Annotated in this window: 49 protein-coding genes and 1 riboswitch (2 of these 50 cut by a window edge); of the genes, 23 read left to right on the forward strand and 26 right to left on the reverse strand. The window is 43.9% G+C overall.

Translation table 11 applies throughout. The features are described 5' to 3' along the window. Both pflB and R7M92_RS05875 read right to left on the reverse strand, forming a co-directional pair. Positions 1 to 1,091: the start of a formate C-acetyltransferase gene (gene pflB / locus R7M92_RS05870; RefSeq protein ID WP_005378442.1), read on the reverse strand. It extends 1,186 nt beyond the left edge of the window; 1,091 of the gene's 2,277 nt are visible here — the first part of the coding sequence; the start codon lies at positions 1,089 to 1,091; its stop codon lies off the left edge, out of view. Positions 1,092 to 1,394: 303 nt separating this feature from the next. Continuing rightward, positions 1,395 to 2,942, reverse strand: coding sequence for a DUF3360 family protein (locus tag R7M92_RS05875; RefSeq protein WP_005378441.1), 1,548 nt, complete (start codon positions 2,940 to 2,942; stop codon positions 1,395 to 1,397). Between the two features lie 453 nt (positions 2,943 to 3,395). Between R7M92_RS05875 and R7M92_RS05880 the strand changes: the two genes are divergently transcribed. The 6 genes from R7M92_RS05880 (at position 3,396) to R7M92_RS05905 (ending at position 11,135) form a co-directional block, all read left to right on the forward strand. After that, the gene (locus tag R7M92_RS05880) at positions 3,396 to 4,874 is read left to right on the forward strand and encodes a 54K polar flagellar sheath protein A (RefSeq protein ID WP_318132941.1); all 1,479 of its coding nucleotides are present in this window, start codon (positions 3,396 to 3,398) and stop codon (positions 4,872 to 4,874) included. A gap of 264 nt (positions 4,875 to 5,138) precedes the next feature. Further along, on the forward strand, positions 5,139 to 5,909 hold the full coding sequence (locus R7M92_RS05885) for an ABC transporter ATP-binding protein (RefSeq protein WP_005378438.1): 771 nt from the start codon (positions 5,139 to 5,141) through the stop codon (positions 5,907 to 5,909). Between the two features lie 83 nt (positions 5,910 to 5,992). Further along, entirely contained in the window at positions 5,993 to 6,763 is a 771-nt protein-coding gene (locus R7M92_RS05890) for an ABC transporter substrate-binding protein (RefSeq protein ID WP_005378437.1), read from the forward strand. Between the two features lie 81 nt (positions 6,764 to 6,844). Then, complete coding sequence (locus R7M92_RS05895; RefSeq protein ID WP_005378436.1) at positions 6,845 to 7,585, forward strand: ABC transporter permease; 741 nt, start codon at positions 6,845 to 6,847, stop codon at positions 7,583 to 7,585. Positions 7,586 to 7,588: 3 nt separating this feature from the next. After that, on the forward strand, positions 7,589 to 8,266 hold the full coding sequence (locus tag R7M92_RS05900; protein ID WP_005378435.1) for an ABC transporter permease: 678 nt from the start codon (positions 7,589 to 7,591) through the stop codon (positions 8,264 to 8,266). Between the two features lie 154 nt (positions 8,267 to 8,420). After that, positions 8,421 to 11,135, forward strand: coding sequence for an ImpA family metalloprotease (locus tag R7M92_RS05905; RefSeq protein WP_318132942.1), 2,715 nt, complete (start codon positions 8,421 to 8,423; stop codon positions 11,133 to 11,135). Between the two features lie 96 nt (positions 11,136 to 11,231). On the opposite strand, the gene xthA is transcribed toward R7M92_RS05905, so the two are convergent. From xthA to dinG, 5 genes are all read right to left on the reverse strand, one after another. Beyond that, the gene (gene xthA / locus R7M92_RS05910) at positions 11,232 to 12,038 is read right to left on the reverse strand and encodes an exodeoxyribonuclease III (protein WP_005387861.1); all 807 of its coding nucleotides are present in this window, start codon (positions 12,036 to 12,038) and stop codon (positions 11,232 to 11,234) included. A gap of 94 nt (positions 12,039 to 12,132) precedes the next feature. Beyond that, positions 12,133 to 12,297 (reverse strand): pleiotropic regulatory protein RsmS, encoded by a 165-nt coding sequence (rsmS, locus tag R7M92_RS05915; RefSeq protein WP_047100850.1) that lies wholly within the window; start codon positions 12,295 to 12,297, stop codon positions 12,133 to 12,135. Further along, on the reverse strand, positions 12,297 to 12,842 hold the full coding sequence (locus R7M92_RS05920) for a primosomal replication protein (protein WP_005378431.1): 546 nt from the start codon (positions 12,840 to 12,842) through the stop codon (positions 12,297 to 12,299). The genes rsmS and R7M92_RS05920 overlap by 1 nt, the downstream gene beginning before the upstream one ends. Continuing rightward, positions 12,839 to 13,624, reverse strand: coding sequence for a sulfite exporter TauE/SafE family protein (locus R7M92_RS05925; RefSeq protein WP_138940022.1), 786 nt, complete (start codon positions 13,622 to 13,624; stop codon positions 12,839 to 12,841). Before R7M92_RS05925 ends, R7M92_RS05920 begins: the two co-directional genes overlap by 4 nt. A gap of 14 nt (positions 13,625 to 13,638) precedes the next feature. Next, the gene (gene dinG, locus R7M92_RS05930) at positions 13,639 to 15,714 is read right to left on the reverse strand and encodes an ATP-dependent DNA helicase DinG (RefSeq protein WP_053303240.1); all 2,076 of its coding nucleotides are present in this window, start codon (positions 15,712 to 15,714) and stop codon (positions 13,639 to 13,641) included. A gap of 515 nt (positions 15,715 to 16,229) precedes the next feature. On the opposite strand from dinG, the gene R7M92_RS05935 reads away from it, so the two are divergent. Together R7M92_RS05935 and R7M92_RS05940 are read left to right on the forward strand one after the other, a co-directional pair. Beyond that, positions 16,230 to 17,309, forward strand: a complete 1,080-nt coding sequence (locus R7M92_RS05935; RefSeq protein WP_005378424.1) for a porin — start codon at positions 16,230 to 16,232, stop codon at positions 17,307 to 17,309. 76 nt (positions 17,310 to 17,385) lie between these two features. Continuing rightward, positions 17,386 to 18,063 carry a DUF2057 family protein gene (locus R7M92_RS05940; protein WP_017634732.1) on the forward strand — a complete coding sequence of 226 codons (678 nt, stop codon included), beginning with the start codon at positions 17,386 to 17,388 and terminating at the stop codon, positions 18,061 to 18,063. 85 nt (positions 18,064 to 18,148) lie between these two features. Here R7M92_RS05940 and R7M92_RS05945 read toward each other — a convergent pair whose 3' ends face one another. Continuing rightward, the gene (locus tag R7M92_RS05945; protein WP_262596592.1) at positions 18,149 to 18,850 is read right to left on the reverse strand and encodes a pseudouridine synthase; all 702 of its coding nucleotides are present in this window, start codon (positions 18,848 to 18,850) and stop codon (positions 18,149 to 18,151) included. Between the two features lie 311 nt (positions 18,851 to 19,161). Here R7M92_RS05945 and R7M92_RS05950 point away from each other — a divergent pair, with 311 nt between their 5' ends. Next, positions 19,162 to 21,387: an NADP-dependent isocitrate dehydrogenase gene (locus tag R7M92_RS05950; protein ID WP_170890547.1), complete on the forward strand. Its 2,226-nt coding sequence runs from the start codon at positions 19,162 to 19,164 to the stop codon at positions 21,385 to 21,387. Positions 21,388 to 21,572: 185 nt separating this feature from the next. Here the strand turns inward: R7M92_RS05950 and cspD are convergent, their stop codons facing one another. Continuing rightward, positions 21,573 to 21,791, reverse strand: coding sequence for a cold shock domain-containing protein CspD (gene cspD / locus R7M92_RS05955; RefSeq protein WP_005378407.1), 219 nt, complete (start codon positions 21,789 to 21,791; stop codon positions 21,573 to 21,575). Between the two features lie 704 nt (positions 21,792 to 22,495). On the opposite strand from cspD, the gene clpS reads away from it, so the two are divergent. Further along, positions 22,496 to 22,816, forward strand: a complete 321-nt coding sequence (gene clpS / locus R7M92_RS05960) for an ATP-dependent Clp protease adapter ClpS (RefSeq protein ID WP_005378419.1) — start codon at positions 22,496 to 22,498, stop codon at positions 22,814 to 22,816. Positions 22,817 to 22,866: 50 nt separating this feature from the next. Further along, positions 22,867 to 25,134 carry an ATP-dependent Clp protease ATP-binding subunit ClpA gene (clpA, locus tag R7M92_RS05965; RefSeq protein WP_005387879.1) on the forward strand — a complete coding sequence of 756 codons (2,268 nt, stop codon included), beginning with the start codon at positions 22,867 to 22,869 and terminating at the stop codon, positions 25,132 to 25,134. Positions 25,135 to 25,267: 133 nt separating this feature from the next. Here the strand turns inward: clpA and infA are convergent, their stop codons facing one another. The 3 genes from infA to aat form a co-directional block, all read right to left on the reverse strand. Then, the gene (gene infA / locus R7M92_RS05970; RefSeq protein ID WP_001040192.1) at positions 25,268 to 25,486 is read right to left on the reverse strand and encodes a translation initiation factor IF-1; all 219 of its coding nucleotides are present in this window, start codon (positions 25,484 to 25,486) and stop codon (positions 25,268 to 25,270) included. Between the two features lie 81 nt (positions 25,487 to 25,567). Beyond that, entirely contained in the window at positions 25,568 to 26,269 is a 702-nt protein-coding gene (locus R7M92_RS05975; RefSeq protein WP_047100846.1) for an arginyltransferase, read from the reverse strand. Further along, entirely contained in the window at positions 26,266 to 26,973 is a 708-nt protein-coding gene (aat, locus tag R7M92_RS05980) for a leucyl/phenylalanyl-tRNA--protein transferase (RefSeq protein ID WP_005387881.1), read from the reverse strand. The genes R7M92_RS05975 and aat overlap by 4 nt, the downstream gene beginning before the upstream one ends. Before the next feature lie 39 nt (positions 26,974 to 27,012). Here aat and R7M92_RS05985 point away from each other — a divergent pair, with 39 nt between their 5' ends. Beyond that, positions 27,013 to 27,489, forward strand: coding sequence for a glycine zipper 2TM domain-containing protein (locus R7M92_RS05985; RefSeq protein ID WP_005378348.1), 477 nt, complete (start codon positions 27,013 to 27,015; stop codon positions 27,487 to 27,489). A 290-nt stretch (positions 27,490 to 27,779) separates the two neighbouring features. Beyond that, positions 27,780 to 29,060, forward strand: coding sequence for a 3-phosphoshikimate 1-carboxyvinyltransferase (gene aroA, locus R7M92_RS05990; RefSeq protein ID WP_017634728.1), 1,281 nt, complete (start codon positions 27,780 to 27,782; stop codon positions 29,058 to 29,060). Positions 29,061 to 29,123: 63 nt separating this feature from the next. Here the strand turns inward: aroA and R7M92_RS05995 are convergent, their stop codons facing one another. Continuing rightward, positions 29,124 to 29,372: a YciN family protein gene (locus R7M92_RS05995; RefSeq protein WP_005387884.1), complete on the reverse strand. Its 249-nt coding sequence runs from the start codon at positions 29,370 to 29,372 to the stop codon at positions 29,124 to 29,126. A 434-nt stretch (positions 29,373 to 29,806) separates the two neighbouring features. Here R7M92_RS05995 and topA point away from each other — a divergent pair, with 434 nt between their 5' ends. The 4 genes from topA (at position 29,807) to R7M92_RS06015 (ending at position 36,624) form a co-directional block, all read left to right on the forward strand. After that, the gene (gene topA, locus R7M92_RS06000) at positions 29,807 to 32,437 is read left to right on the forward strand and encodes a type I DNA topoisomerase (protein WP_005378351.1); all 2,631 of its coding nucleotides are present in this window, start codon (positions 29,807 to 29,809) and stop codon (positions 32,435 to 32,437) included. 609 nt (positions 32,438 to 33,046) lie between these two features. Next, positions 33,047 to 34,264 carry a glucose-1-phosphate adenylyltransferase gene (gene glgC / locus R7M92_RS06005; protein WP_005378352.1) on the forward strand — a complete coding sequence of 406 codons (1,218 nt, stop codon included), beginning with the start codon at positions 33,047 to 33,049 and terminating at the stop codon, positions 34,262 to 34,264. Then, positions 34,254 to 35,711 carry a glycogen synthase GlgA gene (gene glgA, locus R7M92_RS06010; protein WP_213893680.1) on the forward strand — a complete coding sequence of 486 codons (1,458 nt, stop codon included), beginning with the start codon at positions 34,254 to 34,256 and terminating at the stop codon, positions 35,709 to 35,711. Before glgC ends, glgA begins: the two co-directional genes overlap by 11 nt. A gap of 109 nt (positions 35,712 to 35,820) precedes the next feature. Continuing rightward, positions 35,821 to 36,624: an alpha/beta fold hydrolase gene (locus R7M92_RS06015; protein ID WP_017820032.1), complete on the forward strand. Its 804-nt coding sequence runs from the start codon at positions 35,821 to 35,823 to the stop codon at positions 36,622 to 36,624. Between the two features lie 31 nt (positions 36,625 to 36,655). On the opposite strand, the gene R7M92_RS06020 is transcribed toward R7M92_RS06015, so the two are convergent. The 5 genes from R7M92_RS06020 to torD form a co-directional block, all read right to left on the reverse strand. After that, entirely contained in the window at positions 36,656 to 36,976 is a 321-nt protein-coding gene (locus tag R7M92_RS06020; RefSeq protein WP_213969473.1) for a DUF2007 domain-containing protein, read from the reverse strand. 20 nt (positions 36,977 to 36,996) lie between these two features. Beyond that, positions 36,997 to 37,683 (reverse strand): TVP38/TMEM64 family protein, encoded by a 687-nt coding sequence (locus tag R7M92_RS06025; RefSeq protein WP_005378366.1) that lies wholly within the window; start codon positions 37,681 to 37,683, stop codon positions 36,997 to 36,999. 114 nt (positions 37,684 to 37,797) lie between these two features. After that, positions 37,798 to 38,388: a TfoX/Sxy family DNA transformation protein gene (locus R7M92_RS06030; protein ID WP_005378367.1), complete on the reverse strand. Its 591-nt coding sequence runs from the start codon at positions 38,386 to 38,388 to the stop codon at positions 37,798 to 37,800. 116 nt (positions 38,389 to 38,504) lie between these two features. Then, a riboswitch (cyclic di-GMP riboswitch) is annotated at positions 38,505 to 38,594 on the reverse strand. Between the two features lie 287 nt (positions 38,595 to 38,881). Continuing rightward, the gene (gene purR / locus R7M92_RS06035; RefSeq protein WP_005378368.1) at positions 38,882 to 39,886 is read right to left on the reverse strand and encodes an HTH-type transcriptional repressor PurR; all 1,005 of its coding nucleotides are present in this window, start codon (positions 39,884 to 39,886) and stop codon (positions 38,882 to 38,884) included. 467 nt (positions 39,887 to 40,353) lie between these two features. Beyond that, positions 40,354 to 41,001, reverse strand: a complete 648-nt coding sequence (torD, locus tag R7M92_RS06040) for a molecular chaperone TorD (RefSeq protein ID WP_262591814.1) — start codon at positions 40,999 to 41,001, stop codon at positions 40,354 to 40,356. A gap of 266 nt (positions 41,002 to 41,267) precedes the next feature. Between torD and torR the strand changes: the two genes are divergently transcribed. Beyond that, entirely contained in the window at positions 41,268 to 41,978 is a 711-nt protein-coding gene (gene torR, locus R7M92_RS06045) for a two-component system response regulator TorR (protein ID WP_005378370.1), read from the forward strand. 71 nt (positions 41,979 to 42,049) lie between these two features. On the opposite strand, the gene elyC is transcribed toward torR, so the two are convergent. After that, on the reverse strand, positions 42,050 to 42,835 hold the full coding sequence (gene elyC, locus R7M92_RS06050) for an envelope biogenesis factor ElyC (protein ID WP_005387893.1): 786 nt from the start codon (positions 42,833 to 42,835) through the stop codon (positions 42,050 to 42,052). A gap of 114 nt (positions 42,836 to 42,949) precedes the next feature. On the opposite strand from elyC, the gene cmoM reads away from it, so the two are divergent. From cmoM to mukB, 4 genes are read left to right on the forward strand one after another with little or no spacing between them, the layout of a single operon-like run. After that, positions 42,950 to 43,741, forward strand: coding sequence for a tRNA uridine 5-oxyacetic acid(34) methyltransferase CmoM (cmoM, locus tag R7M92_RS06055; protein WP_318132991.1), 792 nt, complete (start codon positions 42,950 to 42,952; stop codon positions 43,739 to 43,741). A 2-nt stretch (positions 43,742 to 43,743) separates the two neighbouring features. After that, positions 43,744 to 45,081, forward strand: coding sequence for a chromosome partition protein MukF (gene mukF, locus R7M92_RS06060; RefSeq protein ID WP_009707095.1), 1,338 nt, complete (start codon positions 43,744 to 43,746; stop codon positions 45,079 to 45,081). Next, complete coding sequence (gene mukE / locus R7M92_RS06065) at positions 45,062 to 45,787, forward strand: chromosome partition protein MukE (RefSeq protein WP_005378379.1); 726 nt, start codon at positions 45,062 to 45,064, stop codon at positions 45,785 to 45,787. Before mukF ends, mukE begins: the two co-directional genes overlap by 20 nt. Positions 45,788 to 45,789: 2 nt before the next feature. Further along, entirely contained in the window at positions 45,790 to 50,253 is a 4,464-nt protein-coding gene (mukB, locus tag R7M92_RS06070) for a chromosome partition protein MukB (RefSeq protein WP_318132993.1), read from the forward strand. A 142-nt stretch (positions 50,254 to 50,395) separates the two neighbouring features. Here the strand turns inward: mukB and R7M92_RS06075 are convergent, their stop codons facing one another. The 7 genes from R7M92_RS06075 to R7M92_RS06105 form a co-directional block, all read right to left on the reverse strand. Then, positions 50,396 to 50,548, reverse strand: coding sequence for a hypothetical protein (locus tag R7M92_RS06075; RefSeq protein WP_005378381.1), 153 nt, complete (start codon positions 50,546 to 50,548; stop codon positions 50,396 to 50,398). 227 nt (positions 50,549 to 50,775) lie between these two features. Further along, entirely contained in the window at positions 50,776 to 51,744 is a 969-nt protein-coding gene (locus R7M92_RS06080) for an alpha-L-glutamate ligase-like protein (protein ID WP_005378387.1), read from the reverse strand. Between the two features lie 3 nt (positions 51,745 to 51,747). Next, positions 51,748 to 53,253: an inactive transglutaminase family protein gene (locus R7M92_RS06085; protein WP_005378389.1), complete on the reverse strand. Its 1,506-nt coding sequence runs from the start codon at positions 53,251 to 53,253 to the stop codon at positions 51,748 to 51,750. An 11-nt stretch (positions 53,254 to 53,264) separates the two neighbouring features. Then, positions 53,265 to 54,011, reverse strand: a complete 747-nt coding sequence (locus R7M92_RS06090) for an ATP-dependent zinc protease (RefSeq protein ID WP_005378391.1) — start codon at positions 54,009 to 54,011, stop codon at positions 53,265 to 53,267. Between the two features lie 276 nt (positions 54,012 to 54,287). Continuing rightward, positions 54,288 to 55,259, reverse strand: a complete 972-nt coding sequence (cmoB, locus tag R7M92_RS06095; protein ID WP_054700774.1) for a tRNA 5-methoxyuridine(34)/uridine 5-oxyacetic acid(34) synthase CmoB — start codon at positions 55,257 to 55,259, stop codon at positions 54,288 to 54,290. Positions 55,260 to 55,340: 81 nt separating this feature from the next. Beyond that, positions 55,341 to 56,078, reverse strand: coding sequence for a carboxy-S-adenosyl-L-methionine synthase CmoA (cmoA, locus tag R7M92_RS06100; protein ID WP_054575109.1), 738 nt, complete (start codon positions 56,076 to 56,078; stop codon positions 55,341 to 55,343). 93 nt (positions 56,079 to 56,171) lie between these two features. Next, positions 56,172 to 57,038 carry a DUF72 domain-containing protein gene (locus R7M92_RS06105; protein WP_239932280.1) on the reverse strand — a complete coding sequence of 289 codons (867 nt, stop codon included), beginning with the start codon at positions 57,036 to 57,038 and terminating at the stop codon, positions 56,172 to 56,174. 273 nt (positions 57,039 to 57,311) lie between these two features. Between R7M92_RS06105 and aspS the strand changes: the two genes are divergently transcribed. Next, positions 57,312 to 57,671, forward strand: partial view of an aspartate--tRNA ligase gene (gene aspS / locus R7M92_RS06110; protein WP_318132946.1) — the 5' end (the start) only. 1,419 nt of this gene lie beyond the right edge of the window; 360 of the gene's 1,779 nt are visible here — the first part of the coding sequence; the start codon lies at positions 57,312 to 57,314; the stop codon falls past the right edge of the window.

Here is a 57,671-nt window from a genome sequence, read left to right on the forward strand (position 1 = left end):
GGACCCATAGTGTATAGTGAGTTTAGGAAACGGAAGTTTGTACGAGTAACTAGCGTACGACCGTCAAGACCCATACCACCCATAGACTCAGTTGCCCAGATAGGGTCGCCAGAGAATAGATCATCGTACTCAGGAGTACGTAGGAAACGAACCATACGTAGTTTCATTACGAAGTGGTCGATCATTTCCTGAGCTTGTTCTTCAGTTAGCTTACCAGCCGCGATATCACGTTCGATGAAGATGTCTAGGAACGTAGAAGTACGACCTAGAGACATAGCCGCACCGTTTTGAGATTTAACAGCAGCTAGGTAACCGAAGTAAGTCCACTGAATAGCTTCTTGCGCAGTTTCAGCAGGACGAGAAATATCACAACCGTATTTTGCAGCCATTTCTTTGATTTGACCTAGAGCACGGTGTTGCTCTGCGATCTCTTCACGAAGCTGCATTGTCATTTGTAGGTCTTCGCCGTTCTCAAAACGCTCTTGTAGAGAAGAGAACTGCGCGAATTTATCCTTCATTAGGAAGTCAATACCGTATAGAGCAACACGACGGTAGTCACCGATGATACGACCACGACCGTATGCATCTGGAAGACCAGTCAGTACGCCAGATTTACGACACGCCATGATTTGAGGAGTGTAGATATCGAAAACGCCTTGGTTGTGAGTTTTACGGTATTCTGTGTAGATTTTTTTAACTTGTGGGTCTAGCTCGCGGTCGTAGGCTTTGCATGAACCTTCAACCATGCGGATACCACCGTTAGGGATGATCGCACGTTTTAGAGGAGCGTCAGTTTGAAGACCTACGATAGTTTCTAGGTCTTTTTCGATGTAGCCTGCATCGTGAGCAGTGATGGTAGAGATAACTGAAGTATCAAAATCAACAGGAGCGTGAGTCGCGTTCTCTTGTTTGATGCCTTCCATTACCTTAGCCCAAAGCTTGTTAGTCGCTTCAGTACCTTCAGAAACTAGGAAAGATTCGTCGCCTTCGTACGGAGTGTAGTTCTTCTGAATGAAATCACGAACGTTTACTTCGTTTTGCCAGTCGCCTGCAGCAAAACCTTCCCAAGCTTTAGCAAATTGCTCTGCCATGACATACCTACCTTTTTAGTAGAAAAAAATACGTACTGCTTCGCCGTTGAGCCAGCTATCCCCAGATAAAAGAGGGGAACAGTACACTCTTATGAATAACAATATTTATAGTCTTAAATTTACGTATTCGATTTACAAAACTATAAATATTGTCACTAGTTTTAACGTTTCTCTTTTTAAGCAACAGTTAGAGGTTAAACTAAAATTTTTTTGCAAACCTTAAACTAAATCAATAAATCCTCAAAAATCTCGATAAAAATGGGGTAGCGACGAGCGCTACCCACAAATTTCTGGACTGCTAGCTTATAGCCAAGCTTGGATGCCATACTGGCCTTCAAGCATACCAACTGCAAGCATAGCAACTAAACAGATAACAAGTACGCTTACTGGGATCACAATCTTGTCTACAAATGATAGGCGAGACGCGCGCTCTTTATCTCCAATTAAACCGTTGTTATCTAAAAGCATAGTTAGTGCCCAAGCTAGAACTGGGTTAACAACGGCAGAACCAAAGATACAGATACCTGCTGCTTGTGAGTCTTTCGAGTCCTTCACCATCTGCATGCCAGCTTCAAGCAGTGGTAGAGATACACCAACGAGAAGAGCAACGCGCATAACTGGAGGCCATACTGCAACGTCCATAGGAAAACCAAGGATTGCAACAATAATACATAGAGAGCCTAGTAAGATGGCACCAGCAGGAATAGGGCGTTTCGCGATTGCAGCAGGGATCATGTAAGTCCCCCAAGATGATGTGATGTTACCACCACCCACTGCAGTACCAACCATTTGGCGAACGGAACACATTGTCATTGTGTCATCAACGTCCATCAGCACTTTCTCACTCTTACGTGGGTAGTTCATCTCTTGGAAGATACGGTGACCCAAGAAGTCAGGTGACCACATTGCTACCGCAAGAATGGCGAATGGTAGTGAAGCGATGAAGTGTTCCATATTAGGAAGACCAAGCATCCAACCTTCTTCTGTGGAACCCCACCAGTAGATTGGATTTAGGTTTGGAAGGCCTGTCTCGGTTACGAATTTAATATCGAAGCCTGCGCCAAGAGCAAGTGCGATTGCAAGCCCAGTGAAGGCACAAACAGGGATCGCTAGCCAGCGTTTGTTCACTTTAGCAAGGAACGCGTATAAGCCAATGGTAACCGCAAGAACAATTAGACCGATGTAACCCATGCTACCAGCGGCAACCGTATCGGATTGCAAACCAACAGCCCAAGCTTGAATAGAGTTAATTTGGCTCATGGTTCCGGTTAAACCTAGGAAAATAAGAAGGCCACCAGCCGTACCTTCAGAGGTGAGGTTAACCAGTTTTGACCCACCTTTTAAGAGGCTCAAAATCAAACCAAACACACCAATGAGAATTGCTAATGCAAGAGGGTGAGCACCAGCAAGAGCGATGGTACCAATAAGAGGGATCATTGGGCCGTGGTTGCCTGCTAGGTTGGCTTTAGGGTTAATAAAACCAGAGGCAAGTACACAGAAAAGAAGTGCAGGGATGAGCATTTCTACACGCGCAACTTCGATAGCAAAGTCCTTGCCTAAGTTTACGTGGTCCCATGCTGCAGTAAGACCTTCAGCCCAAGACATCATTACCGCAGAGTACATTGCGATAATACCGATAGTACCAGCAAGCGCTGGAACAAGGTCTTCAAGCTCAAAGCGGAAGTCACGACCTGGCAAGTTCAAGCCAAAACGACGTGGCTTCATGATTTGTAGTTCGTGGTCTAGGTAGTCTGAACGGCTTGCGAACTCAGATGCTGGACGATGAAGCTCACGGTAGCTCTTGGTCTCGATATCTGAATCAGAGTGCGTTTTGTTAACTGCGTCTGACATAGATTCCTCATATATTTAAAAGTTATGAATTCTTCATTCAATTGTGTTAATCCGCATCCTGCGGCACGCTTATGCTAGCTATTGTTAGATTTGTTACACGTCGACACTGTGCCTAAGCATAGCTAATAACTTATTGTGTTGAGGCACAAAAAAAGCCTCATCTTTTGGCAGGAGTCTAGCAAGATAGCCATTTAGGGTGATTGATTTAGATCACTTTAAGAATGGTTGTGAAATAAAACTACAGAAAGTTTCTGGCATGCGAATGAGATGCGGAGATCTTGTGTAATTTCATTACACAAGTTGCATAAAATTAGAACTTTTTGTCCTTTTGCACGAGATGCAGATTAAATGTCAATATTCACGGTGATTATATAAAGCTGGCTTTATTCTTGCTTTGGACAGAGCAAAGACAATTTTTTGGCTAATCATTGCCGCTCAGTTTAGGAAAAAGACATGAAACAGCTTAAAGTACCGCCACTAGTGGCAATCATCTCAGGGTTAATGGTCGGTTGCGGCGGCGGTGGCGGCGGTGGCGGCGGTGGTGCAGCGCCGAAAACTGCCTTTACTTTTGATTTTGCTATACCAGCAACAATGACTGAAAGTGAAGCAACTACGAAAGGTTGTACTGTATATGACCACAAAACTGAGCTGAACGGCGATAAAACGGTTTTAACCTATAGTGCAGCGTCAAAAGAGCAAGTGACCAACTATGTTATCGGTTACTACTCTGATGCCGATGGCAAAAGATCCGGAGACATTATCAAACCTACCACTGATAACTTTAAGTTTTATCTTGAAGATATCCCTGACGGCGGCTTTGTAACGTTTCAAGCAATAGAATTTAACGGCAAAGAAGCTCGCGTAAACACGTTTTCAAAAGAGTTCTTGCAAGATAAGAAACTACGTAATGCTACTTTTGCACTAAACCGAGACTCTTTGAACAAATGCTTTACTGGCGGTAACTTAGCAAGCAATAAGTTTACTAACTTAGATTACCGAAACGCTGAATCAGGTGGCGGAGATTACAACTTTGTCTCGCAAACCGATATTTTCACGTCTCCGAACCCTGATATGTTGCCTACTGATGAACTGATGGGGCTTAAAGGTGAACCAACGGCATTGTTTCAGTATGAATCAGGTTCAAGCGACAAAGCGCTTTACCAGTATGGTATTGGTTCGTGGGGAACTGGTGAGATAGCCTTAGTTAGAGCGGATAATACGTCAAACATTTATTCGTCTTCTGACTATACTTACGACTCGCTCAACATTGGCTTTGTTACTAACGGCTTTGCATATGACGCGTTGAAGCTGGATAAAACGGCCGTTGAATATAATCGCCCTAGTGCAACGAATAAAGAAACTTGGGTATACATGGCGTTCTCAGAGAATCAAGTTAATGGTTGGGAGTCTCTACTTAACGAAACGATCTCTGACGGATGGGATATTGACGTTGATCCGAGTGCTTACTTAAATATTGATAACCTGCCGAACACAAAACCAAGTGTATCAGCGCAAGGAAGTGCAGAGTCCGTGATTGATCTGGACATGGGCTTAACATCGTCTACTGAAGGCTTTACTCGTGTCGCTTACTTTGCAACTTCAGGCGACTACAGAGTCACACATCGCATTTTCACAACAAGTGATAGTGATTCTGTTGTTGTTCCAGAATTGCATTACTACAACTTCCCAACATCGGCCGTTAACGGTTTGAAAGTTTCAGCTTCGGACGATTTTAATCGCACTGCTTTAGTAGTGAATGAAGATAGTAATATTGATTCTAAAGTTTTCATGAGCTTCTTCTCCAATGGTGAAGCGTCAGAGCCTGAACTAGATGAAGACCTAGATGGCATCATTACTTCTGAAAAAGAAGGCTTGGAAAATGAAGTGACATTACGTACTTCAAACTCGTTGGTAGTCAGTCGTTTTAATTAATTCATTGCGACCTCGAATAGGTTTCAATTAACACTTTTGTAAATTTATTAAGCCCCTTTGAAAGGGGCTTTTTTATATTTAATATTCAACTTTTGAAGAATATGTTGCTATATATTGCATATTAATTTGTCTATCGTATCTTTCTATTCGAATTATTTAGGTTAATAATTTGTTGCAAGTTTCAAGGGGCGGTGCTAATTTGTTCCGAATTAGAGAGGGCGGAGTCCCTTAATTGCAGTGACAAAAACACAGGGAGTAGGGCGCATGAATGATGTACCAGCGCTAGATATAAAAGACCTGCACAAAACATTTGGACAAAATGAAGTTTTAAAAGGCATTTCACTTGCCGCGCACAAAGGAGATGTTATCTCCATCATTGGCTCTTCCGGCTCAGGCAAGAGTACCTTTCTCAGATGTATCAACTTGCTAGAAACGCCTACCGCGGGCGAAATTTGGGTAAATGGTGAATTAATCCAAATGAAGAACAACAGAGCAGGTGAATCTGTTCCTGCTAATGAAAAGCAAGTCCAACGTATTCGCTCACGTCTGGCAATGGTTTTCCAAGGTTTCAACCTCTGGTCTCACCTAACCGTACTAGAAAACGTGATTGAGGCGCCTGTTCATGTCTTAGGCGTGCCAAAAGCTCAAGCGATTGAAAATGCAGAAGTCTTGCTTAAGAAAGTAGGCTTGTATGAGCGTAAAGATTATTACCCTGGGCACTTATCTGGTGGCCAGCAGCAACGTGCAGCTATTGCCCGTGCGCTAGCAGTTGACCCAGAGGTGATGTTGTTTGACGAGCCAACTTCTGCGCTTGACCCAGAACTTGTAGGAGAAGTTCTGGGGGTAATGAGAGATTTGGCAGATGAAGGGCGAACTATGCTGGTGGTCACGCACGAAATGGCGTTTGCGCGTGACGTATCAAACCATGTGATGTTTTTACATCAAGGCTTAGTGGAAGAACAGGGAAATCCAGCTAAGCTATTTACAAACCCGGATTCAGAACGATTACAGCAGTTTATCTCATCCATTTACTAATATTTGTTAGGCGGCAGACTATTGCCTCCTAAGCCAACACAACAAACAAAACGAAATAAAATAGCAATCACAGGAGTATGGAAATGAAAAAGTGGTTATTAGCAGCAACGATTGCTGCAACGGCAGTATCAGGTGTTGCCCAAGCGAAAGAATGGAAAACAGTTCGCTTTGGTATCGAAGGTGCTTACCCTCCGTTTAGCTGGACAGAAACTGATGGCTCAATAAAAGGCTTTGACGTAGACATGGCAAATGCACTCTGTGAAGAGATGCAAGTGAAGTGCAAAATCGTCGCTCAAGATTGGGATGGTATTATTCCTTCTCTGCTTGCACGTAAGTACGATGCCATCATCGCAGCAATGTCTATCACTGAAGAGCGCAAGAAAAAAGTCGATTTCACTGGCAAGTACGCACAAATTCCAAATAAATTTATCGCTAAGAAAGGTGCGGGTCTAGATTTTGATAATCTTAAAGATGTCAAAATTGGCGTGCAACGTGCGACGACACATGACAAGTACTTAACTGACAACTACGGCGATGATGTTGAAATTGTGCGTTATGGCTCTTTTGATGAAGCGTATCTTGATCTAGAAAATGGTCGAATTGCTGCTGTTTTAGGTGATGCTTCTGCTCTAGAAGAGGGTGTGATCAACAAAGCAGGTGGCGAAGCTTATGAGTTTGTTGGACCATCGTTAACCGATCCAAAATGGTTTGGCGAAGGTATGGGTATCGCTGTTCGTAAACAAGACAAAGATCTAACGAAGAAACTCGACGCAGCAATTATTTCACTACGTGAGAAAGGTGTTTACCAAGAAATTGCTGGTAAATACTTTAACTACGATGTGTACGGTGAATAAACCGTAATTAAGCGACCGTTGGCTTGTTCCTAGAAGTAGTCAACGGTCGATTTTTTGAGTTTAGGGATTAGGAACTCACCTATGCTAGATTTACAAGGATACGAAGCTTCGATTTTGAAAGGAGCTTTAGTAACAATAGAAGTTGCAGTGCTTTCACTCATTCTCGCCATGGTCTTAGGCATGCTTGGCGCATTAGCTAAGTTAGCGCCTTACAAATGGGCAAGGGCGATTGCCACTCTTTACACCACCGTCATTCGCGGCATTCCAGATTTGGTTCTGATGATGCTAATTTTCTTTGGTGGACAAATACTTTTAAATAACAGCCTTTACTCCATCAACGAAACGCTCAACGAGTGGTTTGCCTCGAGTGATCCAAACCATGAATGGACGTCTTACTTACCTGATTATATTGATGTCAGCCCATTTATAGCTGGTGTACTCACGATTGGTTTTATCTTTGGCGCCTACATGGCGGAGACTTTTCGTGGAGCGATCATGGCGGTGGACAAGGGTGAATTAGAAGCGGCGAAAGCTTATGGGATGAGTTCTGCTTTATCGTTTAGAAGAATCTTACTTCCTCAGATGATTCGTCATGCATTACCTGGATTTGGTAATAACTGGTTAGTGTTACTTAAGACCACAGCGTTAGTTTCCATTATTGGTCTGGATGACATGGTGAGAATGAGCTCATTGGCAGCAGGTACAACGAAAATGCCGTTCACCTTTTACATGGCTGTCGCGCTCATCTTTCTATTTTTTACCAGCGTTTCGACCGGGCTACTCAAGCTTGTTGAGCGTAAGTTCAGTATTCATGCGAGGTAAGTTATGGACTTTTCTTTGATTATTGAAAGCTTTCCAACTTATCTTCAGGGACTTTGGACAACAGTTTGGTTAGTGGGATTAGCATTGGTTATTGGCTTGTGTGTCTCTATCCCATTAGCCGTGGCACGCAATAGTACCAATTACGCTCTAAGCTTACCTTCTTGGGGATTCATTTACTTTTTCCGTGGAACGCCGCTATTGGTTCAGCTGTATTTGATTTACTACGGCATGGATCAGTTTTTCCCTGTGAAAGATACCTTGTGGGAGAACGCTTGGTTCTGTGCTCTGGTCGCTTTTATTCTTAATACATCGGCTTACACCGCAGAAATTATTCGTGGTGCGATTAATGGTTTGCCGAAAGGTGAGGTGGAAGCTGCGAAAGCATATGGCATGAGTAAGTTTATGACATATAGACGTATTATCTTGCCGAGTGCATTGCGTCGAGCATTACCAGCTTATTCAAACGAGGTCATATTTATGCTGCACGGAAGTGCAGTCGCGGGCATCGTTACCATCATGGATTTAACTGGTGCTGCGCGTCTAGTTAACTCGCGCTACTATGCACCATTTGAGTCTTTCCTGACGGCGGGGCTGTTCTACATGGCACTGACGTTTATGATCTTGTGGTGTTTCAAAGTGGCAGAGAAGCGTTTCTTAGCTTATCTGCGTCCTTTAAGCTAATTATCAATAGAGGCAATAGCATCGGAGTGGGTGCTATTGCTTTTGATAATTTTGTTATCTTCATTCCTATTTTTCCAGTCGATGTAAAAGACTCTTTCTTATTATTCATCAACTTACATTAACATTCGGTAAACTCATTGTTTAGTAAGTAAAAATGAAAAAAACAATTCTATCGTTGGGCATTGCCGCCTTAGCCACAGGATGTGGAGAGGGAGAATCACAACCTAATGCTCAAGTAAAACCAACGCCAGCTCCAGTTCAACAAGCTCTTGAAACTGGTAATGCACTGCTCGTTTCTGACCCGAGCGATTTCATTCGAGAAAGTCGTCAGGTTGTAGAAGCCCACAAGATGCAGTCGAATTCGATCAAATCTGCAATTGCGAAAAACCTTTCAGGTCTTTATTGGGATCCAACCCATGATGCTGCGATCTTGGCACCTCAGTATGGCTTCAACGACACCATCTTGATGACCAATAAGGCCATGGCAAGCGGTTACAAAGATCAAGCTCTGTCAATTGGCGTTGCCGGGGAAAAGTCTAATGGTCAACGTTACGCACTATTAGGTAGTAACCCATTTAGAACGGCACAACGTTTTCCCGACTCTTCCAACGCAGCGATGACGAAATGGTTAAGTAACCTGGTCACTTGGTTGTCGGGCGGAGTTACTTCAAACGTCGTCATCGCGCAAATGGATCAGTCTTATTACTTTCCGGATGAGCAAGCGACTCGGAATTGGCTGAAAGACAATGTTTCACAAGAGTTGGCGTTTAACGAGGCCAACCTATGCGATGGTTCGAAGCTACTTAGCTGCTTGCAAACCAATACTCCAAACTTATTGATCTTGTCACAGCATCTGCAATCTGGAGATACCAACAAACCAGTACTCGAAGCTTTGGAATACGCTGAGCAAGCCCAAATTCCTGTTCTATACCTGCATTGGGATGGAGGACTAACTGATCTTGGCCAAGACATTTTGGAAAAATTCCATGTTGATTATGTGGGAGATAACTATTGGCGTAAGTTAGGCTTGGTCGACTGGGAACCTTCATCGTTGATGAACGTTGTGCCGGACTCTGTCATCACACAACAAGCGCTGTTGTCTCGTTTTGAATCTCAAAATTTCAACGTTGACTTGTCAAAGTGTGATGACAAATCCTGCCCTGACACTGCGAATATGGACAGTCAATTTTATGCAGGGGCAAACAGCATTCGCCATTGGTTGCAAAAGCTTGATGAACAAAAAGTAGATTTGTTTAATCAAAACGGCTACCAATACGAAAAACTCATGGTATTGCTGGCTGATCATTATCGTCAAACGGTTGTCTTCCCGATGGACAAACAATCAACCCAAATGACCGAATTCCTAAAGTCGTACTTTGCCGATTACGTGCAATACAACAGCCGAAGCGTAAACCCAAAACAACCAAATATGGGGAACTTCAGCCGTAGTGAGTTTAGCCCTGACATAAAGAGAATCAGTGCAACGATTAATATGGAATCAAAGCGTAACTTCCGTTCGGCTGGTGTGTATGCGCTTCCTGGGGAAACCTTTACGGTTAAGCGTAATGACAGCAATGATGTGGCGACTAAGATTGTCATCAACACTTTAAGAAGTGGTGCAACTCATGAGTTCAGCAAAGATGGATACACGCGACCAAAACTGCTGACTTCATTCGGCTATGAAGTGAAGCCGGGTGAAACCATCACGCTGACTTCTCCTTATGGTGGTCCAGTACAGGTTCACTTTGACAAAAATGATGTTCCGGTTGAACTGAAATTTAATCATGTGGCACAGCATCCAGTTTGGAGAAGTGAGAAGGACAACGACGCTTTTATTCAACAGTTAGAAGCCAATTTATTCGATTGGGCTGAGCTGATCACTCCTGGGTTTGAAGTACACTCAAAGCGCGACAAAATGTTGGAGTCGGTCAACGATGAAATGTGGTCTACCCCTTCGGAAATGGCGCTTGCAACAGAAGAATATGTTCACAACTACCCGCATGTGCTGGCAGGTTTCCAAGGGCCGGGCATAGATGAAGTGCCTGAAATTATTCAATACGCCCAAAACCAAGGTTGGGAAATCGCCAATATTGATATAGTGAAGCACATGAACGCTGACCAAGCGACGTGTGGTTATGGTTGTTCGGGTAACCCTTACGATGCTTACTGGTCATTCAGCCCACTCGGCCACGGTGATTTACATGAGCTTGGTCATGGTTTAGAAAAAGGTCGATTCCGATTTTCAGGCTGGGAAGGGCATTCAACGACCAATTACTACTCGTATTACAGTAAGTCTCGTTTCTTCCAGAATACGGGAAAAGTTTCAACTTGCCAAAGCTTGGATTTCAAAGGCCAGTTTGAATTATTGCAAGCTAGCCGAACTCAAGCGGATCCAAACGCATACATGGCTGCGCAAAATCAAACCAGTTGGAGTTGGGGCGCTCGTGTTTACATTCAAATGATGATGGCGGCGCAGCATGAAGGTGTGCTTAAAAATGGTTGGCATTTATTGGCGCGCTTGCACCTGATTGAACGTGAGTTTAACCGCTTAAAATCGGACGACGCGCTTTGGGATGAGAGACGATTGAGCATTGGTTTTGCCAACTACTCTCGGGAAGAAGCAAATAGCATCTCGAACAACGACTGGTTGCTTATTGCTCTGAGCTACATCTCTCAGCGAGATATGACTAGCTATCTCGATATGTGGGGGTTCTCGTTCACAGAAAAAGCGAAACAGCAGGTTGTGGCGCTGAATCTACCGCCGATGCCGCTCACTTACTTTGCAAGTAGTAATACAGGCTACTGTCTGAACGAATTTGCTCAAACACCGATAACTATTGATGGTCAAACGGTTTGGCCGCTGAATTAGTGATTAAGTGGTAATTTGTATGAAAAAGGGAGACTGAGTCTCCCTTTTTATTGGACTAAGCTTAGCGTTGAGTCTCGCTTATAGCTTTGCAATATATTACTTAAATGTTGACCAGATTGGTGCGTGATCTGAAGGCTTCTCGATACCACGAAGCTCATAGTCGATACCAGATTCAATACACTTTTCCGCTAGAGAAGGGGTTGCCAAAATGACATCAATTCGTAGGCCACGGTTATCATCAAAACCGCGAGAACGGTAGTCAAACCACGAAAATTGATCGTTCACCTCTGGGTATAGCTTACGGAAGGTGTCCACAAAGCCCCAGTCTAGTAAGGCTTTCAACCATTCGCGCTCTTCAGGTTGGAATGAACATTTACCTGTTTTTAGCCAACGTTTACGGTTTGGCTCGCCGATACCGATATCTGCATCAATAGGGCTGATGTTGATGTCACCCATAACAATCAATTGCTCGTCGTTATTGTGATGATCGTTTAGGTAGGTCATCAGATCTTTATAGAATTGGCGCTTGTATGGGAATTTGGTTTCGTGGCTGATGTTATCCCCTTGAGGGAAATAGCCGTTTAGCACAGTGACCTTTTCGCCGTTTTCATTTAAAAACGTTGCCATGATCATGCGCTTTTGATGTTCCTCGTTATCCGTCGGGAACCCTTTTTGTACGTGTAGAGGCTCTTGCTTACAAAGCATTGCTACGCCGTAATGTGCTTTTTGACCATGAAAATACACTTTGTAGCCCATGGCTTCGACAGCTTCAATCGGGAATGCTTCATCGTGAACTTTAATTTCCTGAAGACCAATCACATCAGGTTGGTGTTTGTCGATTAGCGCTTGGAGTTGGTGCAGTCGCGCACGTAGTCCATTGATGTTAAAGCTGATTACTTTCATTATTTATCCTTTTGGGGGCGTACTTTTTATGAATAGTATCATTGTGTAAGAGCACTGAAAATGAGTCTCGGTGAAAGGAGTGAAACGCTCTGAGCTACTTTGCTTTTAATTTGTTTTCTAAGTCGTTTTGCACGATCTTTAAAGCGTTAAGCGCAATTTCTGGATCTATCTCATTGCTCTCAAGCAAATAGATTAAATCGACAGCCAGTTTGATCTCTTCAGGTGCGTCATCTAAAGGCGAGGTTGGTTGATCAGCCATTATTGATGTTTTTCCCTATGTGTAATTTGGTTCTCTAGCTTAAGAAGTGCTGCTTCACAACGCGCTAAACGTTGCTCGGTTGCTAGTAATACTTTTTGAGCGTCGGCACGCATAAAACTCGGAGCGCTTTCGACAGCACGTTCTTTTTCTAACACCATCTCGCGCAAGCGTCTTGCCCACTCTTGGTGTTGAGCGAGCTCCTGATAAAGCACGTTGATAGGCTTACGGAAATGGCTGCTATGTTTGATTTCATTCTTACGAATTTTAGTGGTAGAAATCTCGCGTTGAATCGCACCGATTTGCGCCACTAACCGTTCAGTGAGGTACTCAGCACGCAAAGCGGTGAGCTTACCTTCATTTTGCTCACGCACAATCGCATCCAGCGTGGCTTTTGCTTCTTTTACGCAAGGAGTAAGTAAGCGAGAGCGGCAACCAAATAAACGCTCATCAAAAAGCGGAACATGATGTTCGCCTCTTTGACGGTCAAGAACAGCGGCTTGCTTCGCCATTTGTTCTAGATTTTCCTGGAGTTGAGAAATGTTCATGACAAACCTACAAACCATGCGTCATAAGCCAATTTAATGGCTAGTATGCTGACGACAGTAACAAATACAGGACGAATGAATTTAGAACCAAATCTAATAGCGGAGTGCGCGCCAACAAAAGCACCAGCCATTAAACATACTCCCATTGTTAAGCCTAGCACCCAGTTGATATGTCCGAGGAATGCAAAAGTGATCAAAGAGGTAAAGTTACTGGTAAAGTTCATTGCTTTTGCTAAGCCAGAGGCGAGCAAGATATTCAGCCGGTACAGCGCCATTGAACTTACTGTCCAAAAAGCCCCAGTTCCAGGCCCTGCGAGTCCGTCGTAGAATCCGATTGATAAGCCTTGTATGTACTGTTTTTTATGAAGTTTGGGGCAAGGCTCGGGTATTGGACTTTGATGAGCAGAGTGGGGCGTTTTATGAAAAACGGTATACAACGCTGCCGCCAAAATAACAAGCGGCAATCCTTTTTCCAGCCAATCTGTACTAATCGCATCTACAAATAGCGTACCTAATGTCGCTCCGACGAGTGTCGCCACGAATGCACGCCGCCAGCATTGAGGCTTGAATAGACGTTTTTTGTAGTACGTAAATGCTGCAGTAGAAGAAGCAAAGGTAGCGGCAAGTTTATTGGTGCCTAGTGCAATATGAGGCGGCAAGCCTAGCGAAAGTAGAGCAGGTACGGTAAGCATGCCACCACCACCGGCAACTGCATCAATAAATCCAGCGACAAAAGCGACAAGCGCCAACACCAACAGCATGGTTGGCTCAATCATTTCCATAAATGGTGATTCTTCTAATATTCTATTTTACGTTTAAATGGAGGTAGTGAGTCGATTAAGGCTTGTCCGTATCGCTTAGTGACTAGGCGTCGATCAAGAATCGTTACTCTACCAGAATCTCTCTCTTTACGCAGTAAGCGACCTACGCTCTGGATCAGCTTTTTGCTTGCGTCTGGTACAGTTATTTGCATAAACGGGTTTCCTCCTTTTTTCTCAATGTATTCGGAATGAGCCTGCTCAACAGGGGAGGTTGGAACGCCAAATGGAATTTTTGTAATCACCAAGTTTTCAAGTAATTCGCCAGGTAAATCTAGCCCCTCAGAGAAACTGCCAGTACCAAATAAGATGCTGGTTTTATTTGATTCTATTAGCTTTTTATGTTTTTTTAGAATTTCTTGACGTGAGCTTTCACCTTGAACTTGCAACGCCCAGCCTTTTTTTATGAACTCCGAAGAGAGTGCCTTCGCGACTTGGTTCATCTGCCAATAGGATGAGAATAATACTAAGTTGGCTTTCTTGTCTTCCAAGTACTTAGGCAAGATCTCAATAAGATATTCAGTAAATTGAGGCGCTGGTGGTTCATATTTCATCGCAGGGATGAGTAATTCTGCCTGGTTTTGGTAATCGAATGGTGACGCAAGCGCTAAAAACTGAGTGCCTGATTCTGGTTTTCCATCAATACCAACCTGATGGCAAAAGTAATGGAAAGAGTTTAATGCACGCATCGTTGCGGAAACCAAAATGGCGCCAATACATCTGCTCCAAATCTGTTGGTCGAGTTGCCATCCAATTTCAAGTGGCGAAACACTCACAATGAAATCACCCTCGCGATCGGGGTGGGTTTCTAACCAGCGAGCTAAAGGCGCACCTTTTTCACGAGTTGGTTCAGCCATTAAATGCCATACTTGCGCTAGGTTTTCTAACCTTTGAATGTAGAAACCGAGCTCTGCAAGCGCTGGTTCAGCCAACCTTGTCGCAAGCTCCCCGTCTTTTACTCTTTCCGCAATAAGGTCGGCAATTTTTGCCACACTCTGATTTGCTTTTTTACTGAACTGTTTTAGTTCTTTGGATTGGTTCTCTAGCCACTCAGGTAGTTCACCGTGTTCGAAGCGGTAGATACCCTCTTCAAATTGAGCTGGGTCGAACTGTTTGGGCAATTGAGTCAGTGCCGGTATCAAGTTCTGAACCGCGTCTTGAAGGTCATTGCGAAATCGAGCTACGCGTTTCTCGTCTGCGAGTGATGAAAACTTACTAATCGACTGATTTAACTTCTCAAGCCATGCTGCCGCACCTTTTAAACTCGCAGATGCTGAAGCATGGTCACGAGCGACGTGAGGTAAGTGATGTGCCTCGTCGAAGACGTATATCGTGTTTTCTGGCTCAGGTAAAATCACGCCGCCACCTAAATCTGCGTCTGCCATGACGAGAGAGTGGTTAGCAATGATGACATCGTTTTTATCCAACTCTGAGCGCGCTTTTTGGAATGGGCAGCCGCGGTGGCCTGGTAAACTGTTATTGCAACTGTGTTTATCACTGACAATCAGTTGCCAAAGCTTATCGTCGATGGGTTTAGGCCAAGAATCACGGTCACCGTCCCATTTACCTTGCGCAAGAGAGCGATGCATTGTTTCTAACAGCTCTATATCTTTTTGCTTAGGTTTGGTTTCAAACATGGCTAACTGGCCACCATCAGCACCGCTAGCAGTGGCGAGCTTTTCTGCACAACAATAGCGTTGACGGCCTTTTGCCAAAATAAAAGAAAACTCTCGGTCGGTAATCCGACGAAAAAGAGGGAGGTCTTTATTTATGAGCTGCTCTTGCAGAGCGACGGTCGCCGTTGAGATAACCACTTTCCTATTGTTATGTACAGCCACGGGAATGGTCGCCATTAGATAAGAGAGCGATTTACCAATTCCAGTCCCTGCTTCTGCAACGAGTATTCGGTTAGATTTGTGATACTGACCGCACAGCGTTTTTGCAATCTCTGCAACAAGGTAGTTTTGTGCTCTTCTAGGCACAAAGTTATCAAGTTGATCTTGAAGGTTTTGATAGCTATTACGAATCGATTTTTGAATGTTACTGGTCAGCATACGGGCCTCAAATGCGTTGGAGGCGAATAGTAGCACACATCACTAGTTGTACAGTAGTTCACAAAACGGAATGCTTTTATAAGGAATGTAGATCTCCTTCACAAAAAAATATTGAACCTTATCTTAATGAAATTAATTTCATTATATGAAAAATATAAAACTCCAACTTGGTCTTATTTGTAGGTTTTTATTCTTTTTTTGTTTTTTTTAAATTTACTTATTGGATTAAAAAACCATTTGTTAATAATTTTGTAAATTACAAATAATAATGGAGATTGGTTAGATGTTCGTCGAATAAATAAAGGTAAGCTTATCAAGTTGTTGTTTTGTAATGGTATTTTGTTTTTTTTACATTGGTATTTAGAAAATTTGACAGCCAGAATAATCTTTTGCACTCTTAGCTCCAGATTTTGAGGAGGTGCTGTATAACGTTTTGTTAACGCTCTACCTCAAACATATAAAAAAAGGGAACCGGACAAGGATATCCCGAACTAAGAAAAGGCAGTGGATTAATTATGAAAAAAACTCTATTAGCACTAGCTGTAGTTGCGTCTGCAACTTCAGTGAACGCAGCTGAAGTATTCAAATCTGAAGAAGGTTCTGTAGATTTCTACGGTCAGCTACGTCCAACTCTTCTATTCACAGAAAAAACTGATCACACAGCAGAGCTAAACACTAGCTCTTCTCGTACTGGTGTGAACGCGGTTTACGTTGTTGACGAAAGCCTAAAAGTTCTGGGTGAAGTTGAAATCGGTGTTGCTCTAGGTGACAACTACGACGCAGGTGCTGATTCAAGCGAGCGTACAGATGACTCTGTATACGTACGTCGCCACATCATCGGTTTTGATATGGGTGATATGGGTACTCTTCGCTTCGGTAAAGAAGGTACTTGGGCTGATGACGTATACTTCGCAGATTACTCTTACTTCTTCGGTGGTAACGCAGCGGAAACTGCATACGGTCACGCTTGGAACAACGATTCTCAAATCAAATACGCTTACGAAAATGACGCATTCTGGCTAAAAGCTGGTTACGCGCTAGGCGAAAAAGATTCTAACGAAGAAGTACTAGAAGTATTCGTTGGTAAATCTTTCAACGACCTATCTCTACACGCTGGTGTACTTACTGCGAACAACGACATCAACGTAACTAAAGAGAAAAAACTAGTTCTTAATGGTGTAGAGCAAACAGTTTCTCACACAGAGCGTACTGATAACGAAAACCTATCTTTTGAAGTAACTGCTGAGTACGCACTAAACGAGCACACTCTAGGTGCTACGTACTACTACAACGAAAACGAAGATAAGCTAGGTAAATCAACAGTTGATTCACACTACATCGTTGTAGCTGGTATGTTCGCTGTTGCTCCTAAAACAACTCTATACTCTGGTTACGAGTACCTAGCTCAGTCTACTGACGAAGCAGGTAAAGTAGACGCAGACTCCTCTTGGTTCTACGCTGGTGTTGAATACAAGTTCTCTAAATGGGCACGTGTATTCGCAGAAGCGGGTTACACTTTCGAAGGTACTGACTTCGACAACAAAGACACAGACGACGCAACTAACTTCGGTGTTGGTGCTCGTTTCTACTGGTAATCAATACCCAGTTTGATATTGTAAGACCCAGCTATATGCTGGGTCTTTTACTATGAAGATAAGGATGAAAAATTCTATGCAGTTATCATTAAAAGTGGCAATGGCACTGTCTATTTTTGCCAGTACAAACCTCTACGCTGCAACGACTTTAGTGGTTCCAGAAGACGTGAAGTTATTGGCCGTCAACATGGAGAAGCCAGATCTAGAAGGTGGTCTTTTTTCTAGTGAGAAGACAATCGAACTACCTGACGGAACGAATCAAATTGTCTTCAAATATCAACCTACATTCGAAATTAACGAAAACCTTAAGACGGTTTACAGTGATGTAATCGTTGCTAAATTTGATGCTGAAAACGAAAAGCTAACGTTTGAACTGCCAGAGTTTAAAACTCTTCGCCAAGCGCAAAACAACATCTCGCCTCTAGATTGGCAATTACTGGATACCAAAGGCCAACCTATTGCTTTGGTCGAAGATGTATTAGAGTCAGATGGTGTTCAAATTGGTCGTAATTACCCTCAAGAATCTCGCAACTACAATATTGCTGGCGGTATCGCGAGTGTTGCCGTTAGTTATGTAACTGTGAATCAGCATCAACAATCAGTAAGTGATATCGAGCCTCGAGTTGAGACTAGTGATACCCGTTCAACAGCCGCATCGAACGACAGCCCAATGGTTGATGTATTAAAGACGATGTACCAGAAAGCGTCTCCGGCGGAAAAAGAGGCATTTAAAAACTGGCTTGCTGAGCAGTAATCCCTTAGTTCATTAGATAGGGCTTAACTGAAAAAGTACGAATCTAAAAAGCAGGCTTTAAGCCTGCTTTTATCTTTTCTGCTTATTAGAGAGAGATTTCTCTCCATTCACCAGGCATTAGGTCGTTAAGGACGATATCACCCATCGAATGACGAATGAGGCGCAAAGTAGGGAAGCCAATGTGCGCAGTCATGCGACGTACCTGACGATTTCTTCCTTCAATAATGGTAATGGCTAACCAAGTTGTAGGGATATTTGCTCGAAAACGGACCGGAGGGGTTCTGTCCCAGACTTGTGGTTCTGGAATTACTTCAACTTCGGCCGGTAGAGTCATACCATCTTTTAGCTCTACTCCCTTTCTCAATTTTTCAAGATCTTGCTCCTGAGGAGCGCCATCAACTTGAACCCAATAAGTCTTCGGCGATTTTGACTTTGGCTGCGTTAACTTCGCCTGCAAGATGCCATCGTTAGTGAGTACCATCAAACCTTCGCTGTCTCGGTCCAATCGGCCAGCCGCATAGACATTTTTGATTGGGATATAGTCCGCTAACGTTTTGCGACCATCGCCATCGGTAAATTGACTGAGCGTATCGTAAGGCTTATTGAAAATAATGACTTTACGATCTTTAGGGGTCACTTTTGGCTTTTGGCTTTTTGTTGGGCGATTAGGGCGGCGGTCTTGCTGAGTACGAGTCTTCGAGCCATTGCGAGCTCCTGAGTGTTTAAAATGGCCCGTTTTAGACTGGTTACGACTGCGACCTTTTTCCTGACCTGTACGAGATGACATGTTAACTACCCTGCAAAAATGTAAATGAACTGTGTTTGAAAGTTTTAAGTTTTCTCATGATCGGATATGATTTGCGCGCCTAAAACTAACAAACGCGCACAGAATGATAGACTAATTCGTGTTATTTGTTTAATTATATCAGTGCACTCATGGATTCAGAGCTTAGAGCTTCAAACTACAACAAAGAGTGCGAACCGCATGTGGCGTTAGTGAGGAGACATGTACTGCTAACGTGCAGCAATGCGTCAATTAAACCAACTCAGACGCTGAGTTGATCAGCCAACAAGTTGATTAAAAAATAGGGAAATTTCATGCCTACAGAAAAACCTACAATTATCTACACCATCACTGATGAAGCGCCGGCGCTAGCAACTTATTCATTACTACCAATCATTCAATCATTCACAGCATCGTCTGGCATCAATGTAGATACTCGTGATATTTCACTAGCAGGTCGAATTATCGCTAACTTCCCAGAGCATCTAAAAGAAGAACAGCGCATTGGCGATGCGTTGACTGAGCTTGGTGAACTAGCTCAAACTCCAGAAGCAAATATCATCAAGCTACCTAACATTTCAGCTTCAGTTCCTCAGCTTAAAGCGGCGATTAAAGAGCTTCAGGCGAAAGGTTACGATTTACCAAACTACCCAGAAGAGCCGAGCACGTACGAAGAGAAAGCGATTAAAGCGGCTTACGACAAAATCAAAGGTAGTGCGGTTAACCCAGTACTTCGTGAAGGTAACTCAGACCGTCGTGCTCCGACTTCGGTTAAGAACTACGCGAAGAAAAACCCACACTCAATGGGTGCATGGTCAGCAGAATCTAAGTCTCATGTTGCGAGCATGTCAGACAATGACTTCTTTGGTAGCGAAAAGTCTACAACTATCTCTGGTGCAACAGAGGTCAAAATCGAGTTTGTCGGTAATGATGGTACAGTTAAAGAGCTTAAGTCTGCGTTCCCATTACTAGATAAAGAAGTCATTGATACTTCAGTAATGAAGAAGAAGGCGTTGGTTGAATTTTTCGAGAAAGAGATTGCTGAAGCGAAAGCACAAGACGTGCTGCTGTCTCTTCATATGAAAGCGACGATGATGAAAGTTTCTGACCCTGTCATTTTCGGTCATGCAGTAAAAGTTTATTACAAAGACGTTTTCGATAAGTACGGTAAGCTGTTTGAAGAGCTAGGCGTTGATGTAAACAATGGCATCGGTGATGTTTACTCAAAAATTGAGTCTCTACCTGAAGCGCAAAAAGCAGAAATTGAAGCGGCCATTCAAGCGGTTTACCAAACTCAACCAGAACTTGCGATGGTTGACTCTGATCGTGGTATCACAAACTTACATGTACCAAGTGACATTATTGTAGATGCTTCTATGCCAGCAATGCTTCGCTCTTCGGGTCAAATGTGGGGACCAGATGGTAAACAAAAAGACACCAAAGCGATGATTCCAGATCGTAGCTACGCAGGTATTTACCAAGCGGTTATTGATTTCTGTAAAGAGCACGGCGCATTTGATCCAACCACTATGGGTAGCGTACCTAACGTTGGTCTAATGGCTCAGAAAGCTGAAGAGTATGGTTCTCACGACAAGACATTCATTCTAGACGCTGCGGGTACTGTTCGCGTTGTTGATGCTTCAGATAACGTACTGTTAGAGCAAGCGGTTGAAGAAGGTGATATCTTCCGTATGTGTCAGGTTAAAGACGCACCAATCCAAGATTGGGTTAAACTAGCAGTGACTCGCGCACGTGCAACAGGTGTTCCAGCTGTATTCTGGCTAGATGAAAACCGTGCGCACGATGCTGAACTCATCAAGAAAGTAAACGCCTACCTACCAGATCACGATACTGACGGTCTAGAGATTAAGATCCTATCTCCTGTTGAAGCTTGTAAGTACTCACTAGAGCGTATGAAAGCGGGCCTAGATACTATCTCTGTTACAGGTAATGTTCTTCGTGACTACCTAACAGACTTGTTCCCAATTCTAGAGTTAGGTACGTCTGCTAAGATGCTATCTATTGTTCCATTGATGAATGGTGGTGGTCTATTTGAAACAGGCGCTGGTGGTTCTGCTCCTAAGCATGTTCAACAAGTAGAAAAAGAGAATCACCTTCGTTGGGATTCTTTGGGCGAGTTCCTAGCGCTTGCAGCGTCGTTAGAGCATTTAAGTGTAGCGACAAACAATCCTAAGGCTCAGGTTCTAGCAGATACACTAGATAAAGCGACCGGTGAGTTTTTAGACACCAACAAATCTCCGTCACGCAAAGTGGGTGAGCTAGATAACCGTGGAAGCCACTTCTATCTTGCACTTTACTGGGCGAAAGCGCTTTCAGAGCAAACGGATGATGCGGATCTTGCTGCTGAATTTGCACCAATTGCAAAAGCGCTGTCTGAGCAGGAAGAAACGATCGTTGCTGAGCTAAATAATGCGCAAGGCGTGAAAGGTGAGCTAGGAGGTTACTACTTACTAGACGATGCATTGGTTTCTAAATTGATGCGTCCAAGCGAAACCTTTAACGCAATCATTAACAAGTAAGTTAGTGTTAAAAAACACGTCGTTTTCGGCGTGTTTCCTATCCTGTAAGTGCGTTGTAAGTGTTCCTTTTGTAACACGTGCTCTAAATAGTAAGAAACCCGCTATCTTGGCGGGTTTATTTTTCTCTTCAAAACATCAACGTGGCGTTTCGAGAGCAATATTTTTATATTTCGACAGCGCTCTAATTATTTGGCTTGGCCTTCAAGAGGCACGACGCTACTCGCGTGACAGCCTTTGGGACCTTTTTCAATCTCGTAAGAGACTTGTTGGCCTGCTTTCAGTGTACGATAACCGTCCATCTGGATAGTTGAGTAGTGGGCAAAGATATCTCCCTCTTCTTCATCTGAACAAATAAACCCAAATCCTTTGGCATTGTTAAACCACTTTACTGTACCTGTAGCCATGCTTTACATCCCTCATGCATTTTTTACTGATGTTGTTACTGCAACCAAGTTATACCTTTAACTTGGTACTACCATTGTCAGCGAATGCCAACAAACGTCAAATCAATGATAAGTCACATTCATCAAACCACTTAAAGAAGAGAGGTTTCAAAATGATGATTTATGCATCGACACTTTCCACTGTAGTCAATGAATTTCGACAGTCAATAGCAGTGAGCAACAAACAGAAACATAATTGAAAACAAATCACTTTTGAGATTAACAAATTTGCAAACAGTTTTTCGTATATACGCAGAAGTTTAGTCAATTTGCCTATGAAGTGGTTCATACTGAAAAAGCCATACTGTCCGTGTTGCTTATGGTAGAAGAATCCTCTGACTGAATAAAAAATGAAGTTTTCGTGATAATTACCGTATTCTCAATGAGGAAGTGTGATCCAGATAGAAGATGATGGGGCGGTTTGCAATAGTCCGAAAGCAATAAATAGAAAGTTCTTTTATAAGAAAAAATGTGTAACTTATCGACAAGCATCTTTTATTTGCGCCGTATCAAGACGTGCATTAGTCTCTATATTAGGTAGCAACTTTTATCGATCAAAGATCGAATTCGGTGCCATAACTCACTACACCGCGCTGCACGCTTGTGGTAGATTGTTTTTATAGGTCGAAAACATCAACCCTTTGATACGATATCTTTAGATTGCCATGAGTAAAAATTTTGAATGGGTCACTCCGGACTCTGATCTTCTGGAGCGAGAAAGTACGAAAGTCCAGCCACCTAAGCTGTACAATGTCGTACTCAATAATGATGACTATACACCTATGGATTTCGTCATAGAGGTGCTTGAGCGATTTTTCTCACATGATATTGATAAAGCAACTCAAATCATGCTTCAGGTCCACTATGAAGGAAAGGCAATCTGCGGCACATACAGCGCAGAAATTGCCGAAACAAAAGTAGCGCAAGTTACGATGTACGCAAGGGAAAATGAACATCCGCTACTTTGCACTATGGAGCAAGCGTAAACAAAGAAGACTTGCTCGAACAACCCCAGTTGTTTTTTCGGGAGGTACTTATGCTAAATAAAGAACTAGAGTCAAGCCTTAACGGTGCATTTGCTCGGGCGCGCGACAAACGCCACGAGTTTATGACTGTCGAACACCTCCTACTTGCATTGTTGGAAAATGATGCAGCTAAGGAAGCCCTTCTAGCTTGTAAGGCGGATCTTGACGCTTTACGCAACGAACTCGATATTTTCATCGATCAAACTACGCCTCTTATCCCAGATAGTGATGAGACGCGTGAAACGCAGCCGACTTTGAGTTTTCAACGTGTACTACAACGCGCCGTCTTTCATGTACAGTCGTCTGGTCGTAATGAAGTAACAGGCGCCAACGTGCTTGTTGCTATCTTCAGTGAGCAAGAGTCGCATGCCGCTTACTTACTGAAGAAAAATGACATCTCCCGATTAGATATTGTTAACTTCATCTCCCATGGTATTACTAAAGCATCAGGTGCAGGTGAGGATTCATCATCAGACTCGTTTAGCTCAGAAAGTGTTGAAGAGCCTAATTCTGAAGAACGCCTAGAAAGCTTTGCGACGAATCTTAATCAAGTCGCTAAAGATGGAAACATCGACCCACTCATTGGACGTGATAAAGAGTTAGAGCGCACTATTCAGGTACTTTGTCGACGCCGCAAGAATAATCCACTACTAGTGGGTGAGGCAGGGGTTGGTAAAACAGCCATTGCGGAAGGTCTTGCATGGCGAATTGTCGAAGGGCAGGTCCCTGAGGTTATTCAAAACAGCGTGATTTATTCACTAGATATTGGCTCTTTGCTCGCTGGTACCAAATATCGCGGTGATTTTGAAAAGCGCTTCAAGGCGATTTTGAAACAACTTGAAAAAGAAGAAGATGCCATTTTGTTCATCGATGAAATACATACCATCATCGGTGCAGGCGCGGCATCTGGTGGTCAAGTCGATGCAGCAAATCTTATTAAGCCTCTTTTAAGTAGCGGTAAGTTGCGTTGTATTGGTTCGACGACATACCAAGAGTACAGCAACATTTTCGAGAAAGAGCGTGCGTTGTCTCGCCGTTTCCAAAAGATAGACGTTGTAGAGCCTTCATTGGATGATACAACTAAAATCTTGATGGGCTTGAAGCCGAAGTACGAAGCTCACCATGAAGTACGTTATACCAATAAAGCACTGCGTGCCGCGGTAGAACTGTCGGCTAAATACATTAATGAACGCCATCTACCAGATAAGGCCATTGATGTCATTGATGAAGCTGGTGCTCGTAGTCGTCTTGCTCCTGCAAGCCGTCGTAAAAAAACGGTCGGAGTGGCTGATATCGAATCAATGGTTGCCAAAATGGCGCGAATTCCAGAGAAGTCGGTTTCTTCTTCAGATAAAGACATTTTGAAAAACTTAGATAGCAAAATGAAGATGTTGGTATTTGGTCAAGATAATGCGATTGATGCATTGTCCGAGGCGATCAAGCTGACACGTGCAGGTTTGGGTGTAGACAACAAACCTGTTGGTTCATTCTTGTTTGCAGGCCCAACAGGGGTTGGTAAAACAGAGGTGACGGTGCAGTTATCTAAGCTTCTAGGTATCGAGCTACTTCGTTTTGATATGTCTGAGTATGGTGAGCGTCACTCCGTAAGTCGCTTAATTGGTGCGCCTCCTGGTTATGTCGGTTATGACCAAGGTGGTTTGCTAACTGATGCTGTTATTAAGCACCCACATTCAGTCGTATTACTTGATGAGATTGAAAAAGCGCACCCTGATATCTTTAACCTGCTGTTGCAAGTCATGGATAACGGTACGCTAACGGACAACAATGGTCGCAAAGCAGACTTCCGTAATGTCATTCTTGTTATGACAACTAACGCAGGAGTGGCGGAAACCGAGAAGAAATCAATTGGTTTGATTCAACAAGACAACAGTCACGATGCAATGGCGGAAATTAAGAAGGTGTTTACTCCTGAGTTCCGTAACCGTCTTGATAACATCATCTGGTTTAATAGCCTTGATGAAAGCGTTATCCATCAAGTGGTTGATAAGTTCATTGTCGAACTGCAAGTGCAACTTGATGCGAGAGGCGTTTCAATGGAAGTATCGCAAGACGCTCGCCATTGGTTAGCACATAAAGGTTATGACAAAGCTATGGGGGCTCGCCCAATGGGGCGTGTTATCCAAGAACAGCTTAAGAAGCCTTTGGCTAACGAACTGTTGTTCGGATCTTTAGTTGACGGCGGTACAGTGAAGGTAACGCTGGTCAACGATACGCTTGAGTTTGAATACTTAAGTGAGAAAGAGACAGCGATGCATTAATCGTTAGTCGGTAACAAACGCAAAAGCGTACGAGAAGATCGTGCGCTTTTTTATCTGAACTAAATCGGAAAAAATTATGCAATAAAAAACGGAGCAGCTTGCTCCGTTTTTTATTGCATCCGAAAATCAGAGATTAACGAGCGCGGAAGACGATGCGGCCTTTTGACAGGTCGTATGGAGTCATCTCTACAGTTACTTTGTCACCCGTTAGGATACGGATGTAGTTCTTACGCATCTTGCCAGAGATGTGAGCAGTCACAACGTGACCGTTTTCAAGTTCAACACGGAACATAGTGTTTGGTAGAGTGTCAAGGACTGTGCCTTGCATCTCGATTACGTCTTCTTTAGCCATTTAATCCTCTTTAGAAATTAGGCAATATTAGCGGGCTATATTCTGCCGCTAAATAGTAATTATGTAAAGTTGAGGCGTATTCTACCCTCGCCAACGCTGATTTACTAGCCTTTGGTGGCGTTGAAAGCGTGTTTTGTAGCTCATTGCTGGGCACTCATCAATCTGATATCCCAAATATAGCCACTGTTGTTTGTTTTCTTGGCAGTATTTAATTTGATAAAGCACTGCTAACGTGCCAAGAGATAACTCGTAGTCAGGGTCAAAGAAAGTATAAAAAGCACTCGAGCATTGTGGCATCAAATCTGTCACCGCAATGGCGAGCAATTGATCTGATTCATCGTAAATGTGTAAAAACGACGTTGTCAGCCAGCTGGTTTGAGCAAATCGAGCAAACTCATCACGCTTTGGTGGGTACATAGTGCCGTTTCTATGCCGTTTGCAGATGTACCTACTGTAAAGCTCAAACCATTCCTCATCCATTTCAGGTTTCATTTCCCAGCGTAAAGACTGTGCTTTATTAAGCAGCCTCTTCTGACTTTTTGATAATCTAACGTCTGGAATCGAGACTCGAATTGGCTGGCAAGCGGTGCAATGCTCGCAATGCGGTTTATATATGGTATCTCCGCTACGACGAAAACCGTTAGCCATGAGCAACTGGTAATTTTCTTCAGTATGCAGCCTTTCATCAAGCGCCACCGCAACCCGCTCTTGCCGTTCAGGCAAATAACTACAAGGGTGATTATTCGTCAACCCTATTCGAATATGTTGTATATCCGTACTCATACTGAATCCTGCAAAACTTGGGGCTGATAGGCATCAAATAGTGTTTGCTTTTCTCTTAAAGATAGTAGTTTTTGCATAAATTCGTCACGCTCAAGTTCAAATGCGCCAAGTGATGCCAAGTGAGAATTCATAACTTGGCAATCGATTAATTGACCTTGCTTTGACGCCAAATGGTTGCATAAGTACCACAATGCAATTTTGGATGCGTTATCTTTTAGGCTAAACATCGACTCCCCGCAAAAAAGTTGGCCCACGCAGATGCCATATAGTCCGCCAATCAGGTTGTTGTCATGCCATACTTCTACAGAGTGACAGTGACCAAGTTTGGCTAACTCAATGTAGGAAGCTTGCATTTCCTCGTTGAGCCATGTTTCCTCTGCAGGGCGTGTTGAAGAACATAGTCTAATCACTTCTTCTGTCGCGAAATTGAGTGTTACTTTATAGTTATGTTTACGCTGAAATTTTTTGAGACTTTTAGATGGCTTAAACTGCAATGGGTCAAACACAGCGCGCGGAGAAGGGCTCCACCATAAAATAGGTTCACCAGGACCATACCAAGGGAAAATACCTTGATAATAACCATTGAGGATTCTCATGGGGTTTAAGTCACCACCAAAAGCCAGCAAGCCATTGGGGTCGCTGAGTGCTTTATAGGGTGAGGGAAAGTTGAACGTTTCATCGAGTTCAGTTAAATAAATAGCCATAAGAAGTCGTTACCAACATTGGAGTCAGAGGAGTTTATGATGACCTGGTTAAGAAATATCGTAAAAGTATGGCTTGGGATCATACTGTTTTTACCACTTGTCGCCAACGCAGCCTATGAAAGAAATGTTGCCAAGCCAGTTAATGAAGTAGTTTACGGGAAGATTGACTCTGTCCGTTATATTACTCAACAAGAGGTTGTTCAATCGAAAAGTAACGGTTGGAAGACACTACTTGGTGCCACTATCGGTGGTTTAGTCGGTAATCAATTTGGTGGCGGTACGGGAAGAGAAGTCGCGACGGCAGTGGGTGCGCTTGCTGGTGCCGCAGTTGCTCAAAACCAAAGTAATTACCAATACACGGTTGAATATAAGTTAGTTGAGCTACTCATCAAAGTGAAGGGTGATAAGCTAATTAATGTCATCCAAGATGTTGATAAAAATATGTTATTTAGTCGAGGGGATGAAGTTCGTATTTTATATTTTGATGATGGAGTCAGGGTTGATATCACTTATTAACCCTAGGTTGTTTTAGTCTAACGAAGCCTAATCAGGCATGTACAGTCGGGCTGGCTTATAGTCAAATAAAGTCGAAATAGTTTGCTGTTTCGCCGTGCTTCTTTCGCTCTGATTTACATCGCTGGCAATGCCTTTAATTCTGTATCTTTAGGCTGCTTGAGGATATTCATAAATTAGCGCCGATTTACTCTGGTTTTGTCGTGTTTTTTTGGGTAGTCTGAATTCACGAAGAATTGTTTAGCCCTCATAAAAAATCGTATGTTGAGGGCACAAAGGATTATCAACTTTTAATGGAAAGCCTAACGTTACAACCTATCAATAAAATTCAAGGGGAAGTGAACCTTCCTGGCTCTAAAAGTGTTTCTAATCGAGCTCTTTTACTTGCTGCTCTTGCTAAAGGCAGAACTCGCCTTACTAATCTCCTCGACAGTGATGATATTCGTCATATGCTGAATGCGCTGACTAAACTAGGCGTTCAATACCAACTTTCCGAAGATAAAACAGAATGTCTCGTTGACGGCCTTGGGCGTCCGTTTTCTGTCTCAGAGCCGGTAGAGTTATTTCTCGGCAATGCTGGCACTGCGATGCGACCATTAGCTGCGGCTCTTTGTCTTGGAGAAGGGGAGTATGTACTGACGGGCGAACCTCGTATGAAAGAGCGTCCAATTGGTCACCTTGTCACGGCACTGAAAGATGCTGGTGCGAACGTTGAGTACATGGAAAACGAGAACTTTCCGCCTCTCAAAATAATTGGTACTGGCCTAAAAGCAGGTACAGTTTCTATCGATGGGTCCATTTCAAGTCAGTTCTTGACCGCTTTCTTAATGTCTGCGCCATTGGCTGAAGGTGAAATTCGCATCAACATCGAAGGCGATTTGGTTTCTAAGCCTTATATCGATATCACCCTGCATATCATGAAGCAGTTTGGAGTCGATGTGATCAACAACGACTATCAAGAGTTTGTGATTCCAGCCGGTCAGCAATACATCGCTCCAGGTGATTTCTTGGTTGAAGGTGACGCGTCTTCTGCTTCTTACTTCTTGGCGGCGGCAGCCATCAAAGGTGGAGAAGTTAAAGTAACGGGTATCGGTAAAAACAGCATTCAAGGTGATATTCAATTTGCTGATGCGCTTGAAAAAATGGGTGCAGAAATTGAATGGGGTGATGACTACGTAATTTCACGTGTTGGTCAATTAAAAGGCATTGATATGGATTACAACCATATCCCTGATGCTGCAATGACCATCGCGACAACAGCGTTATTTGCCGAAGGCACTACCGCTATTCGTAACGTTTATAACTGGCGTGTAAAAGAAACAGACCGTTTGTCAGCTATGGCGACTGAGTTACGTAAAGTTGGTGCGGAAGTGGAAGAAGGGGAAGACTACATCATCGTCAAACCTGTTTCTCAGTTAAAGCATGCAGCGATTGATACTTACGATGATCATCGTATGGCGATGTGTTTTTCGCTGGTGGCACTTAGTGATACGCCTGTGACGATTAACGATCCAAAGTGTACGTCGAAAACGTTCCCTGACTACTTCGACAAACTTAAGGCTTTAAGTTGCTAAATATTCTGACCTAAAACAGGAAAGCCAGAGTGAATAACACTCTGGCTTTTTTGTTTCCCAATACTATTTAACCAGCGTAAATTCCTTAGAAAGGTGATGCGCTAAGTATTTGAACATATTGAATACTGCAGTCGTATTTGAAGTTGGTAAACCTTTGTCATCAAGGAAGTATTCACCTTTAAAAACTAAAACACCTTCTTTTTCTTCTACGCTTGTTGCTCGCATCCCCTCGATGTAATCATCGTGCTCTTGGATGATTTGGTTAGCGATCAAAAGAAGGTCGAACTCTTCGATAAACGTTCTATCAGACATATTCTTTCTACCATTCTATTCAGTTAAGAACGCTGAGTATACCTACAACTAAAATGGGTTTGCATGATTAATTCAGTCAATCGTTCAGTAAGACTAAACAGATCAATTTTTAGAGTATAAGCATGATGCGGAGGAAGATGGCAGAGCATTGAACCAAACTATTTTGTGATGGGTAACAAAATTTATTGCATTGGATTAGCGGATGCTAAGTTTGCCTGTTTAGATATGCCGCTCAATACCTTTCAGAACCCTGTCTCTTTGAAGTATAAAGACGATGAATTGTCAACCAATCGGATCTGAATTTCAAAAAAGCAGTTGATCTTCTTTTCATCTCGCACAATAGTAAAAAAAGAAGCAATGAAATAGAACATTATGCGGGTGGCCTTTAAACAAGGTTTCTACCCGCATTATTATGAAGGACGTTAGAGTCAGTTATGGGTAAATCACTCGTTATAGTGGAGTCACCAGCCAAGGCAAAGACGATAAATAAGTACCTTGGTAAAGACTTTATTGTTAAGTCTAGTGTTGGTCATGTGCGTGATCTGCCTACGGCCGGTCAAAGCACTGGTGAGAAAAAAGCCGCAGCCATCTCAACTAAAGGGATGAGTCCGGAAGAGAAAGCGCGCGTTAAAAAAGAGAAAGACCGCAAAGCGTTGATCAAAAAGATGGGGATTAACCCATATCATGACTGGGAAGCGAATTACCAAATCCTTCCAGGCAAAGAAAAAGTTGTCAACGAACTACAAAAACTCGCCAAAGACGCAGATTGCGTTTATCTCGCAACCGATTTGGACCGCGAAGGAGAAGCAATCGCATGGCACCTTCGTGAGATCATCGGTGGCGATGAAGAGCGATACAAACGTGTAGTTTTTAACGAAATTACGAAAAACGCGATCCAACAAGCTTTCCAGACACCTGGCGAGCTGAACATGGATGGTGTAAATGCCCAACAAGCACGTCGCTTCATGGACCGTGTCGTTGGTTTTATGGTTTCACCTTTACTTTGGAAAAAAGTGGCTCGTGGTTTATCTGCTGGTCGCGTGCAGTCTGTTGCGGTGAAACTGTTAGTTGAGCGCGAGCGTGAGATTAACGCGTTTGTACCAGAAGAATTCTGGGACATTCATGCGAATACGAAAACGAAAGACAAAGCGGACTTTAAACTGCTTGTTGCTCAGAAAGACGGTTCTGCGTTTAAGCCAGTTAATGAGGCAGAAACCAAAGCAGCGATGTCTGTACTTGAGAATGCAAGTTACGAAGTATGTAAGCGTGAAGACCGCCCTACAAAGAGCAAGCCCTCAGCACCTTACATCACCTCTACGCTTCAACAGGCAGCAAGTACACGTCTGGGCTACGGCGTGAAAAAGACCATGATGCTAGCTCAGCGCCTCTATGAGGCCGGTTACATCACTTATATGCGTACTGACTCGACTAACCTAAGTGCCGAGGCTGTGGACGCTGTACGTGACTTTATTGGTTCTGAGTTTGGTGATAAGTACCTACCAGCGAAACCATTGACGTACGGTAGCAAAGAAGGAGCACAGGAAGCGCACGAAGCGATCCGTCCTTCAAATGTGGGTGTTAAGGCGGAAGACCTGCAAGGTGTCGATGCTGATGCGCACAAACTTTACGCTTTGATTTGGAATCAGTTTGTAGCGTGTCAAATGACGCCAGCAGAATACGATTCAACAACCATTAGCGTAAAAGCGGCAGAATACACGCTTAAAGCGAAAGGCCGTATCCTTAAATTTGACGGCTGGACTCGTGTACAGCGTCCAATGGGCAAAAACGAGGATACAATCCTTCCAGCGGTACAACTTGGCGATAAGCTAAGCTTAGAGTCACTTGACCCTAAACAGCACTTTACAAAGCCACCTGCGCGCTACACTGAAGCAGCACTGGTTAAAGAGCTGGAGAAACGAGGCATTGGTCGTCCGTCGACTTACGCATCGATCATTTCTACGATTCAAGATCGTGGCTACGTGAAAGTTGATCAGCGCCGTTTCTACGCTGAAAAAATGGGTGAAATTGTTACTGACCGCCTTGATGACAGCTTTAACGATTTAATGAACTACGACTTTACTGCGCGTATGGAACAGAAATTGGACCAAATCGCTGAAGGTGAAGTGAACTGGAAAGCTGTGTTAGACAACTTCTTTGCTGATTTTACTGGCGATCTTGAAAAAGCGGAGCTAGATGAGTCAGAAGGCGGTATGAAGTTAAATCACATCGTCATGACGGATATCGAGTGTCCGACGTGTAGCCGTCCAATGGGCATCCGTACTGCTTCGACAGGTGTGTTCTTAGGCTGTTCAGGTTACGCGTTACCACCAAAAGAGCGTTGTAAGACAACCATCAACTTGGGTGACGAAGAAGGTATTATTAACGTTCTAGAAGAAGACGTTGAAACCGCAGCTCTGCGCGCTAAAAAGCGTTGTCCGATCTGTGAAACAGCGATGGACGCATACCTGATTGATGACAAGCGTAAGATGCATGTTTGTGGTAATAACCCGAATTGTGAAGGCTACCTTGTTGAATACGGCGAGTTCAAAGTAAAAGGCTACGATGGTCCAGTTGTTGAATGTGACAAATGTGGCTCTGATATGGTGCTTAAGAACGGTCGCTTTGGTAAATACATGGATTGTACGAGCGAAACGTGTAAGAACACTCGTAAGATCTTGAAGAATGGCGAAGTCGCGCCCCCGAAAGAAGATCCTGTTCATTTCCCCGAGTTGCCATGTGAAAACTCAGATGCGTATTTCGTACTTCGTGATGGTGCTTCAGGTCTATTTATGGCGGCAAGCAACTTCCCGAAATCGCGCGAGACACGTGCTCCTTTGGTTGCTGAACTGGCACGTTTTGAAGAGCGTTTACCTGAGAAGTTCAAATACCTAGCGACCGCACCGCAAGAAGATCCTGATGGTCGTCCTGCAGTTGTACGCTTTAGTCGCAAAACAAAAGAGAACTACGTTCGTTCGGAAGAGAACGGTAAGCCAAGTGGTTGGACAGCGCTCTTTGTTGACGGTAAGTGGGAAGTCACTGATAAGCGTAAAAAAGCGAAAGCATAAAAACGTACGATCTAAGTGATGTAAAAAGGCAGCGATATCGCTGCCTTTTTTGCGTTTTGTTTTTGCGTAAAGGCCATTGTGTTGTTCGTATAGATCTTTGCTGCTTTGACTGAGTTTTGCTGACGCGAGAAGATCCCAGCATCAATATTTCGTAGTCGCTGATGTATTTTTTATGTAAAAAATATTCGTTGTAACTTTCATTTTGCATTCACATATTTGTTATACATTGAGCTAAAAAAATCGGCGGTGTAGTGAATCCGTTCGTAAATTGTTTTCACAATGTAATCGTTTGCTTTTCCATGTGTGATCTAGATATCGTCTTGAGTACGCAAGAGCTGTATGGTACACAGAATGGCGTATTAAAAATTGTAATTTAGAACCCGCTTAGATAATTTATTACAAAAATTAGTGCAACTGTGTGCATTGTTTGCGTCAAAAAATAAGGAAAGAGTGGACGTTGCATACTGGAAGTGCCGTAGCTTTTTTATCCGTGTTGTAAGAGTTCACAGAAACTCAGAGACGGTTGCTAAATGTATTCGCTTGACTCCCCGAGTATGACTCATTCAAGCGAGTACCAAATCCAAGCTATAACGATATGGAGAACAACAAATGGCTGGTGTTTTGGGAATGATTCTTGCTGGCGGTGAAGGCTCTCGTTTGAGACCTTTAACGGAATCTCGCAGTAAACCTTCGGTACCGTTTGGTGGTAGTTATCGATTGATCGATTTTGCTCTAAACAATTTTGTTAATGCGGATCTGATGCGCATTTACGTCCTAACCCAATTTAAATCTCAATCTTTATTCCATCACTTAAAAAAGGGGTGGAACATCAACGGCATTACAGACCGCTTTATCGATCCTATTCCCGCTCAAATGCGTACTGGTAAACGTTGGTACGAAGGGACGGCGGACGCGATCTATCAAAACCTGCGTTTTATGGAATTAGAGGAACCAGAGCAAGTTTGTATTTTTGGCTCTGACCATATCTATAAGATGGATATCAAACAAATGCTGAACTTCCACTCAGAAAAGAAGGCTTCTCTGACGGTATCTGCATTGCGCATGCCACTAAAAGAGGCGTCGCAATTTGGGGTTATCGAAGTGGATAGTGAAGGTCGTATGATTGGCTTTGAAGAAAAACCTGCAAATCCGAAGTCGATTCCTGGGGACCCTGATTACGCTTTAGTTTCAATGGGTAACTATGTTTTTGAAGCTCAGGTATTGTTCTCAGAGTTGGTCGAAGATGCGGATAATGAAGCTTCATCACATGATTTTGGAAAGGACATCATTCCAAAGATGTTCCCTAGAGGTGATGTGTTCGTGTATGACTTCAGTACCAACAAAATCAGTGGCGAAAAAGAAGAGGTGTACTGGCGTGATGTCGGAACTATTGATGCGTACTGGCAAGCGCATATGGATCTGCTAGAAAAAGATGCTCCATTTTCGCTGTACAACCGTAAATGGCCATTGCACACCTACTACCCACCATTGCCACCTGCGACATTTACCGACTCTGATAATGGTCGTGTGCAGATAATAGATAGTTTAGTGTGTAATGGCAGCTATGTTAGAGGCTCAAGAATCGAAAAGTCGGTGCTTGGTTTTCGCAGTAATATTGCTTCTGCTTGCGATATCAGCGAATGTATACTTCTTGGTGACGTAAAAATTGGCGAAGGCTGTGTTTTACGTCGTGTGATTGTCGACAAGGATGCCGATATTGCTCCTGGCACTCAGATTGGTGTGAATCTTCAAGAAGATAAAAAACACTTCCACGTGTCTGAGGAGGGCATTGTTGTTATTCCGAAAGGAGCTCGAGTTGGCTACTAACAACTTATCTATTCTGTTTGTAGCTTCTGAGGTTGAAGGCCTCATTAAAAGTGGTGGCTTGGCAGATGTTGCCAAGGCACTACCGGAAGCCCTTCAAAACCTACAGCAAGACGTAAGAATTACCATCCCTGCGTACAGCAGTATTGATAAACTCGCAGACGCAGAAGTTGTATTAGAAACAGAATTAACATCATGGCCGCATACGGAGTATCGAGTTTTGCGGCTCATGTTAGGTCAAAATCCTGTTTACCTGATTGATTGTCCGCCGTATTTCAATCGACCATCAATGTATGCGGAGAACAACCAAGCGTATACTGATAACGGCGAGCGCTTTGCGTTTTTTAGTGCAGCATGTCTCGACATGTTACCCAAGCTCGCCTTTCAACCTAATATCATACACGCGAACGATTGGCACACAGGTCTTGTTCCATTTTTGCTCAAGCACAGGTATGGCAATGATCCGTTTTTTGCTCATACTAAAAGCGTCATTTCAATTCACAATGCGGTCTTTAAAGGCGTATTTAGTTATGAAGACGTGCAGTGTTTGCCCGAGTTTCATTGTAGAAACGTTCCCGATGCTGCGGTGAGTGCAACGCATATTACGATGCTTAAAGCTGGTGTAATGAATGCAGATAAGATAAACGCGGTTAGCCCTACGTACGCAGAGGAACTAAAAACAGAGCTTGGCAGTCACGGCATGGCTTGGGAGTTTCAGCAACGTGCGCAGGACTTAGTCGGCATCTTGAATGGTTGTGATTACAGCGCTTGGAATCCGGAAACGGATACCTACTTGCCGGTTAATTACTGCGCCGACCAGAAAAGTATGTCGCAAGGGAAGAAAGCTTGTAAAAAAGCATTACAACAAAGACTAAATTTGCCCGAAAAAGATGTAGCTATGTTCGGTATGGTTTGTCGCTTGACCCAGCAGAAAGGCGTTCATTACTTGTTGCCTGCTTTGGCCGATTTTTTGAAGCACGATGTTCAGCTAGTTGTCGTTGGGACCGGAGACCCTGTTCTTGCCGCTCAGTTACGAGAGGTTGCCGCGCAGTTTTCTAGCAAATTTGCCTTTGTAGAAGCGTATGACAATGAACTTGCGCATATCGTTGAAGCGGGTTCTGATTTCTTCTTGATGCCTTCTGAGTTTGAACCATGTGGCTTAAACCAAATCTATAGTATGGCTTATGGGACATTACCGATAGTACGCGGTGTTGGTGGCTTAAAGGACAGCGTTAGCGATTATGATGTAAACCCATCTGAAGCAACGGGGTTTGTTTTTTTCGAACCGACACCGCAGGCATTGTTGTTAACGATGCTAAGGGCACTGTTGCTCTACGCTCAAAACGAGCCTGAAGTGAATAAAGTACAGTTGCACGCGATGCAACAAGACTTTTGTTGGCAAAAGGCCGCAGAATCTTATTTGCAGCTTTACCACTCAGCGTTAGTTTGACTTAAAATTGTAACGAAAGGCACCGAATGAGGTGCCTTTATTATCTTGAGTAAGGGGAGTGTGGTAGGATGGCTTTTTACTCAATAGCACGATCTTTTTGATACTCAATATGACCCAGCCGCTACTTTTTCATAAAACCTATTTGCACCCTACTAGTAATGAGTGGGTTGTATTTGTGCACGGTGCTGGTGGTAGCTCTTCTATCTGGTTCAAGCAAATTAAAGCTTACAAGCAACACTTTAACTTATTGCTGATCGATTTAAGAGGTCATGGAAAGTCAAATCAGTTACTTAAAGAGCTCATTGCTAGCCGTTATACCTTTACGGAAGTTACCCAAGATATTTTGAAAGTATTGGACCATTTAAAGATCCAATCCGCTCATTTTGTCGGTATGTCGCTTGGTACTATTATTGTTCGAAACCTTGCTGAATTGTCATCAGAGCGCGTACGTTCGATGGTGCTCGGCGGTGCTGTCACAAGGCTTAACACTCGTTCTCAGATATTGGTGAAATTAGGTAATTTTTGTAAGCATATCCTACCGTACATGTGGCTCTACAAACTGTTCGCTTATATTGTTATGCCTCAAAGAAGCCAACGAGAATCTCGCCACCTTTTTATTCGCGAAGCCAAGAAGCTTTGCCAAAAAGAATTTAAACGTTGGTTTATTCTTGCTGCTGATGTAAATCCGTTAATGAAATATTTTAAAGATCGAGAGTTACCCATTCCGACTCTTTACTTAATGGGCGACAGGGATTACATGTTTATTAAACCTGTCAAAGAAATGGTTGCAGCACATAAGCTCAGCATTCTACGAGAAATCCCGAATTGTGGTCATGTATGCAATGTAGAGCGTCCAGAAGACTTCAATCAACACTCTATCGAGTTTATTAAACAGCAAGCTGTATGTGCTTAAAACTGAGTGCATCCACTGAATAGGAGAGCCGCTATAGCTCTCCTAGTTGATATCCACATTGCCAACATGCACCAAATTGCCCTTCGTTTATTTCATGACATTTTGGGCATTGCCAATCTTGATACTCATGCCTATCGGATTGTTTTCGATATGCTTTTACTATTTCTTCAGCTTTCATCTTTTGTGCAGTGTCAAAAAGCCACACATAAGGATCGGTATCATCACCAAACGGCAGTTCTCCTTTTAAGCCGAAAATACCTTCTCCACGAACTTCACAGTAAATTTGTTCCACTTTAAGCAGCTCACATACAATGTGTGCTTCTGTTGGGTTTTTAGCGATAAATATTTTCATCAAAATACCCACTTCACCAATTACGAGTTTTGCTGACTTGGTGTCGGCCTTACTTTATTCATAACCCATTTAGTTATGATTGGAAATAGTCCCAATAGCGCAAAAGACGCTAATACTGCGGGTGAAACAATGCCCGATAGGCTTTCAATTGTTGCTAATTGAGTACCTGCATTCAGATATACGGCTGTGCCTGGCAGCATACCTATTTGGCTAGTGAGATAAAATCTACCTACAGACATCGGCGTTAAGCCCATCAGTAAGTTGATTAGAAAGAAAGGGAATACAGGGATTAGACGCAAGGAAAATAGATAAAAAGCTCCGTCTTTTTCGACACCTTGATTAATTGCGTTGAGTTTATTTCCGAATTTGTTTTGTACCCAGTCACGCAATAAGTATCGGCTGCTCAAGAAGGCCAGTGTTGCCCCCATAGTGCTAGCGAAAGAAACCAGTAGCAAGCTTGTCCAAAAACCAAATAAGGCTGCACCAAGTAAGGTGACTACTGCCGCTCCTGGGATAGAAAAAGCGGTAATTGCAATGTAGGTAAAAAAGTAAATCGCAGCCGAGAATACAAAATTCTGATCGATGTATGTAGTTAGTGCTTCTTGTTGGGCTTTTGCATTCTCTAAGGTTAAATACTGGCCAAAGTTAATACCTAAAAAGACGATAGCCGCTAGTAGGATGAGACCTAATATCAGTTTCTTATTCATAATTTTGATTCCAATTTGGGATATATGTAATAAGACAGTAGGAAAACCGAAAAAATTTCACAAAAAAACCGCAGATTAGACTGCGGTTTTACAAGATAGTTTTTAGGCCGACTTTTATTGGAGGCCGTTCATCAACTCATCTCGGCGAGCTTGAGGTACCACACTCCAATGAGTGCCGTTGATAGCACCTTCTAGTGCCCATAGCAACTCAATGTTGACGGTTGCAGAGTGCGTATCTCTTATCGCTTTATAGGCGTTAAGCGCACCTTCCTCTTCAAGCTTCTCTACGGATTCGATGCCGGCTTTTTTTAGCATGCGCTCGGTAGCCAGTCGTAAGTTAGGCAAATCTTTCAAACGGTTAGGCTTTGTACTTGCTTGCTGTTCTTTCTCAAGCTTTGCCTTTTTCAATGATTGATTCGCTACTTCGATTAAGCGTTCGCTTGATTCCCATAAATCGCTGGAAATAGCGTAGTACTTTGTAACGACTGGAAAGCCACGTTTTTTATAAACGTAAGGCTTTAGCCCTTGTTTCTCGAAGTCAGATGAAGTTTTTTGGTCTGCTCTGATATGAAGCTGATTGTTTACCACTAGTGCAAACATTGTTTCATCAGCGAATAGTCCGAAGCCACCAAACATTGAGCGCGACTTGATATTACCAAGTGCCTCAAATAGCTTCATAGAGTCTTTGAGTATCGGTTTATCCATGTTTTGTTATCTCGGTGTAATTAATATTACGCCACCAAAAGTCAGGTCCGAGAGAGTAGCAAACATGCGTAAAAACAATGTCATTACAGAGTAAAGTCATTGCTTACACACTTGCCATCGGTAACCCCGCTACCTTCCATATCGTAATATGGTTCAGGCCGGAGGCTTTGCGTCCCACTCTTTCGAATGGTTTGCCCTGTGCGTGACACAATGAGCATACTTCTTATATTGAATTAACATCACGGTTTAGCGTTAAAAGTGTGATTTCGGTTCAATAAAAATGATAGATTGAATGCTCTATTTTGCATATGGAAAGGTGCAAATTGGCCTTTGAAAAGGAGTTCTTAATATATATTACATTTATATAAAACAGGGAGTTAACGTTAGTCAATTGTTATTAGAGTGGTGTGAAGTATTAGAGAATGCTTAATTTTTCCAAAAAAATAAGCGCCCCTGTAGAGCGCTTATTTAACACGGTTAAATACAGTGAATTTTAGTTCATTTTTTTCACAGTATTTCGAATTACAAGCTCAGGTTGCATCTCGAAAATTCGTTTTTCGTGTTCTTTATCTTTGATACGCTCAAGTAGAATTTCGAATGCATTTTTACCAACACGACGTTTAGGTTGGTGGATAGTCGTTAGCGGTGGAGAGAAGTATTCCGCAAGCTCGATGTTGTCGTAGCCGATCACTGAAATATCTTCAGGAATTTTGATCCCGTTTTGTTGCAAGCGGCTCATTAGGCCTAGAGCCATTGTGTCGTTAAAACAGAATACCGCCGTCGGGCGCTTGTCCATTGCGGTAATTTTATCTGCAACTAATACGGCCGTATCACATTCAAAGTTACCTTCAAGGATCCAGTCTTCATTTACAGCTAGGTTCGCTTCGCTCATTGCGCGACGGAAACCTGCAATGCGCTCTTGGCAAGCAAGCTTTTCAAAATGACCGCTTAGACAAGCGATATCCGTATGACCATTATCAATCAGATGTTTGGTTGCAATGTAGCCACCTTCTTCTGAGTTATCCATGATCTTGTCTGCTTGTGAGCTCTCTGGGCCCCAATCCATGACCACTTTAGGAATGTCCGCATGACGGTCAAGCATCTCTTTTAGTTCTTCGGTTAAGTCAGAACACATCACTAGGATGCCATCAACGCGCTTTTCAGCCAGCATACGAATGTAATCGCGTTGTTTTTCGTAAATCCCGCCTGTGTTACATAAAATCAGAGTATAGCCTTGGCGGTAACAGTAGCTCTCAACCCCGTCAATCACTTCTGAGAAGAATAGGTTGGTTGACTGCGTTACTAACATGCCAATAGTACGAGTTGAGTTGCATTTTAGGCTGCGTGCAACGGCACTTGGCGCGTAATTCAGCTCGTCAACGGCTTTCATTACTTTTTCTTGCGTTGCTTCTGCAACGAAACGCGTTTTATTGATAACGTGCGAAACTGTCGTAGTGGAAACGCCGGCTAAGCGAGCAACGTCTTTTATCGTGGCCATAAATGGTGTCCTGTATCGAGCTACTGAAATATGTCGTATTGGATGTACCTGATGCTCTAATGGTTTCACACCTAGCAATCTAAAATTGGCGCTAAGTGTCTCGGCAGCGGTTGATCCAAGTGCGACAAAAGGGTGCGTAGCAGCATCGGTCGATGAATTTTATCTTTTTCTATCTGATGAGAAATTGCCATCAACCTGTTAAGAAAACACAAAAACCGCTATATTTCAGCGGTTTACATATAAATCATATTTAATCGTTTGCGCTCACATTTTAGCCCTATGTGGACTGACTAGCAATGTTTTCAGCAAGAGATTTGTGTATTTGAAGTCACATTTTGACTGCTAAATAACCAAGCGTCTTTGCGCTAAGTTAAGGCAAACGAATATTATACCCAAGTTACTTACAATCGGTCACTTTCAGGCATACAGGAAGCCCGATAGGCAGGCTCCCTAAAAATAGGCGGCAATTATTCACCAAGAAGGTAGGCGCTGTCTAGTTTACAAAATGCAACTAATAGTTTCGCGATACTTGAGTAAAATCCAAATTCATCGAATTTTTTACATTTGTCTGAAAACTGAGGTAACCAAGACATCAATTGTTGCTGGATAAAGTCGTTTTGTTTAACGAAGGCTTCTTCCATGTGTTTTTCTTGTTCAAGCTCGTTTGAGCGGATAATCATGTTCCCGAGAAAGTCGAGCTCAACGGCTAAGTGATCCGCAGGTTCCTTTAGGTTTTCGTCTACTTGAACGCCAAATTCAGCCATCAACTTTTCCATTTCCTCAGCTGGCTTGTCATTCAGTAAACCTGATTCACCAATGTACATGGATGCGTAAGGAAGAGCGCCGTATTTTTCTGTCTTCAAAAACAGTTCACAAAAGTCAGCTGCAAGCTCTAGTTGTGCATCTTCACGATCTTGTAACCGATTCAATGCATCAACTAGGCTATCAACAGCTGGTTTCAGCGACTCATTTTCACCTAAACCTGCGAGAAAACTGCGAATTTCAACACTGTGATAGGCTTCCAATTCTTTCTCTGTTAGTTCTTTTGCGAACAAGCTCGAAAACCACCAGTAAATTTCAGCGCGTTTTTCATTAAAAGCTTTCACTTCTTGCATTTTGGGCTCCTGAATGATGCTTCAAGTCATGCATCACAAAGTCAATTAGGGATATCCCCTAAGTGTAATCAATTAAAATGAATAGCAGTAACTATAATTGTTATGTTTTATGGTCAAAAATGACCGTTTATTAATAGCAATGGGCAAGCTTGTTTTGAATCAATAAAAACGCTAAATCTTGCGTTTTAATGTATCTATGACTAGAAATGTTACTAGTTATGAATAGAATACGTCTTGGATAATAAGAAGACAGAAAAGTGGTGTAAATGAGCTATCACGTATTAGTCGTAGAAGATGATGTTGTAACTCGTAGTAAGCTTGCGGGATATTTCCAAAATGAGGGCTACCAAGTCAGCGAAGCAGAGAGTGGCGCAGAAATGCGTGAAGTTTTGCAAGCGGGCGATGTAGACCTGATCATGCTGGATATTAACCTGCCTGGTGAAGACGGCCTGATGCTTACTCGTGAGTTACGTAGCCAATCGGATATTGGTATCATATTAGTAACAGGACGCACGGATAGCATTGATAAAATCGTAGGCCTAGAAATGGGTGCTGACGATTATGTGACAAAACCTTTTGAACTGAGAGAGCTGTTAGTTCGCGTTAAAAACTTGCTGTGGCGTATTTCAGCAGCGCGTAGTGGCAGCTCGAAAGCGAATGAAACCAGTGAAGAGCACATTGTGCGCTTTGGGGAGTGGACATTCGACATTCAACGTCGCGCACTTAGCCGCAACGGTGAGCCAGTAAAACTAACTAAAGCAGAGTATGAACTTTTGGTGGCATTATCGTCTTACCCTAACCAGGTGTTAAGTCGTGAGCGTATTTTGAACATGATTAGCCATCGAGTGGATGCGCCGAATGACCGCACCATTGATGTTCTTATTCGACGTATGCGCGCAAAAATGGAGTTCGATCCTAAGAACCCACAGATTTTTGTAACGGTGCACGGCGAAGGCTATATGTTTGCTGGTGACTAGTTTGAACATAACTCAATCGTAAAAAGAAAAGGAGAGCTTCGGCTCTCCTTTTTTGTGGCTTCAAGATAATACTAGTTTGCTTCAACCATTGGTGTTTGGCCGACAGTATCACGCAACCTTTGCCAAATACTGCCCAAGTACTCATGCCAATAAAGCTCTGTTTGTTCTAAGTAACGCGCTTTAGGTGAGTATTTATCCCAAGGTTGACTTATCTCGCTAATAGCTAAGAAGTTGGTCGGGGCTGGGATTGGTTTAATGCCTGCTGCGTTGAACTCATACAATGCACGGCTCATGTGACTCGCAGAAGTGACTAACACAATCTCCTTTTGTTGAACGAATGCAGCCGCTTGACGCGCCTCTTCCCACGTATCTTTCGCATCTTCTAATAAAATGATATCGGATTTCGCGACTCCCAACGCAAGGGCAACGTTCGCCATCATTCGCGCGTGGCTAATTTCAGATCCGCCAGCATAGCCGGATAAGATTAATTTCGCGCCTGGATACATTCTTAAAATACGAATGCCCTCAGTTAAGCGCATTAATGCTGCACGGCTTAACTGCGAGGTGGGTGGAATTTCGTCATCGATAACATGACCATTCCCTAAAACCATCACGTAGTCGATGGTGCCAGAAACTGGCAAAAAGGCTTTATGCTCTCGCTCTAACGGCATAAGAAGCTTGGTTGAAACAGGTTGGAAGGCAACAAGAAAAATGCCAACAAAAGAGAATAGAACAACGAAGCAGCCAGTTTTACGTTTTGTAGTAAAACTAATGAGAGCAAGACCCAACAAGCCTATCAGCAGCAATGCCGGAAGGGGCATAAGCATGGCTGACACTACTTTTTTCAGCTCAAACATACATAAATAGTCCGAAAAAACATCAATTGATAATAAAAATGAGGGTATCCCTCTTTATTCCTGCTTTCCTTGTGCCAGAATAGCGGCACAATCCGTTATGATAACTCAGCAGAAGTGACAGAAGACCGCAATTTCGACGATATCGCCCACAAATTTGCAAAAAATATTTACGGCTCCGATAAAGGGGAGATCCGCCAAATCATTGTGTGGGAAGATTTTCTACAGATTCTAAGTGAATTAGATGCTGACCAGCAACCCCTAGAAGTGTTAGACGCTGGTGGTGGTTTGGCACAAATGTCGCAAAAGCTTGCTAAGCTCGGACATCGAATCGCTTTATGTGATCTATCTTCGGAAATGCTGCAGTTGGCTAAGCAGGATATTGAAAAAAACGGTTTGCTTGAGCAGTATCGCCTGATTCATTCGCCTGTCCAATCCATCGGTGAACATATGGATGGACAGGTCGATCTGGTTATGTTCCACGCTGTGATGGAGTGGCTGGTTGATCCTAAGGCCGCACTTGAAACAGTTCTAGAACAAGTAAAACCGGGAGGCATCGCATCAGTCATGTTCTACAACCACCACGGTTTAGTCTATAAAAACGTGGTTTGTGGCAACATTCCTCATATATTAGACGGCATGCCTCACCGAAAAAGATTTAAACTACAGCCGCAAAAAGGCTTAAAACCTGAAGAAGTCTACCAGTGGATAGAAAATTCAGGTTTTAATATTTGTTGCAAATCTGGTATTCGCTCATTTAGTGATTACATAGGCAATATGGAATACATGGGTGATTACGAGTTTGAAGATGTGTTGGCGCTAGAAAAACAACTTTGTCGACAAGAGCCATACCTCTCATTAGGCCGCTACATTCATGTGTGGGCTAAAAAGAACGATAAACAGGAATAACAATGAGTGAGATGACTCTCAATGCTGCAGAGCAACCAATCGATGAGCTGGTTGGCTGGGTTAAGCAGCACGATTTCTCGTTGAACCTGACCACAGAGCGATTGGCATTTTTGATAGCCATTGCCGTACTGAGTAATGAAAGGTTCGATGAAGAACTGGGTGAAGGTGAACTGCATGATGCATTTGCCATCGTCACTCGACTATTTGATGAGACCGGCGAAGCCTCCGCTTTTCGTGCGAACAATGCGATCAACGAGATGGTTAAGCAGCGTCTTATGAGCCGTTTTGTCAGTGAGATTACTGACGGAGCGAGCATTTACCGCTTGTCGCCATTAGCGATAGGAATAACCGACTACTACGTGCGTCATCGTGAGTTCTCAAAACTGCGTCTATCTATCCAGCTATCCATGGTAGCGGATGAAATGGCGAAAGCGATTGAAGCGGCACAAAAGGGTGGCACTCCGGGCCACTGGAAGAAAAACGTGTACGGGATTTTGAAATATTCTGTAGGCGAGATCTTCGATCAAATCGACCTTAACCAACGTGTGATGGATGAGCAGCAACAGTCTGTAAAACAACAGATTGCTGATCTGCTTAACAAAGACTGGCGTGAAGCGATCAACAACTGTGAAGCGCTACTGTCAGAAACGTCGAGCACGTTGCGTGAACTTCAAGATACGCTGCAAGCTGCCAGTGATGAACTGCAAACTCAGATCCTAGATATTCAAGAAATTGTTTACGGCGATCCTGAGCTTGAGTTCATCGAAGAAGCCTTATTTGGTCTGCAAATGAAGCTGGACCGAATCACAAGCTGGGGCCAGCAAGCGATCGACCTTTGGATTGGTTACGACCGACACGTACACAAGTTTATCCGTACTGCCATTGATATGGATAAGAACCGTGCGTTTAGCTCGCGTCTGCGTCAATCCGTCAAAGATTACTTCGATGCGCCTTGGTATCTGACTTATGCAGATGCGGAAAGGCTTTCTGACCTTCGTGATGAAGCCCTGGTACTGCGTGATGACGAGGTGACGGGTCAAGTTCCGATGGAAGTAGAATACGAAGAGTTTCAACAAGTCAATGATGAGTTGGCAGAGCGAATTGGTGACATGCTGAAAGCGCATAAAGATCAAGGCACACCAATCGACTTGAGCGTGGTTTTGCGAGATTACCTTGCACAGCACCCATACACTCATCACTTTGATTTAGCTCGCATTGTCGTTGATCAGGCGGTACGTCTGGGTTATTCAGAATCCGACTACCAAGCTGTTCAGCCAGACTGGAAAGCAATCAACGAATTTGGGGCAAAGGTACAAGCGAATGTCATCGACCGATACTAATGAATACATGTCAGAGAATCTGGCAAAAGCAATTTCTAACCCTCTGTTCCCAGCGCTAGACAGCATGCTTCGAGCAGGGCGTCATATCTCAAGTGAAGATCTAGACAACCACGCGTTGTTGTCGGATTTCGAACTTGAGCTTTCTTCTTTCTACCAACGCTACAACACCGAATTGGTGAAAGCACCAGAAGGTTTCTTCTACCTTCGTCCACGTTCAACATCTCTGATTGGCCGTAGTGTCCTTTCTGAACTGGATATGCTGGTGGGTAAGGTTCTGTGTTTCCTTTACCTAAGCCCAGAGCGTCTTGCGCACGAAGGTATCTTCACTAACCAAGAGCTGTACGACGAACTGCTTGCTCTAGCAGATGAAAACAAGCTGATGAAGCTAGTGACGAACCGTGCGACTGGTTCTGACCTTGATAAAGAAAAGCTGTTTGAAAAAGTTCGTACGTCACTTCGTCGTCTACGCCGCCTAGGCATGATCATCAACATCGGTGAAACCGGTAAATTCAGCATCAGTGAAGCAGTATTCCGCTTTGGTGCCGATGTACGTATTGGCGATGACATGCGTGAAGCGCAACTGCGTCTGATCCGTGATGGTGAAGCGGTAGTGCACACCAAAGAGCCAAGCCAAGGCAGCCTATTGTCTGAAGAAGATCAAGACGACCAAGCCCAAGAAGAAACAACAGAAGAGGGTGAAGCATGAGCATGATTGAACGCGGTAAATACCAATCGCTGACCATGGTCAACTGGAACGGCTTCTTTGCCCGTACGTTTGACATCGATGGTCTGGTCACCACGCTCTCAGGTGGTAACGGTGCAGGTAAATCAACCACAATGGCGGCGTTCATCACCGCATTGATTCCTGACCAAACGCTACTGCACTTCCGTAACACGACAGAAGCAGGCAGCAGCCAGTCGTCTCGCGACAAAGGTTTGTACGGTAAGCTACAGCCGGGCGCATGTTATGCGGCGCTAGACGTGGTGAACTCACGTAACCAACGCCTATTGTTCGCAGTAAAACTGCAGCAAGTTGCGGGTCGTGATAAGAAAGTAGACATCAAACCGTTTGTTATCCAAGGTCTTCCAAGCCATGTGAAACCAACGGATATCTTGATTGAAAGCGTATCAGCGACTCAAGCTCGTGTACGTCAAATCAACGAAGTAAAAGAATCGATCGCAGAATTTGAAGGCGTTCAATTTAAAGCGTTCTCTTCTATCGTGGATTACCACGCGCAAATGTTTGAATTCGGTGTGATTCCGAAGAAACTACGTAACTCTGGTGACCGTTCTAAATTCTACCGCCTGATCGAAGCATCGCTTTACGGTGGTATCTCAAGTGCAATTACACGCTCGCTACGTGACTACCTTCTGCCACAAAACGGCGGCGTGAAGAAAGCATTCCAAGATATGGAATCAGCACTGCGTGAAAACCGCATGACTCTAGAAGCGATCAAAACCACGCAAGCAGACCGTGACTTGTTCAAGCACTTGATCACTGAGTCGACCAACTATGTGGCTGCGGACTACATGCGTCACGCGAACGATCGTCGTAACAAGCTGGATAAAACGCTGTCATTGCGTTCAGAGTTGTTCGGTTCTCGTGAAACTCTCGTTGAGCAAAACAACCTGCTTAACCGCGTTCAAGAAGAGCTAGAGCTACTGATCGAGTCGGAATCTGCGCTAGAGCAAGATTACCAAGCGGCTTCGGACCACTTGCAACTGGTGCAAAACGCACTGCGTCAGCAAGAGAAGATCGAACGCTACCAAGAAGATCTTGAAGAGCTGAGTGAGCGTCTTGAAGAACAAATGATGGTAGTGGAAGAAGCGCAAGAACGCGTGCTGATGGTGGAAGAGCAGGCGACCGTTGCGGAAGAAGAGGTGGATAGCCTTAAGACGCAACTGGCTGACTACCAACAAGCACTTGACGTTCAGCAAACTCGTGCACTTCAATACCAACAAGCGGTTCAAGCGCTGGAGAAAGCGAAGCAACTACTTGGCGATGACAGCCTAACGGCAGAATCGGCACAAGCGCTTGTTTCTGAGCTTAAGAACAAAGAATCAGAAAGCACCAATGCGTTGCTATCGGTTAAGCACAAGCTGGACATGTCTTCTGCAGCGGCAGAGCAGTTTGAAACCGCGCTTAAACTGGTACAAAGCATCGTTGGTCAAGTTGAGCGCAAAGACGCGTCTGAACATGCGAAAACCGCAATTGCGAAAGCGCGTGAGTCACAACAAATCGCACAAAACGAACAGCAATGGCGAGCACAACACCGTGATCTCGAACGCAGCCTTAACCAGCAGCGTCAAGCACGTGAACTGGTTGCTGAATACAAAAAGCAATATCACGTTGAACTAACCGATGAGGTTACGTTTGAACAAGAACGTGAACGTCATGCGACGCAAATCGAATCACTAGAGATAGCTCAAGAAGAAGTTCGTGATCAGCGTGGTGAACAGCGCCGTCTAGAGCAAAACGCGGTGGCAGAAATCAGTAAGCTTGAAGCAATAGCACCAGCTTGGATTGCGGCGAACGATGCGCTAGAGAAACTGAGAGAGCAGAGCGGTGAAGAGCTTGAGGATCGCCATGCGGTAATGAACCACATGCAAGTTGTCCTTGAACAAGAAAGGGAGCTGTCTTTAGCTAAAGATAAGCTTGCTGAGCGCCGTAGCCAGCTAGACTCTGAGATTGAGCGTCTTGCTTCTCCTGGTGGTTCAAATGACCCTCGCCTGAAAGGTTTGGCAGATACGCTGGGCGGTGTATTGCTGTCTGAGATCTACGATGACATCACGATTGATGACGCGCCTTACTTCAGTGCGATGTACGGTCCGGCTCGTCACGCTATCGTTGTTTCTGACTTGTCAGGCATCGAAGAAAAACTGGTAGAGCTAGACGACTGTCCAGAAGACTTGTACATCATTGAAGGTGACATCGATGCCTTTGATGACAGCTCGTTCGATGCAGAAGAGTTAGAGGGCGCGGTTTGCGTTCGTATGAACGATCGCCAAATGCGTTACTCTCGCTTGCCTGAGATCCCATTGTTTGGCCGCGCGGCACGTGAGCAGCGTCTAGAGTTGCTGCGTAACGAACGAGAAGAAGTGGTAGAGAAACACGCAAAAGCGGCGTTTGATTCTCAGAAAATGCAGCGCTTGTACCAAGCGTTTAACTTATTTGTGTCTAACCACATTCAGGTTGCTTTTGACGCCGATCCAGAACAAGCACTGGCAACTATTCGTGATAAGCGTAACCAAATTGCTCGTGTGCTGGCGGATCTGGATGCGAAAGAGCAACAACAACGTTCTCAGCTTCAAACCAGCAAGCAAGCGTTGTCTTCTCTGGACAAGCTAGCGTCACACATGGTGCTTGTTGAAGATGAGTCATTGCAAGCGCGTTTTGATGAGCTAGAAGAGAAAATCGCTCAGCTTGCAGAGGCGAAGAACTTCTTAAGCAACCATGCAAAAGCCGTCGGGCAATTAGAGAATATTGCGTCTGCGCTTGATGCTGACCCCGAGCAATTCAATGCACTAGAAGCAGAATACAAAGCGGCAGACGAGCAGCTACAAGATCTTAAGAAGCAAATCTTTGCACTTTCAGATCTCGTTGAACGCCGCCACTACTTCGCTTACTCTGATTCAGTAGACCTACTGAACAAGAGCAGCGAACTGAGTGAGCAGCTAAAAGCAAAACTGGTTCAAGCTGAACAAATGCGTACACGCTCTCGTGAAGAGTTGAAACAGTCGCAAGGCCAAATGAACCAATACAACCAAGTATTGGCTTCTCTGAAGAGTTCACACCAAGCGAAACTGGAAACGGTTCAAGAGTTCAAACAAGAACTTCAAGAGTTTGGCGTGAACGCTGACGAAGGTGCAGAAGAGCGCGCAATGCGTCGTCGTGACGAATTGCACGAGCGTCTACACACGTCTCGCAGCCGTAAGAGCGAATACGAGCGCACGATCACCTCTACTGAACTAGAGATGAAAGGCTTGGCAAAACGTCTGAAGAAAGTTCAGAAAGAATACGTTGAGCTGCGTACGTTCGTGGTTGCTGCGAAAGCCGGCTGGTGTTCAGTGCTTCGTCTGGCGCGTGAGAACGATGTTGAGCGTCGTCTACACAAGCGTGAACTGGCTTACATGTCAGCGGATGAACTGCGTTCGATGTCGGATAAATCACTGGGTGCGCTGCGTCTAGCGGTTGCGAACAATGACGACCTGCGTGATGCACTCCGTTTGTCTGAAGACAACGCTCGTCCAGAGCGTAAAGTTCTGTTCTATATTGCTGTATACCAACACCTTCGTGAGCGTATTCGTCAGGATATCATCCGTACTGATGACCCAGTTGAAGCAATCGAAGAGATGGAAGTCGAGCTGGCGCGTCTAACGGAAGAGCTAACGCAACGTGAAAACCGTCTAGCGATCAGCTCTGAGTCGGTAGCGAGCATCATCAAGAAGACGATTCAGCGTGAGCAAAACCGTATTCGTATGCTGAACCAAGGCTTGTCGAACATTTCGTTTGGCCAGGTGAAAGGCGTACGTCTAAACGTGAAGATCCGCGAAAGTCACGAAGTGCTACTGAACGGTCTAGCGACACAGCAAGAGCAGCACAAAGACCTGTTTGAATCGACTCGCTTTACTTTCTCCGAAGCAATGGCGAAGCTGTTCCAACGTGTGAACCCACATATCGATATGGGTCAACGTTCTCCTCAGGTTCTGGGTGAAGAGCTACTGGATTACCGTAACTACCTAGAGCTAAGTGTAGAAGTGAACCGTGGTACAGATGGTTGGCTACAGGCCGAGTCTGGCGCACTATCAACAGGTGAAGCGATCGGTACCGGTCAGTCAATCCTATTGATGGTAGTACAAAGCTGGGAAGAAGAGTCTCGTCGTCTACGCAGCAAAGACATTGTGCCTTGTCGTTTGCTCTTCTTGGATGAAGCAGCGCGTCTGGATGCGAAATCGATCGCGACATTGTTCGAATTGTGTGACCGTCTGGATATGCAGCTTCTTATCGCGGCACCAGAAAACATCAGCCCAGAGAAAGGTACGACCTACAAACTGGTGCGTAAGGTGTTTAAAGACCACGAACACGTACACGTGGTTGGCTTGCGTGGTTTTGGTCAAACGGATAAGCCTAAGACTGAAGCGCAAGAGATGATTGAAGAGTTTGAATCGTAAACTCCGAATCTAATAAAACGCCCGCATGAACGCGGGCGTTTTTGTATCTGTTAGCGAGGTAGGCTTCGAACTACATAAGATAAGCCGAGACTGTAGGACGGCAGTCTCGGCTTATTAGCGGAACTTAATGAGGAAGCGACGTTTATTCCTCTGGAATATCGTCCCTGACTTCGATCATTTCAGCAAGCTCTTCAAGTGCTTGGACAGAAAGCTCAGACAAGCGCTGTAGGTGTTGGTCTAAGCTCTCTTGTTCTTCAAGCTCTGGTTCATCATTATTTGTTTCTTTTATTAGCATTTCCCAACCTCTCAAGTTGAGTAAGGGGAGCTCTCATCATACTCAAAAGGCAAAGTAGAACAGAAACGATCTATGTTGATTTTGTTAGCTCGATCATTGATTCAACTTATATATGAGAAGGATGTGTTTAATAAGGAGAGCAAGTGCAAGGTTTTTGGATGCGGGAACAAAAACGCCAGTAATCATGACAATTACTGGCGAGTAATAACGAACATTATGTCGGAGGGTTAGAACAACGGCTTCACACCGAACTGCTCTGCCGCGTAAGCGACGCGTTCAATCGGTTTTGGATACTCAGCAGGTGTGCCAAGGCTCTCTATGTGTTTCAAACGAGGAAGCAAGCCTGCACCATTAGCGATTTGGATTGCCAGACCAGGGCGAGCGTTAAGCTCTAAAACCATAGGTCCTTCATCTTTATCCAGCACCATATCCGTACCCATGTATCCCAAACCTGTCATTTCCCAGGCACTTGACGCAAGCTCCAGCAAGCGCTCCCAATGCGGTACTTGAAGGGTCGAAAGGTCTTTACCTGTATCAGGGTGATGAGTAACTGGATGATCGAACTGCACCGCTCTGACGGCTTTACCTGTCGCGATGTCAATGCCTACTCCTACCGCACCTTGGTGAAGGTTTGCTTTGCCGTCGGAAGCCGCTGTAGAACAGCGCATCATCGCCATAACTGGATAACCTTTAAATACGATGATCCGAACATCTGGTACGCCTTCATAACTGAAGCCATCAAAACAGTCATCAAACTTGATTAAGTTTTCAACCACAGCAACGTCATTTTTACCACCAAGAGAGAAAAGGCCAGCAAGCGCATTACTAATGTGACGCTCGACCTCATCCCTACCAATTGTAGAGCCGGAGGGTTTGGTATATACCCCGTTTTTGTGAGACGTAACAACCAGAATGCCTTTACCGCCACTACCTTGTGCAGGTTTGATTACAAAACCAGGCCAGTTCTCAACCATTTTGTGGATAGTCTTAACTTCAGCTTGGTTATGAATGACACCGATCAGGGCAGGAACTGTTGCTCCTGCTGCCTGTGCAATAATTTTGGTCTTTAGCTTGTCATCGACAAGTGGGTATTTAGAACGATCATTGTAACGGCCAATATAGCTGTGGTTACGCTTGTTCATCCCCATAATGCCTTTATGGCGAAGCTTAGACGGCGAAGTAAAACTTTCGAACATCGTTTAGTCCTCCGCTAGTGGTTTGAAGCGTCGTAGCTCAGTGAGGCGGTAACCTGTGTAAGTACCTAGTAATAGAATACCGGCCAGAACAATCAACTGTAGACCAATGAAGTTAAAGGTTAAGTGTTGAATGTATGAGTTCGTCATTGCAAGGTAAACTAATACCGCTGTCAGCAATGAACCACCACCTTGCAGAGCAACTTCCTTCGCACCTTCTTCTTCCCATAGGATTGACATACGTTCAATCGTCCAAGACAAGATGATCATAGGGAAGAAGGTAATTGTTAGGCCTTCTGTTAAGCCCATTTTAAACGCAACAACGGTGAACACCGAGATGATCATAATAACGGTAATAATGACCGCAGATATCCTTGCTACCAGCAATAAGTTCAACCTAGACAAATAGCTTCGAATAATCAAGCCTGTACCTACAATTAGCAAGAAACCGACAATACCCGTTAATAGTTGAGTTTGAACAAAAGCAACGGCAATCAACACAGGCATGAAGGTACCGGATGTTTTCAGGCCGATAATCACACGCAAGAACACAACGATCAGAGCACCAATAGGGATGAGCATGATGGTTTTGAACATCGCTTGCTCTTCCAAAGGTAGGCTATGAATTGAAATATTCAGTAATCCATCTGCTTCTATTTTGTTGTTTGTAGCTTGTTGTGGTGTCATTTCTTGCTTAATCATCGAGAAATGCACTTGGCTATTTTTACCACCAACAAGGTCAAGTAAGGATACGTTTGATTCGTCCCACACTAACAAGTTGGGTTTCACTGCTTTTTGTTCGGATTTTGGCGAAAACAGTACCCAATCTTTACCTGACCAAACCTGAACCATTGGTTGAATTGTTTGGCGTCGACGACCATCTTCTAGTTCGATAACACCGACGGTTTTGCTCTGTATACCTGCGGTAAGCAAAATGTTATGCAGTGCATCAGTACGGCTGAAATCGTTCAGTAGTAGCGACGAGTTTTGGCTATCAGGGTCATTAAGCGCTTTGATAAGCTCACGAGTAAACGTCACATTATCGGCTGAGCGACTCATCGCACGTTCGATAAGGGCATTTGCCGCTGCTGCTTGTGGTGCTGAAAGCGTTGGTGGCGTAATGTCTTCCGTTGGCGGTAAAGGAGTGACTTTAGCCTGAGGGTCTACTAAGAACTGGGCTTTGTAGTATATGGTTTGTGGCCCTTGAGCTTGGCGAATTGACCATTCTGCACGACGGCCTGAATCGTCATTGATGTAGGAAACGCCATAACCTGATGAGGAAGCAGATTCACCAATAAGTGTGTAACCACTTTGCGTATGCGGTGCTGCAAGTGACGCTTTTACTTCGTTGCCGTTAGCATTGAACTCAATACGAGCTTCTACATCCCACACCTGGCGAGTTTCGCCTGGCGTCCAAGGCACGCCGTAGTTTTCATGTCTGAAAACACTCAGAGCAATGCCCGCAATCACCAATAAGATGATAGAAAGGTAAAACGGTATTTTTGACGTCATAATCTACCTTATTATTTTTTATCTTCGTCCGTTTGGATATAGGTACGACTTACATCGACAAGTGCTATGTCGCGCATAAATTCTCTACCCAGTAAAATAGGATGGTTCATATGTGAGCGATCTGCCAACGTAAATTGCGCTTTTTCATGAATTTTTCCAACGCGCACCCAAAGTTCTACCACAGCGCGGCGTTCTAACTCTTCACTGGTAACCTGGCGGATTTTGACGTAGCGAATGACAGGTGCTTCGATCCAAGTACTTTTCTCTTCTTCGGATTTACTGGTGTCTGCTAAGTGGAATCGGACCCATTTTTTGCCATTTCTTTCGAACTCTTCAATATCAACGGCATTTAAAGACGACGTCGCGGCACCAGTGTCGATACGTGCATCAAAAGTTTGCTTAATCGACTCTACAGTGACCTTTTCGATAGAGCCAAGGACAATATCGTGAGTTGGGGTTGGTTCCACAGGAGCGGGAGATTGGACAATAATCGGCTCTTTCGGTTTTTTTACTTCTGCCATTGCTTCATCGCGAAATGTAAGAAGTTCAACCTGTAGTTTATCGACTTGTTCTTCAAGGCTGTCGATATAGTCCGATTGGTTGCTGAGCTGTAGCTCTAGGTTGGTAATGCGATTATTGACATTCGCTTCTGAATTTTGAATCGCCGCTAACGTTTCTTGGTGGTACTGTTCGCCTTTGGTTAGTGAGCATCCAGATAGTAAGGCGATGGCAACAATCGGGGTCAATCGTAATAACATTGAAAACCTTGGGATTGGATTAAGTTGTTTATTTTTTAGGAGTTTAGCTTATATCGATAAAGCCTCACAAGTAAGAATGTTTCTCTATTACTTATTGTTTGAGGAATAGTGATGAAAAGCCAAAAATCAAGGACATAAAAGCGCATCCTTATTTAGAGCGTGCTTATATTTTGACGTGAAAAATGGATTCAAAAAACAAACTCGCTCATTACGAGGAAAGAGGGTAATGTCTTAACTCGTAAAATGAGTTAAGACAATGTCAGGAATCTCAGCGAATTATGATTTGCGAGCGACAAGAACCGCGCGGCGAGGGGCAGGGTAGCCTTCTACAGTCTTGCTTGGGTCGTTCGGATCTAAGTAGTCAGGTAGAGAGTTATGCGTCATCCAATCTGTGGTACGTTGTTCATCTACGGATGTGATGTTTTCATCAACGATACGAACATCTTCAAAACCGACCAATTCTAACCACACTTTTAGGGCTTTTGCTGAAGGGAAGAAATAGACATTACGCATTTGCGCGTAACGAGAAGTCGGGACCAATACTGCATTCTCATCACCTTCAATCACGAGTGTTTCCAATACGAGTTCACCACCAGATACCAATTGATCTTTTAGTTGCACTAAATGATCGAGAGGCGAGCGGCGATGGTAAAGCACGCCCATGCTGAATACCGTATCGAACGCTTCTAACTTAGGTAGTTGTTCAATGCCCAATGGCAGTAGGTGTGCACGTTGGTCATCGCCCATTAGTTTACGAATTGCTTCGAACTGAATCAGGAACAGGTGAGATGGATCGATACCGACAGTTAAGCGTGCACCTTCGCCTAGCATGCGCCACATGTGGTAGCCGTTACCACAACCTACATCGAGTACGCTGCGATTCTTTAATGGTGAAATATGCGGAAGCACGCGGTCCCATTTCCAATCACTGCGCCACTCAGTATCAATATGGATGCCGTGTACGTGGTATGGGCCTTTGCGCCAAGGATGGAATGTACGAAGTAAGCTTTCTAGCTTTTTAAGTTCCCCTTGAGGCATCGGCTCATTGTTTGAAATCGTGACAGAATCAACAATGTCGATGCTGTCCGGTCTACCCGCTGGGATTTTGTTCAGGGCTTTCAACCAGCGACCAAAGTCACCGTGCTCTGCATTTTGCCAATCCGTTAGCTGTTGTGGAAGCACATTAAGCCAAGGTTGAAGACGGGTGTCTTGGGCAATCAATTGGTAGAAATTTGCAAAGTTAAACATAGTTAGTTAATCGCTGAGTTGATGGGTATAAATTATTAACAAAAGCCGAAATCGGTATGGTTCAGGCTTTGTATGCATGGTCTATTTAATCGCGAACATGGAGCCGAAGTTAAAGCATTGGAACCAAACATCGTAGCTAGAAAAGCCAATTTTAGCGAAACGCTCTTTATGTTCTTTCTTTGAATCTGGGCGCATTACGTTTTCTATCGCGCTGCGCTTTTGGCTGATTTCTAGTTCGCTATAACCATTCGCACGTTTAAAGTCGTGGTGAAGGTCAATTAACAGTTCGTTCGACACTTCATCTTCAAACACGAACTTTTCAGACAGAATCAAAATACCGCCCGGACGCAGACCCGCGTAGATTTTCTCTAGTAGAGCATAGCGGTCTTCTGGAGAAAGGAACTGCAGTGTGAAGTTCAATACCACAACGGATGCGTTTTCAATTTCGATATTGCGAATGTCTGCTTCTACTACATCCACAGGAGTGTCACTGCGGTAAGCGTTGACGTGAAGTTTACAACGCTCAACCATCGCAGGAGAGTTGTCCACTGCGATGATTTGGCAACCTTCTTGTTTGATATGGCGACGCATAGACAATGTTGCAGCACCCAAAGAACAGCCAAGGTCATAGATGTTTGAGTGAGGTTTTACAAAACGCTCTGCCAGCATACCGATTGCAGAAATGATATTGCTGTAACCCGGTACCGATCGTTGAATCATGTCAGGAAATACTTCCGCTACGCGTTCATCGAACGTGAAATCCCCAATTTTATCGATTGGAGCCGAAAAAATAGTATCTGGATTGCTCTTAGGGTTCATAACTAAGTCTCTGCATACAAGCCGCCTGAAAATGTCAGGCACCAAAAAAGGCGCGTATTTTATGGGAATTTCGCGCCTCTGTCATGTGTTGCGTTAGAACATCTGTAACTGCGAGTTGCCATCGTCAGCAGGGAAAGGTGCTAACTCAGGGATCGTGATACGCTTTTGTATGTCTTTATATAGGTTTGCGGCCAACTCTGGAGCAATTATATTGTCTGCGGTATGGATCATGACATATGGCTGTTTACCTTCGGCAATCCATTGTGGCAACTTGCTGAGCCATGGTTTAAAAAACTCGTAATTTTGCTGTTCTTCTGGATGACCAATAAAGCGAATCAAAGGGTGTGAAGCGGTAGCAATGGCGTGGACAGGGACTCGTGGTTTTTTCATTTGCGCATCAATGATCGCCTCATTGTCGGGCTTAGCGGCAAAGACTGGGCGGCTATCCATAATAATACGGTCAATATTATTCTCTACTAACCATTGGTTAAGTGCTCGCTCTTCTTCGCCTTTGGAGAAAAATGCCATATGACGAACCTCAACACCGAGAGGGAAGTTAGGTGGAAAGCTCGCACAGAACTTTTTCAGTCGATCAAGGTGCTCAGGACCAAATGCGGCTGGTAATTGAATTGTCCATTGGCCCACACGGTCATGCAAAGGCTCCATGACCTTCATGAAGTCTCTCAGTTGTTCGCTGCAACCTCTTAGCATTTGCTCATGAGTGATGGCTTTAGGAAGTTTGAAAGTAAAGCGAAAATCATCGTGGGTTGCGGCTCTCCAGTTTTGCACTGTATTGAGCGTCGGTGTGGCATAAAATGTCGTGTTGCCTTCCACGGTATGAAACACTTGCGCATACCTTTCTAAACGTTCAGCGGGCTTTGTCCCGCTGCCGTAAAAACTTTGTTGCCATTGATTGTGCGACCACATCGTCAATCCAAGTCGAAGAGGTAAGTTATCCATTATTCTTTACTGCTTGCTACTCGTGTGAATACTTTACGAGAGTTTTGCTGAAATAGGTAATTTCACGCTATAATCCTCCCCAATTTTTTCGCTTTGGTGCGCTTTTGAACATTTGTTGTACTAAAAAGCACCAGTGAATGATAAAACACACGTAATTGTATGTTGAGTAGTCGATTTTCGTGGACATTCAGCGTATAACTGAATCTTTACTCTGCTTAGCAATGAGGCTGACAGAGCGTAGTTAACAACATTTGAGAGATTGGGAATTTCATTATGCGTACCCATTACTGTGGTCACCTGAACAAGTCCCTTGCAGGACAAACTGTAGAACTTTGCGGCTGGGTTAACCGTCGTCGTGATTTAGGCGGTCTTATTTTTATCGATATGCGAGATCGCGAAGGTATCGTTCAGGTAGTTGTTGATCCAGATATGGCAGATGCGTATGAAGTGGCTAACACACTTCGTAATGAATTCTGTATCAAGCTAACTGGTGAAGTTCGCGTTCGTCCAGAAAGCCAAGTAAACAAAGACATGGCAACAGGTGAAGTTGAGATCCTTGCGAAAGGTCTTGAAATCATCAACCGTTCTGATGTTCTGCCTCTAGACTTCAACCAAAAGAACTCTGAAGAGCAA

Origin of the sequence: Vibrio sp. Vb2880 (assembly GCF_033337975.1) — a bacterium.
GTDB lineage: Bacteria > Pseudomonadota > Gammaproteobacteria > Enterobacterales > Vibrionaceae > Vibrio > Vibrio alginolyticus.

Excerpts from the sequence above, each read along its gene's own strand:
- R7M92_RS05875 (WP_005378441.1), bottom strand. The coding sequence starts at position 2,942 with ATGTCAGACGCAGTTAACAAAACGCACTCTGATTCAGATATCGAGACC.
- R7M92_RS05880 (WP_318132941.1), top strand. The coding sequence starts at position 3,396 with ATGAAACAGCTTAAAGTACCGCCACTAGTGGCAATCATCTCAGGGTTA.
- R7M92_RS05885 (WP_005378438.1), top strand. The coding sequence starts at position 5,139 with ATGAATGATGTACCAGCGCTAGATATAAAAGACCTGCACAAAACATTT.
- R7M92_RS05890 (WP_005378437.1), top strand. The coding sequence starts at position 5,993 with ATGAAAAAGTGGTTATTAGCAGCAACGATTGCTGCAACGGCAGTATCA.
- R7M92_RS05895 (WP_005378436.1), top strand. The coding sequence starts at position 6,845 with ATGCTAGATTTACAAGGATACGAAGCTTCGATTTTGAAAGGAGCTTTA.
- R7M92_RS05900 (WP_005378435.1), top strand. The coding sequence starts at position 7,589 with ATGGACTTTTCTTTGATTATTGAAAGCTTTCCAACTTATCTTCAGGGA.
- R7M92_RS05905 (WP_318132942.1), top strand. The coding sequence starts at position 8,421 with ATGAAAAAAACAATTCTATCGTTGGGCATTGCCGCCTTAGCCACAGGA.
- xthA (WP_005387861.1), bottom strand. The coding sequence starts at position 12,038 with ATGAAAGTAATCAGCTTTAACATCAATGGACTACGTGCGCGACTGCAC.
- rsmS (WP_047100850.1), bottom strand. The coding sequence starts at position 12,297 with ATGGCTGATCAACCAACCTCGCCTTTAGATGACGCACCTGAAGAGATC.
- R7M92_RS05920 (WP_005378431.1), bottom strand. The coding sequence starts at position 12,842 with ATGAACATTTCTCAACTCCAGGAAAATCTAGAACAAATGGCGAAGCAA.
- R7M92_RS05925 (WP_138940022.1), bottom strand. The coding sequence starts at position 13,624 with ATGGAAATGATTGAGCCAACCATGCTGTTGGTGTTGGCGCTTGTCGCT.
- dinG (WP_053303240.1), bottom strand. The coding sequence starts at position 15,714 with ATGCTGACCAGTAACATTCAAAAATCGATTCGTAATAGCTATCAAAAC.
- R7M92_RS05935 (WP_005378424.1), top strand. The coding sequence starts at position 16,230 with ATGAAAAAAACTCTATTAGCACTAGCTGTAGTTGCGTCTGCAACTTCA.
- R7M92_RS05940 (WP_017634732.1), top strand. The coding sequence starts at position 17,386 with ATGCAGTTATCATTAAAAGTGGCAATGGCACTGTCTATTTTTGCCAGT.
- R7M92_RS05945 (WP_262596592.1), bottom strand. The coding sequence starts at position 18,850 with ATGTCATCTCGTACAGGTCAGGAAAAAGGTCGCAGTCGTAACCAGTCT.
- R7M92_RS05950 (WP_170890547.1), top strand. The coding sequence starts at position 19,162 with ATGCCTACAGAAAAACCTACAATTATCTACACCATCACTGATGAAGCG.
- cspD (WP_005378407.1), bottom strand. The coding sequence starts at position 21,791 with ATGGCTACAGGTACAGTAAAGTGGTTTAACAATGCCAAAGGATTTGGG.
- clpS (WP_005378419.1), top strand. The coding sequence starts at position 22,496 with ATGAGTAAAAATTTTGAATGGGTCACTCCGGACTCTGATCTTCTGGAG.
- clpA (WP_005387879.1), top strand. The coding sequence starts at position 22,867 with ATGCTAAATAAAGAACTAGAGTCAAGCCTTAACGGTGCATTTGCTCGG.
- infA (WP_001040192.1), bottom strand. The coding sequence starts at position 25,486 with ATGGCTAAAGAAGACGTAATCGAGATGCAAGGCACAGTCCTTGACACT.
- R7M92_RS05975 (WP_047100846.1), bottom strand. The coding sequence starts at position 26,269 with ATGAGTACGGATATACAACATATTCGAATAGGGTTGACGAATAATCAC.
- aat (WP_005387881.1), bottom strand. The coding sequence starts at position 26,973 with ATGGCTATTTATTTAACTGAACTCGATGAAACGTTCAACTTTCCCTCA.
- R7M92_RS05985 (WP_005378348.1), top strand. The coding sequence starts at position 27,013 with ATGACCTGGTTAAGAAATATCGTAAAAGTATGGCTTGGGATCATACTG.
- aroA (WP_017634728.1), top strand. The coding sequence starts at position 27,780 with ATGGAAAGCCTAACGTTACAACCTATCAATAAAATTCAAGGGGAAGTG.
- R7M92_RS05995 (WP_005387884.1), bottom strand. The coding sequence starts at position 29,372 with ATGTCTGATAGAACGTTTATCGAAGAGTTCGACCTTCTTTTGATCGCT.
- topA (WP_005378351.1), top strand. The coding sequence starts at position 29,807 with ATGGGTAAATCACTCGTTATAGTGGAGTCACCAGCCAAGGCAAAGACG.
- glgC (WP_005378352.1), top strand. The coding sequence starts at position 33,047 with ATGGCTGGTGTTTTGGGAATGATTCTTGCTGGCGGTGAAGGCTCTCGT.
- R7M92_RS06015 (WP_017820032.1), top strand. The coding sequence starts at position 35,821 with ATGACCCAGCCGCTACTTTTTCATAAAACCTATTTGCACCCTACTAGT.
- R7M92_RS06020 (WP_213969473.1), bottom strand. The coding sequence starts at position 36,976 with ATGAAAATATTTATCGCTAAAAACCCAACAGAAGCACACATTGTATGT.
- R7M92_RS06025 (WP_005378366.1), bottom strand. The coding sequence starts at position 37,683 with ATGAATAAGAAACTGATATTAGGTCTCATCCTACTAGCGGCTATCGTC.
- R7M92_RS06030 (WP_005378367.1), bottom strand. The coding sequence starts at position 38,388 with ATGGATAAACCGATACTCAAAGACTCTATGAAGCTATTTGAGGCACTT.
- purR (WP_005378368.1), bottom strand. The coding sequence starts at position 39,886 with ATGGCCACGATAAAAGACGTTGCTCGCTTAGCCGGCGTTTCCACTACG.
- torD (WP_262591814.1), bottom strand. The coding sequence starts at position 41,001 with ATGCAAGAAGTGAAAGCTTTTAATGAAAAACGCGCTGAAATTTACTGG.
- torR (WP_005378370.1), top strand. The coding sequence starts at position 41,268 with ATGAGCTATCACGTATTAGTCGTAGAAGATGATGTTGTAACTCGTAGT.
- elyC (WP_005387893.1), bottom strand. The coding sequence starts at position 42,835 with ATGTTTGAGCTGAAAAAAGTAGTGTCAGCCATGCTTATGCCCCTTCCG.
- mukF (WP_009707095.1), top strand. The coding sequence starts at position 43,744 with ATGAGTGAGATGACTCTCAATGCTGCAGAGCAACCAATCGATGAGCTG.
- mukE (WP_005378379.1), top strand. The coding sequence starts at position 45,062 with ATGTCATCGACCGATACTAATGAATACATGTCAGAGAATCTGGCAAAA.
- mukB (WP_318132993.1), top strand. The coding sequence starts at position 45,790 with ATGATTGAACGCGGTAAATACCAATCGCTGACCATGGTCAACTGGAAC.
- R7M92_RS06075 (WP_005378381.1), bottom strand. The coding sequence starts at position 50,548 with ATGCTAATAAAAGAAACAAATAATGATGAACCAGAGCTTGAAGAACAA.
- R7M92_RS06080 (WP_005378387.1), bottom strand. The coding sequence starts at position 51,744 with ATGTTCGAAAGTTTTACTTCGCCGTCTAAGCTTCGCCATAAAGGCATT.
- R7M92_RS06085 (WP_005378389.1), bottom strand. The coding sequence starts at position 53,253 with ATGACGTCAAAAATACCGTTTTACCTTTCTATCATCTTATTGGTGATT.
- R7M92_RS06090 (WP_005378391.1), bottom strand. The coding sequence starts at position 54,011 with ATGTTATTACGATTGACCCCGATTGTTGCCATCGCCTTACTATCTGGA.
- cmoB (WP_054700774.1), bottom strand. The coding sequence starts at position 55,259 with ATGTTTAACTTTGCAAATTTCTACCAATTGATTGCCCAAGACACCCGT.
- cmoA (WP_054575109.1), bottom strand. The coding sequence starts at position 56,078 with ATGAACCCTAAGAGCAATCCAGATACTATTTTTTCGGCTCCAATCGAT.
- R7M92_RS06105 (WP_239932280.1), bottom strand. The coding sequence starts at position 57,038 with ATGGATAACTTACCTCTTCGACTTGGATTGACGATGTGGTCGCACAAT.